Origin of the sequence: Cognatundibacterium curvum (assembly GCF_014284235.1) — a bacterium.
Taxonomy (GTDB): Bacteria; Pseudomonadota; Gammaproteobacteria; order Burkholderiales; family Burkholderiaceae_D; genus Undibacterium; species Undibacterium curvum.
On sequence record NZ_JACOGD010000007.1, the window covers coordinates 57,672 to 115,342 of the forward strand.

At 52.3% G+C, this 57,671-nt stretch carries 52 protein-coding genes and 1 other RNA gene (2 of these 53 cut by a window edge); 5 read left to right on the top strand and 48 right to left on the bottom strand.

Annotated elements, in window-relative coordinates:
* The 19 genes from H8K43_RS13745 to surE all read right to left on the bottom strand — a co-directional run.
* Nucleotides 1–270, bottom strand: partial view of an ATP phosphoribosyltransferase regulatory subunit gene (locus H8K43_RS13745; protein ID WP_162020953.1) — the 5' end (the start) only. The gene continues 882 nt to the left of window position 1, outside the view; 270 of the gene's 1,152 nt are visible here — the first part of the coding sequence; its start codon is at nt 268–270; its stop codon lies beyond the left edge, outside the window.
* A gap of 98 nt (nt 271–368) precedes the next feature.
* Nucleotides 369–1,271: a protease modulator HflC gene (hflC, locus tag H8K43_RS13750; protein ID WP_186904383.1), complete on the bottom strand. Its 903-nt coding sequence runs from the start codon at nt 1,269–1,271 to the stop codon at nt 369–371.
* Complete coding sequence (gene hflK, locus H8K43_RS13755; RefSeq protein WP_186904384.1) at nt 1,271–2,545, bottom strand: FtsH protease activity modulator HflK; 1,275 nt, start codon at nt 2,543–2,545, stop codon at nt 1,271–1,273. The genes hflC and hflK overlap by 1 nt, the downstream gene beginning before the upstream one ends.
* A 36-nt stretch (nt 2,546–2,581) precedes the next feature.
* Nucleotides 2,582–3,709: a GTPase HflX gene (gene hflX / locus H8K43_RS13760; RefSeq protein WP_186904385.1), complete on the bottom strand. Its 1,128-nt coding sequence runs from the start codon at nt 3,707–3,709 to the stop codon at nt 2,582–2,584.
* 38 nt (nt 3,710–3,747) lie between these two features.
* Nucleotides 3,748–3,984, bottom strand: coding sequence for an RNA chaperone Hfq (gene hfq / locus H8K43_RS13765; protein WP_162020957.1), 237 nt, complete (start codon nt 3,982–3,984; stop codon nt 3,748–3,750).
* A 155-nt stretch (nt 3,985–4,139) separates the two neighbouring features.
* Nucleotides 4,140–5,480 (bottom strand): ribosome biogenesis GTPase Der, encoded by a 1,341-nt coding sequence (gene der / locus H8K43_RS13770; protein WP_186904386.1) that lies wholly within the window; start codon nt 5,478–5,480, stop codon nt 4,140–4,142.
* 5 nt (nt 5,481–5,485) lie between these two features.
* Complete coding sequence (gene bamB / locus H8K43_RS13775; RefSeq protein ID WP_186904387.1) at nt 5,486–6,631, bottom strand: outer membrane protein assembly factor BamB; 1,146 nt, start codon at nt 6,629–6,631, stop codon at nt 5,486–5,488.
* 11 nt (nt 6,632–6,642) lie between these two features.
* Nucleotides 6,643–7,293 (bottom strand): YfgM family protein, encoded by a 651-nt coding sequence (locus H8K43_RS13780; protein WP_186904388.1) that lies wholly within the window; start codon nt 7,291–7,293, stop codon nt 6,643–6,645.
* A gap of 15 nt (nt 7,294–7,308) precedes the next feature.
* Nucleotides 7,309–8,667, bottom strand: a complete 1,359-nt coding sequence (hisS, locus tag H8K43_RS13785) for a histidine--tRNA ligase (protein WP_162020961.1) — start codon at nt 8,665–8,667, stop codon at nt 7,309–7,311.
* A gap of 66 nt (nt 8,668–8,733) precedes the next feature.
* Entirely contained in the window at nt 8,734–9,981 is a 1,248-nt protein-coding gene (gene ispG, locus H8K43_RS13790) for a flavodoxin-dependent (E)-4-hydroxy-3-methylbut-2-enyl-diphosphate synthase (RefSeq protein WP_230403955.1), read from the bottom strand.
* A gap of 14 nt (nt 9,982–9,995) precedes the next feature.
* Nucleotides 9,996–10,955: a helix-turn-helix domain-containing protein gene (locus H8K43_RS13795; RefSeq protein WP_186904390.1), complete on the bottom strand. Its 960-nt coding sequence runs from the start codon at nt 10,953–10,955 to the stop codon at nt 9,996–9,998.
* Complete coding sequence (gene pilW, locus H8K43_RS13800) at nt 10,948–11,757, bottom strand: type IV pilus biogenesis/stability protein PilW (protein WP_329604522.1); 810 nt, start codon at nt 11,755–11,757, stop codon at nt 10,948–10,950. Before pilW ends, H8K43_RS13795 begins: the two co-directional genes overlap by 8 nt.
* Complete coding sequence (gene rlmN, locus H8K43_RS13805; protein WP_162020964.1) at nt 11,754–12,911, bottom strand: dual-specificity RNA methyltransferase RlmN; 1,158 nt, start codon at nt 12,909–12,911, stop codon at nt 11,754–11,756. The genes pilW and rlmN overlap by 4 nt, the downstream gene beginning before the upstream one ends.
* A 79-nt stretch (nt 12,912–12,990) precedes the next feature.
* Nucleotides 12,991–13,416, bottom strand: coding sequence for a nucleoside-diphosphate kinase (gene ndk / locus H8K43_RS13810; protein WP_050412223.1), 426 nt, complete (start codon nt 13,414–13,416; stop codon nt 12,991–12,993).
* Nucleotides 13,417–13,564: 148 nt separating this feature from the next.
* Nucleotides 13,565–14,902, bottom strand: a complete 1,338-nt coding sequence (gene rlmD / locus H8K43_RS13815) for a 23S rRNA (uracil(1939)-C(5))-methyltransferase RlmD (RefSeq protein ID WP_186904392.1) — start codon at nt 14,900–14,902, stop codon at nt 13,565–13,567.
* 105 nt (nt 14,903–15,007) lie between these two features.
* The gene (rpoS, locus tag H8K43_RS13820) at nt 15,008–16,042 is read right to left on the bottom strand and encodes an RNA polymerase sigma factor RpoS (protein ID WP_186904393.1); all 1,035 of its coding nucleotides are present in this window, start codon (nt 16,040–16,042) and stop codon (nt 15,008–15,010) included.
* A gap of 151 nt (nt 16,043–16,193) precedes the next feature.
* The gene (locus H8K43_RS13825; protein WP_186904394.1) at nt 16,194–17,165 is read right to left on the bottom strand and encodes a peptidoglycan DD-metalloendopeptidase family protein; all 972 of its coding nucleotides are present in this window, start codon (nt 17,163–17,165) and stop codon (nt 16,194–16,196) included.
* A gap of 37 nt (nt 17,166–17,202) precedes the next feature.
* Nucleotides 17,203–18,015, bottom strand: coding sequence for a protein-L-isoaspartate(D-aspartate) O-methyltransferase (locus tag H8K43_RS13830; RefSeq protein ID WP_186904553.1), 813 nt, complete (start codon nt 18,013–18,015; stop codon nt 17,203–17,205).
* Complete coding sequence (gene surE / locus H8K43_RS13835) at nt 18,015–18,764, bottom strand: 5'/3'-nucleotidase SurE (protein WP_186904395.1); 750 nt, start codon at nt 18,762–18,764, stop codon at nt 18,015–18,017. Before surE ends, H8K43_RS13830 begins: the two co-directional genes overlap by 1 nt.
* A gap of 106 nt (nt 18,765–18,870) precedes the next feature.
* On the opposite strand from surE, the gene H8K43_RS13840 reads away from it, so the two are divergent.
* Nucleotides 18,871–19,851 (top strand): NADPH:quinone oxidoreductase family protein, encoded by a 981-nt coding sequence (locus H8K43_RS13840; protein ID WP_186904396.1) that lies wholly within the window; start codon nt 18,871–18,873, stop codon nt 19,849–19,851.
* A gap of 333 nt (nt 19,852–20,184) precedes the next feature.
* On the opposite strand, the gene H8K43_RS13845 is transcribed toward H8K43_RS13840, so the two are convergent.
* The 5 genes from H8K43_RS13845 to H8K43_RS13865 all read right to left on the bottom strand — a co-directional run bounded on the left by H8K43_RS13845 (nt 20,185) and on the right by H8K43_RS13865 (nt 28,886).
* Nucleotides 20,185–21,423 (bottom strand): hypothetical protein, encoded by a 1,239-nt coding sequence (locus H8K43_RS13845; RefSeq protein ID WP_186904397.1) that lies wholly within the window; start codon nt 21,421–21,423, stop codon nt 20,185–20,187.
* Between the two features lie 514 nt (nt 21,424–21,937).
* The gene (locus H8K43_RS13850; protein WP_186904398.1) at nt 21,938–23,950 is read right to left on the bottom strand and encodes an ankyrin repeat domain-containing protein; all 2,013 of its coding nucleotides are present in this window, start codon (nt 23,948–23,950) and stop codon (nt 21,938–21,940) included.
* Nucleotides 23,951–24,397: 447 nt separating this feature from the next.
* A complete protein-coding gene (locus H8K43_RS13855; RefSeq protein WP_186904399.1) occupies nt 24,398–24,607 on the bottom strand; it encodes a YgaP family membrane protein in 210 nt (69 codons plus the stop codon).
* Nucleotides 24,604–27,843 (bottom strand): efflux RND transporter permease subunit, encoded by a 3,240-nt coding sequence (locus H8K43_RS13860; protein ID WP_186904400.1) that lies wholly within the window; start codon nt 27,841–27,843, stop codon nt 24,604–24,606. Before H8K43_RS13860 ends, H8K43_RS13855 begins: the two co-directional genes overlap by 4 nt.
* Nucleotides 27,840–28,886, bottom strand: coding sequence for an efflux RND transporter periplasmic adaptor subunit (locus H8K43_RS13865; protein WP_230403956.1), 1,047 nt, complete (start codon nt 28,884–28,886; stop codon nt 27,840–27,842). The genes H8K43_RS13860 and H8K43_RS13865 overlap by 4 nt, the downstream gene beginning before the upstream one ends.
* A gap of 176 nt (nt 28,887–29,062) precedes the next feature.
* Here H8K43_RS13865 and H8K43_RS13870 point away from each other — a divergent pair, with 176 nt between their 5' ends.
* Complete coding sequence (locus H8K43_RS13870; protein ID WP_186904401.1) at nt 29,063–29,419, top strand: ArsR/SmtB family transcription factor; 357 nt, start codon at nt 29,063–29,065, stop codon at nt 29,417–29,419.
* Between the two features lie 27 nt (nt 29,420–29,446).
* Here the strand turns inward: H8K43_RS13870 and H8K43_RS13875 are convergent, their stop codons facing one another.
* The 16 genes from H8K43_RS13875 to H8K43_RS13950 all read right to left on the bottom strand — a co-directional run bounded on the left by H8K43_RS13875 (nt 29,447) and on the right by H8K43_RS13950 (nt 45,336).
* Nucleotides 29,447–30,682 carry an HD-GYP domain-containing protein gene (locus H8K43_RS13875; protein ID WP_186904402.1) on the bottom strand — a complete coding sequence of 412 codons (1,236 nt, stop codon included), beginning with the start codon at nt 30,680–30,682 and terminating at the stop codon, nt 29,447–29,449.
* Nucleotides 30,683–30,776: 94 nt separating this feature from the next.
* The gene (locus H8K43_RS13880; protein WP_186904403.1) at nt 30,777–31,565 is read right to left on the bottom strand and encodes a uracil-DNA glycosylase family protein; all 789 of its coding nucleotides are present in this window, start codon (nt 31,563–31,565) and stop codon (nt 30,777–30,779) included.
* Nucleotides 31,562–32,167 carry a type II secretion system protein N gene (locus H8K43_RS13885; protein ID WP_186904404.1) on the bottom strand — a complete coding sequence of 202 codons (606 nt, stop codon included), beginning with the start codon at nt 32,165–32,167 and terminating at the stop codon, nt 31,562–31,564. Before H8K43_RS13885 ends, H8K43_RS13880 begins: the two co-directional genes overlap by 4 nt.
* Before the next feature lie 11 nt (nt 32,168–32,178).
* A complete protein-coding gene (gene gspF / locus H8K43_RS13890; RefSeq protein ID WP_186904405.1) occupies nt 32,179–33,399 on the bottom strand; it encodes a type II secretion system inner membrane protein GspF in 1,221 nt (406 codons plus the stop codon).
* Between the two features lie 4 nt (nt 33,400–33,403).
* Nucleotides 33,404–34,834: a type II secretion system ATPase GspE gene (gspE, locus tag H8K43_RS13895; RefSeq protein WP_186904406.1), complete on the bottom strand. Its 1,431-nt coding sequence runs from the start codon at nt 34,832–34,834 to the stop codon at nt 33,404–33,406.
* A 2-nt stretch (nt 34,835–34,836) separates the two neighbouring features.
* A complete protein-coding gene (gspD, locus tag H8K43_RS13900) occupies nt 34,837–37,026 on the bottom strand; it encodes a type II secretion system secretin GspD (protein WP_230403962.1) in 2,190 nt (729 codons plus the stop codon).
* A complete protein-coding gene (gene gspN / locus H8K43_RS13905; protein WP_186904407.1) occupies nt 37,023–37,796 on the bottom strand; it encodes a type II secretion system protein N in 774 nt (257 codons plus the stop codon). The genes gspD and gspN overlap by 4 nt, the downstream gene beginning before the upstream one ends.
* A gap of 27 nt (nt 37,797–37,823) precedes the next feature.
* A complete protein-coding gene (gene gspM / locus H8K43_RS13910) occupies nt 37,824–38,327 on the bottom strand; it encodes a type II secretion system protein GspM (protein ID WP_186904408.1) in 504 nt (167 codons plus the stop codon).
* Nucleotides 38,327–39,580 (bottom strand): type II secretion system protein GspL, encoded by a 1,254-nt coding sequence (gene gspL, locus H8K43_RS13915; RefSeq protein WP_186904409.1) that lies wholly within the window; start codon nt 39,578–39,580, stop codon nt 38,327–38,329. Before gspL ends, gspM begins: the two co-directional genes overlap by 1 nt.
* A 7-nt stretch (nt 39,581–39,587) precedes the next feature.
* A complete protein-coding gene (gspK, locus tag H8K43_RS13920; protein WP_186904410.1) occupies nt 39,588–40,604 on the bottom strand; it encodes a type II secretion system minor pseudopilin GspK in 1,017 nt (338 codons plus the stop codon).
* On the bottom strand, nt 40,604–41,299 hold the full coding sequence (locus H8K43_RS13925; protein WP_186904411.1) for a PulJ/GspJ family protein: 696 nt from the start codon (nt 41,297–41,299) through the stop codon (nt 40,604–40,606). The genes gspK and H8K43_RS13925 overlap by 1 nt, the downstream gene beginning before the upstream one ends.
* Nucleotides 41,289–41,675 carry a type II secretion system minor pseudopilin GspI gene (gene gspI, locus H8K43_RS13930; protein ID WP_186904412.1) on the bottom strand — a complete coding sequence of 129 codons (387 nt, stop codon included), beginning with the start codon at nt 41,673–41,675 and terminating at the stop codon, nt 41,289–41,291. The genes H8K43_RS13925 and gspI overlap by 11 nt, the downstream gene beginning before the upstream one ends.
* Complete coding sequence (gspH, locus tag H8K43_RS13935; RefSeq protein ID WP_408058547.1) at nt 41,665–42,135, bottom strand: type II secretion system minor pseudopilin GspH; 471 nt, start codon at nt 42,133–42,135, stop codon at nt 41,665–41,667. The genes gspI and gspH overlap by 11 nt, the downstream gene beginning before the upstream one ends.
* Nucleotides 42,136–42,138: 3 nt before the next feature.
* Nucleotides 42,139–42,600 carry a type II secretion system major pseudopilin GspG gene (gspG, locus tag H8K43_RS13940; RefSeq protein ID WP_186904413.1) on the bottom strand — a complete coding sequence of 154 codons (462 nt, stop codon included), beginning with the start codon at nt 42,598–42,600 and terminating at the stop codon, nt 42,139–42,141.
* 206 nt (nt 42,601–42,806) lie between these two features.
* A complete protein-coding gene (locus H8K43_RS13945; RefSeq protein WP_186904414.1) occupies nt 42,807–45,074 on the bottom strand; it encodes a xanthine dehydrogenase family protein molybdopterin-binding subunit in 2,268 nt (755 codons plus the stop codon).
* 70 nt (nt 45,075–45,144) lie between these two features.
* A complete protein-coding gene (locus tag H8K43_RS13950; RefSeq protein ID WP_186904415.1) occupies nt 45,145–45,336 on the bottom strand; it encodes a DUF1289 domain-containing protein in 192 nt (63 codons plus the stop codon).
* 346 nt (nt 45,337–45,682) lie between these two features.
* On the opposite strand from H8K43_RS13950, the gene H8K43_RS13955 reads away from it, so the two are divergent.
* On the top strand, nt 45,683–46,285 hold the full coding sequence (locus H8K43_RS13955; RefSeq protein ID WP_162020993.1) for a MarC family protein: 603 nt from the start codon (nt 45,683–45,685) through the stop codon (nt 46,283–46,285).
* 178 nt (nt 46,286–46,463) lie between these two features.
* On the opposite strand, the gene H8K43_RS13960 is transcribed toward H8K43_RS13955, so the two are convergent.
* From H8K43_RS13960 to ffs, 8 genes are all read right to left on the bottom strand, one after another.
* On the bottom strand, nt 46,464–47,759 hold the full coding sequence (locus H8K43_RS13960; RefSeq protein WP_186904416.1) for a CaiB/BaiF CoA transferase family protein: 1,296 nt from the start codon (nt 47,757–47,759) through the stop codon (nt 46,464–46,466).
* On the bottom strand, nt 47,756–48,430 hold the full coding sequence (locus tag H8K43_RS13965) for an HD domain-containing protein (protein ID WP_186904417.1): 675 nt from the start codon (nt 48,428–48,430) through the stop codon (nt 47,756–47,758). Before H8K43_RS13965 ends, H8K43_RS13960 begins: the two co-directional genes overlap by 4 nt.
* Nucleotides 48,431–48,438: 8 nt before the next feature.
* The gene (gene recR, locus H8K43_RS13970; RefSeq protein WP_186880578.1) at nt 48,439–49,035 is read right to left on the bottom strand and encodes a recombination mediator RecR; all 597 of its coding nucleotides are present in this window, start codon (nt 49,033–49,035) and stop codon (nt 48,439–48,441) included.
* Between the two features lie 2 nt (nt 49,036–49,037).
* Nucleotides 49,038–49,364, bottom strand: a complete 327-nt coding sequence (locus H8K43_RS13975; RefSeq protein WP_162020997.1) for a YbaB/EbfC family nucleoid-associated protein — start codon at nt 49,362–49,364, stop codon at nt 49,038–49,040.
* Between the two features lie 125 nt (nt 49,365–49,489).
* The gene (locus H8K43_RS13980) at nt 49,490–51,751 is read right to left on the bottom strand and encodes a DNA polymerase III subunit gamma/tau (RefSeq protein WP_186904418.1); all 2,262 of its coding nucleotides are present in this window, start codon (nt 51,749–51,751) and stop codon (nt 49,490–49,492) included.
* Between the two features lie 192 nt (nt 51,752–51,943).
* Complete coding sequence (locus H8K43_RS19200; protein ID WP_329604524.1) at nt 51,944–52,774, bottom strand: potassium channel family protein; 831 nt, start codon at nt 52,772–52,774, stop codon at nt 51,944–51,946.
* A gap of 150 nt (nt 52,775–52,924) precedes the next feature.
* On the bottom strand, nt 52,925–53,377 hold the full coding sequence (locus H8K43_RS13990) for a cache domain-containing protein (RefSeq protein ID WP_230403964.1): 453 nt from the start codon (nt 53,375–53,377) through the stop codon (nt 52,925–52,927).
* 235 nt (nt 53,378–53,612) lie between these two features.
* An RNA gene (ffs, locus tag H8K43_RS13995) (signal recognition particle sRNA small type) lies at nt 53,613–53,711 on the bottom strand.
* Nucleotides 53,712–53,967: 256 nt separating this feature from the next.
* On the opposite strand from ffs, the gene H8K43_RS14000 reads away from it, so the two are divergent.
* Together H8K43_RS14000 and H8K43_RS14005 are read left to right on the top strand one after the other, a co-directional pair.
* Nucleotides 53,968–54,882 (top strand): ABC transporter ATP-binding protein, encoded by a 915-nt coding sequence (locus tag H8K43_RS14000; RefSeq protein WP_186904419.1) that lies wholly within the window; start codon nt 53,968–53,970, stop codon nt 54,880–54,882.
* Between the two features lie 9 nt (nt 54,883–54,891).
* Nucleotides 54,892–57,671 carry the 5' portion of an ABC transporter permease/M1 family aminopeptidase gene (locus H8K43_RS14005; protein ID WP_186904420.1) on the top strand. The gene runs 796 nt beyond the window's last position, so the window shows 2,780 of its 3,576 coding nt (coding positions 1–2,780); it begins with the start codon at nt 54,892–54,894; its stop codon lies beyond the right edge, outside the window.

Sequence of the window (57,671 nt, forward strand, 5' to 3'; positions counted from 1 at the left end):
CGCATCGATACGCGCCACCTGGGTTGTCATATCCGCACGCAAACCCATGGTGCGGCCAGAAATCTGATCCACCAGTTTAAAAGTACGTAAATCCATATCCTGCCCGGCACCGGTCAGCAAGGACTCGATGTATTCCAGCATAGGCGGCATCACCATTTCATAGCCGTAGAGGCGGAAATGATCCAGAAAAACGCGACGTAAATCCTCAATCTTGCGCGCCTCGGACGGCAAGATATCTGCAATATTCTCAGGTAAAAGCCAGTTTGGCATGAAAAACATTCAAAAAAAAGAAAGACCGCAACAAAATGCGATCCGCACCGGTTAAGGTGCGGATCGCTAGTCTGGGTCAGTAAGTCAGGATGAAACGCTTATTTCGCTTTCGCTGGCGCGGCAGCCGCACCGGCAGGATTAGAGCCCTTAAAATATTTGAAAAAATCAGAACTAGGATCAACCACGATCACATCCGATTTGCTCCGGAAAGTGCTGCGATAGGCTTCCAGGCTCTTATAAAATTTATAAAATTCTGGATTCTGTCCAAATGCCTGCGCATAAATCTGCGACGCTTCCGCATCACCAGCACCCTTCATCTGCTCCGCTTCGCGATAAGCTTCCGCCAGAATCACGACACGCTGGCGGTCAGCGTCAGCCCGAATTTTCTCAGATTCTGCCGCGCCAGTCGAGCGCAATTCGTTCGCAACACGTGTGCGTTCGGCTTTCATACGCTCATACACAGAGTTATTAATCTGCTCTACGTAATCAACACGCTTCAAACGTACGTCAATAATATCAACACCAATCTGACGCGCTTCTTCAGTGACCTTGGCTTTGATGGCCTCCATGACTTTGCCACGCTCACCGGAAATCACATCACGCACAGAACGCTTGGTGATTTCATCATTCAAAGCAGCTTTCACAATTTGCGATAAACGATCCTGCGCCTTACGCTCATCACTGCCAAAACTCACGAAGTAGAGCTTAGGGTTAGTGATTTTCCACTTCACATAAGAATCCACCAGAATGTTCTTTTTCTCGGCAGTGATAAAGCGATCCGCTTCGGCAGAGTCTATCGTCAGATTGCGCTTATCCAAAAACAAGACATTCTGAAACGGTGGTGGCAACTTGAAATGCAAACCAGGCTCGCTGATCACGGATTTCACTTCACCGAAGGAAAAGACGATAGCGTGTGACTTTTGATCAACCACGAAAATTGTCGAATACGCGAAGATCAGCGCCGCCACTAAAGAGGCGAATACACTAGCTAATTTACTCATTATCTTGTCTCCCGATCACGAGAATCACGGCTATCTCTGGATCGCCCATCTTTACTGTAACGCATTTCAACGGTAGGAATCTGCTCGGTGGCAGGAGGCGCAACTGGCGCTACCGGTTTAGCAGCAGGATCCTGCGTCTGCAGCATTTTATCCAGTGGCAGATACAACATATTGTTACCTGCTTTGGTATCCAGCATCAGCTTGCCAGTGCTGGAGAATATTTGCTGCATAGTTTCCAGATACATGCGGTCGCGGGTCACTGCAGGTGCCTTCTGATACTCAGACAAGACCTGTTTGAAGCGGGAAGCATTACCTTCGGCATTCGCCACCACACGTGACTTATACCCCTCTGCCTCTTGCAACAAGCGCGACGCTTCGCCCTTAGCTTTAGGAATTACCTCATTGGCATAGGCCTGGCCTTCATTTTTCTGGCGCTCTTTATCCTGTCCGGCTTTTACCGCATCATCAAATGCTGTCTGCACTTGTTCCGGCGGCTGCACACCTTGCATGGTGACGTTAGTGACCAGTACGCCAGCGTTGTAGCGATCCAGTATTTGCTGCATCAATGCACTGGTATCGAGCGCGACTTTTTCACGGCCCTCATACAGTACAAAGTCCATCTTGCTCTTACCGACGATTTCACGAATCGCAGTTTCAGCAACCTGACGTATCATTTCATCCTGATCGCGGCTGTTACCAAGTTCGCGGTTGTTATACAACCATTCAGCAGCGCTCTTGAGCTTGTACTGAACTGCAAACTGAATATCGACGATGTTTTCGTCATCCGTCAGCATCAGTGATTCTCTGGCCTCTTTCAACTTCACCGATTTGCGGTAACCGACTTCTACCGTACGTACCTGAGAAACGTTGACTATTTCGTGATGTTGAACAGGATAAGGCCAACGCCAGTTCATACCGGCACCGGTAACATGACTGTATTTTCCAAAAGTGGTAATGACTGCGGTTTGACCTTCCTGAACGATGAATACACCGCTGACCAGCCAGACAAAGGCAAAAACGACGGCGATTGCACCTACACCAAAACGGGCACTGGCGGGATCAGGAGAAAAGCCATTGCCGTCACCACCATTACCGCCATCTTTACCACCCAGCAAACGCGCAATGCGCTGATTCAGATCTTTCCAGACCTGATCCAGATCCGGCGGCGTATCGGGAGATTTTTTATCGTCCTTAGGATTGTTAGATCCCCTGCCCCATTGCGGGTCATTTAAAGACAAAGTCAAACCGATTCTTTTGAGAAACGAAGCAATCATTCTTTTGCTATCCAAAATTAGTAGGTTGGACTACTGTTACAAAAAACGGATATCGTCGGGATCAGGTGCCTGGTCCTTTTTCCCGGAAATCTGTTGCGCCTTTTGCAGCGCGAAATCCGCAACTGCCTGCCTCAATAAATCGAGACCAGCCCCAGTTCTTGCACTTACGGAAATACGTTCGATTCTACCATACTCGTCATAGCCGACACTGGGCCCGGCATCCGTCAAATCTATCTTGTTGAAGACGATCAACTGCGGCACATTATCCGCACCAATTTCTTTCAGAACCAGATTGACCTGCGCCATCTGATCCTCGCGTACCGCACTGCCCGCATCCACCACATGCAACAACAGATCTGCATGAATAGTCTCTTCCAGGGTCGCCTTAAACGCGGCAACCAGTTGATGTGGCAACTCACGGATAAAGCCAACGGTATCTGAAATTACGATGCTGCCAGATTCACCCAGATACAAGCGCCGCGAAGTCGTGTCCAGCGTTGCAAACAACTGATCTGCCGCATAGGTACCCGCCTTGGTCAGTGCATTGAACAAAGTGGATTTCCCTGCATTGGTATACCCGACCAGGGACACCGTAAACTCTTGATTCCTGCCTCGCGCACGGCGCTGGGTTTCACGTTGCTTCTGTAACTTATCCAAACGCGACTTTAGCATCTTGACGCGATCACCAAGCAAACGTCTGTCTGTTTCTAACTGTGTTTCACCCGGACCACGTAAGCCGATACCACCTTTTTGACGTTCCAGATGGGTCCAGCCCCGCACCAGGCGGGTCGCCAAATGCTGCAACTGAGCCAGCTCGACCTGCAGCTTACCGTCATGGCTTTTCGCTCTTTGCGCAAAAATATCCAGTATCAGGCTGGTACGGTCCACAATACGCACTTTACAAACGCGCTCCAGATTCCGCTGCTGAGCAGGTGATAAGGCATGATTGAAGATGACGACCTCTAACTGATCGTCAGCCACCATATCTGCTATCTCCTGCGCCTTACCAGAACCAACAAACAAAGCTGCATCAGGCGCATTGCGTTTACAAGTCAATACATGTGCCGGCTGCACACCGGCAGACTGGCTTAACAGCGTGAGTTCTTCCAGACTTGCAGTCGTATCTTCCCGACCAAAATCAACCCCGACAAGAATGGCACGCATTAATCTGCCAACCTAAAGAAAATACAAAAATTCAAAATTTACTCAGCGTCCGCTTCAGAATTGATACTCACCGCACGGGCTGGGACGACGGTAGAAATGGCGTGTTTGTATACCATTTGTGTCACTGTGTTGCGGAGCAAGACTACATACTGGTCGAAAGACTCAATATGTCCTTGCAGTTTGATACCGTTAACCAGATAGATAGAAACAGGAATATGTTCCTTACGCAAAGCGTTCAGAAACGGGTCTTGTAACAATTGCCCTTTATTACTCATAGCAGCTCCATTGTGTTGTTGTGATCAGGAGATTGGGGCGAATTGCTCAGTATCAAGCCCTACCCCAAGTTGTATTACAGAATAACTCTAAACTAGATTTTATCTTTAGCGCAAACTGATTATTGCTAAAAATAAAAAATTTCAGAAAACCAACATTATTTCGACTTATCGAAAGGATTTTTACCGGAACGCATTTCTATACGCAGCGGGGTACCTGTCAGCGAAAAAGTTTCGCGGAAATGCTTCTCCAGATAACGCTTATAGACATCACCCACTGCTTCCAGCGCATTGCCGTGGATAACGATAATCGGCGGATTCTGACCACCCTGATGCGCATAGCGCAATTTAGGACGGATAGAGCCTTTACGCTTAGGCTGTTGATGCTCAACCGCCTCAATCAGGGCACGTGTAAGCTTAGGCGTAGACAAATTGGCCATCGCCGCTTCGTAAGCCGCATCGATCGACTTCATCAAAGGAGCGATACCTGTCGACTTGAGCGCGGAGATAAAGTGAAATTTTGCGAAAGTCAGGAAATTGAGCTTACGTTCAATATCCATCTTAATCTCATCACGCCTGTCACTTTGCAAGCCATCCCATTTATTCACACCAACCACCAGGGCACGGCCAGACTCCAGAATAAAGCCGGCAATATGCGCATCCTGCTCAGAAATATCCTGCTGCGCATCCAGCATCAATAAAACCACATTGGCTTCTGAAACGGATTGCAGGGTTTTGACAACAGAGAATTTCTCGATTGCTTCAAATACCTTGCCACGACGACGGATACCCGCTGTATCGATGAGGGAGTAATTTTTCCCATCACGCTCAAATGGAATTTCTATCGAATCACGGGTAGTGCCCGGCATATCGAAAGCGATCACACGATCTTCACCCAGCAAGGTATTGACCAGCGTCGACTTACCCACATTAGGGCGGCCAACAATAGCGATACGTATGCCTTTTTCTTGCGGCAGCTCAGACTCTTCCTCGGCAGGACGCTGAGTAAAGGCGATATCCAGCGCCTCTTCCACCAGATCTGCAACACCATCACCGTGAGCCGCAGAAATCACATACGGATCACCCATGCCTAATTCGTAAAAATCAGCTGTGACTGAGGTATAACGCATACCCTCTGCTTTATTCACGACCAGCATGACTGATCTGCCTGATTTACGCAGGTAATCGGTAATTGTTTTGTCGTGCGGAGTGAGCCCCTGACGACCATCAACGATAAAGATAACCACATCGGCTTCAGCGACCGCCTGCTTGGTCTGCTTCGCCATTTCATGAACAATACCTTCCTTGGCAACAGGCTCGAAACCACCCGTATCGATCACCAGAAAAGGACGTTCTCCAACCCTGCCCTCACCATAGTGGCGATCACGGGTCAAGCCCGGTAAATCGGCCACCAGGGCATCACGTGAACGGGTGAGCCGATTGAACAGCGTGGATTTGCCGACATTAGGTCGACCTATAAGTGCAATAACCGGCTTCATTTAATTTATTCGGTCGCAATAGCGACAACTGATCCTGACTTTGTTTGAACAATCAGATTCGATCCCGCCACAAGCGACGTTCCCAAAATCTGACTACCATCGGTACTGAGACGACCGATGAAAGAACCATCTTCTCTGGAGAGAAAATGGAGATAACCTGCATAATCACCAACCACGACTGCACGTCCAAAAGAGACAGGTGCAGACAACTGACGATAACCTAACTTTTCATTTCTCCAGGCACTGGTACCACCCTCTTTTGCATACGCATTCACTACACCGGCTAAATCGGCAGCAAACACGAAACGCTCGTCGGCACCAACACCAACCTGGCTGGACAAATTCTTGCTCCAGCGAGCTGCACCTGTTTTTACATCAAAACATCCCACCCGCCCCTGATAAGAACTGGCACAGACATCTTTCCCAACCACAAATGGCATTCCGGATACATCGGCGACGCGTTCCAGCTCGGTCGCACCTTTCGGCTCACCAACTACAGCCTCCCAACGTACACCTCCATTGCTGAGCGCTAAAGCCAGCATGCGACCACCCGGCAAAGCAACAATCACTGTATCGTTGTAAATCACCAGACCAGGTGCCGCACGCAGCGTCAGTGCAGGCAACTGGCGTTCCACCGTCCATTTTTTGGCACCGGTATCGACATCATAAGCACTGATGCGATTATCACTGCCACGCACGATCACCAGCCCGCCACCAACTACAGGTGCAGATAACACTTCACTGCTTTCCTGAATCTTCCATTTCGCTGTGCCATCCGTAGTAAACGCCTGCAAGCCACCTTTTTCAGCAGCGACGACCACGGTATTCATGCCGACACCAACGCCAGCAGTGAGCTTGACACCCGCGCTCACGCGCCAGTCAGTTTTTCCCGAAGCCTGATCAATTCTGATGACAGTACCGTCTGCCGCAGCTGCATAGACTTTGCCGGCATCTGCCGCGGGAACAAATAACTGGTTACCTGCAGAGCCGACAGCAACAGACCATGCCTGACGCACTGCCAGACTGGATTTAATCTCCACCAGCGCGACTGGTGATTTCGCATCCGATTTGGATGAAAACGGATTCAATGAGGAACACGCTGTCAGACCTGCCAGCAAAGCGATAGGAAGCGACTTCAGAAACACATGCATACACACTCCGATTATTGTTTGTCCTGAGCTACAGCACCACCCAATGCATCCAGTTTCAACTGCACCAGTTGTTTGGCGGGGCTTTTGTCCGTCATTTTATCCAGAGCGAGCTGATAGGATTTTTTTGCATCTGCAGTATTACCCTGAGCTACCAGAATGTCCGCCTTGCGATCCGCAACCTCTGCCTGCAGCTCTGCCGGGAATTCAGCTGACAACACTTTCAACGCTTCTTCATAGGCTTTTTCATCCAGCAAAACACCAGCCAGACGAATCTTTGCCAGCGCTTTATATTCTTCGTTTTTACCGGAATCAATCACCCATTGCAGATTTGCCTTGGCAGTCTTCAGGTCATTTGCTTCATACGCCGCTTTTGCCGTGGTCAGCGCAGCCATCGCCGCATAATTCGTAGAAGGAAATTTCTCCTTCATATCGGCTGATACACGTTGAATTTTCTGCGCATCTTTAGCAGCCACAGACTTCGACAACTCCTCGAATAATTGAGAAGCCTGACCCGACTGATTACGCTGATAATTATTCCACTGCACCCAGCCCGCATACGAACCCAGTGCCGCGATCAGGGTCCAGGTAATCAGATTGCCATACTGCTTCCAAGTCGCTTTTAGGGTATCAAGCTGCTCTTGTTCTTCTAAATCGTAAGCCATATTTTTCTAATTTAATTAATGTAAATGAATATGATCAGGGTCATCGCAGCAGTCATCGCCGTGGTGCTCACCGGCGATCTGGTCCAGCAAATAATCCACCACCGTATCAAACGGCACAGTCACCTGATTTGTCTCCTGCTCATCAGCGCGCAAAGCCTTGACCGAAGCCTGCTGATTCACCGCCTCGTCCTCGCCTATGATAACAGCGTATGCAGCACCACTCGCATCCGCTTTTTTCATCTGCGATTTAAAACTACCGACACCGGTCGCCGTCGCACAATGCAGCACCACGTTCAGGCCCGCATCACGCAAACGTTCGCCCAGCACCATCGCCTGCATCTGCGCTTCAGTGGATTGATGCACCAGATAGACGTCGCATTGCGCAGGTTCGTGCATTTCACCGTTTGCCTTCATTAATTCCAGCAAACGTTCCATGCCCATCGCAAAGCCACAGGCTGGTGTTGGCTTACCGCCAAAGGTAGAGAACAAAGTATCGTAACGACCGCCAGCACAAACCGTACCCTGAGAACCTAACTCATCGGTCACCCATTCGAATACTGTGCGGTTGTAGTAATCCATGCCGCGTACCAGGCGAGGATTAATCGTGAATGGCACATTGTTCTGACGCAGTATCGCCTGTACACCTTCAAAGTGGGCCAGCGATTCGCTGCCCAGATACTCGATCAGCTTAGGCGCTGCATTTACCATCTCCTGCATCGCCGGATTTTTGGTATCCAATATGCGCAAAGGATTTGCATGCAGACGGCGCTTGGCTTCTGCATCGAGTATGTCGATATGCTGCTCAAAATAAGCGATCAGTGCCGCACGGTGCGCGTTACGTTCACCGGCATCACCAATGGAATTCAATTCCAGGCGCACATTCTGCAAACCCAGATCATCCCACAAGCGCTGACACATCAGGATCAGCTCTGCATCGATATCGGGGCCGGTAAAACCCAGTGCCTCAATGCCGGTTTGATAGAACTGACGGTAGCGGCCACGCTGCGGCTTTTCATGACGGAACATCGGTCCCACATACCACAGACGCTTAGGACCGTCATACACCAGATTATGCTCAATCGCAGCACGCACCACACCGGCAGTTCCTTCCGGACGCAGCGTCAGCTTATCGCCATTCATCGAATCTTCAAAAGAGTACATCTCTTTTTCGACGATATCCGTCACTTCACCCAGACCTCGCGCAAACAAAGGTGTAGGCTCGACGATAGGGGTACGAATCTGTTGAAAGCCATAGCTTTTCAATACAGACTGGACTGTGTTTTCCAACAATTCCCACATACCGGCGTCGGCAGGAAGAATATCGTTCATCCCTTTTACGCCAACAATTTTTTCTAGTTTTTTATTCTCTGACATAACAAGCCTAACAAATTAATCTTTCAGAACTGACCGCAGCGACTACAGCGCGGACTAAGCCCATCCTTATTTCTGAGCGTAATTGCGCTGCACATAGTCCAGCACGATTTTCTGGAACTCTTGTGCGATATGTTCGCCGCGCAGTGTCATCGCCTTCACACCATCAATGAAAACCGGTGCTGCCGGTGACTCACCTGTACCCGGCAAGCTGATGCCGATATGCGCATGCTTAGATTCACCCGGGCCATTAACGATACAGCCCATCACGGCGACATTCATATTTTCCACGCCAGGGTATTGTGTCTTCCAGACCGGCATCTGATCGCGCAGGAAAGTCTGAATATCATCCGCCAGTTCCTGAAACACGGTAGAGGTAGTCCGGCCACAACCCGGGCACGCAATCACCATAGGCGTGAATTTACGCAAGCCCATGGTTTGCAGTATTTCCTGCGCCACCACAATTTCCTTGCAGCGATCACCACCAGGCTCAGGTGTGAGCGAGATACGGATCGTATCGCCTATACCCTGTTGCAGCAACACAGACAAGGCCGCAGTTGACGCGACGATGCCTTTACTACCCATACCAGCCTCGGTCAGACCAAGATGTAAAGGATAGTCGCAACGCGCTGACAATTCGCGATAAACCGCGATCAGATCCTGCACACCGGACACCTTACAGGACAGAATAATCTTATCGCCAGATAAGCCCAGCTCTTCTGCACGTTCTGCATTTTCAATCGCTGACGTGATCAGCGCCTCGTACATCACGGACTGCGCACTCCAGGGCTGGGAGCGGGCTGCGTTCGCATCCATAATCCGCGCCAGCAAAGCCTGATCGAGGCTACCCCAGTTCACACCGATACGCACAGGCTTATCGTACTGACAGGCGATTTCTATCATCTGCGCAAACTGGCTGTCACGTTTCGCACCCTGCCCTACATTACCCGGATTGATGCGATACTTGGACAAAGCCTGCGCACACTCCGGCACCTCCTTGAGCAGGGTATGGCCGTTATAGTGAAAGTCACCCACCAGCGGCACATCAATACCCATTTTATCGAGCTGATTGCGGATATCCGGCACTGCGCGTGCAGCCTCATGATTATTCACCGTGATACGAACCAGCTCAGAACCGGCACGAGCCAGTTCCTTGATTTGTATCGCGGTACCGATCACATCGGCGGTATCCGTGTTCGTCATCGATTGCACCACCACCGGAGCGCCACCGCCAACTACGACGATTTTATCGCCATAAACAACTTTTGCAGACCGGCGCTGCAGACGTGCTGCAGGACCAGAGACTATCTCAGACAAAAACGGATCCATTATTATTTAATATTCAGATTAATGACGTTAGTTTCTTTATTCACCGCGACTGGCATCGCAGCGCCACGAACCACCACATCCACACCAGCGGCATTACCGATTCTCAGTTGCAAAGGAAGCGACAAATCAAATTTTTCTTCAGCCCCTGCTTTGAACAAGCGGGAAGCAAGCACTTCGCCATTTTCCTTTTTTACCTGCACCCAGGAATCCTGGCGGAATTTGAGTGTTAAAGCATTATCTGGCGCTGGCGTCTGCGCTTCTTTCACAGGTGCGGGCTCTGCCTCTGCTGGCGTCTCCTTCACTGCAGATGCAGGCGCCTGCAAAATTTCAGTCAGGCTTTTCTCAGGCTGAATCTGATTCGTTACCGGCAAACTGGCTGGCTGGCTGACCTGCACTGACTCGGTCGCTACAGAGGCAGGCACAGCCTCAATTGCTGGCGTGGCCACTGGTGCATTGAATGAAGCAAGCTGCCTCGCAAACCATTCTGTTTGCTCCAGCTTTTGCACACCAACAAAGACCAAAGCAGCCAGACCCAGCAGTATGGCGCCGATCAGATACTTGCGATTGGTCTGATCAGACCTCGCCAGAAAACGGGTTTTTGATTCCAGAAAAGGTGTTGCCAGCGTAGGACGAAAATCCGCCTCTACTGGTCTGTTGTGAACTGCAACTGCTGGCAAAGTCACCAGCAATGCCTGGGCATCGAGTTTCACCAACTTCGCGTAGGAGCGTATAAAGCCACGCACGATCACCATCTCTGGCAACAAGTTAAATGCATTCGATTCTATCGCCTGTATCTGCTTAGGCGACAGCTTTAAATGTTCAGCTACCTGTTCCACACTCAGACCCATGCGGGATCTGGCGAGTGCGAGCTGCTGCCCGGCATCCTGCTTCAGGTCTGTTTCTTTTGCGGCCACATCTGATGAATTCGCATCACCAACCACATCCAAATCACCTTCACTCATCAAATGCACCCTTTTGCAAAAGCAAAAATTCTTTCGAACCAGGATGACGTCTGCGCAATTGCGTGGCAAGACCAGCAACTGCAGCCTCATCTCCAGACCGCTTTTCGATTTTAATCGCCAGCCAAAGCACATCGGCGGCCATCACTTCCATTTTCAGCACCCGCCCGATATAAAAACGGGCCTGGGTATAATCGCCACGGTCAAAATAAATCTTGGCCAGATTGGCATTAATACCAGGATTGAAAGGCTCTTGCCGGAAGCCCTGCAAAAAAAACCCTTCAGCAGCATTAAAGTCGCGCAGACGCAAGCTGCATAAGCCTGCATTATTAAAGGCTTTACCCGGCGTCGCATAAGACGGGTCTTTCATCGCACGTTCAAGATATTGCAAGCCTTGCTTTTCGCGACCGTTCTGACACAAGAACCAGCCATAATTATTCGCGATATCGACATTGGCAGGGGCTATTTTCAGCGCACGCAGAAAGTTATCTTCTGCCAATTGCTTCTCACCCATATCCATAAAGATCAGCGCACGCAATGCATACGCGTCGAGCAAGTCAGGGGAGATTGTCAAAGCCTGACGTATTTCTTCGAGCGCGACTTTTTGCTGCCCCTGCTGATAGTAACCAACAGCGAGTTGCATGCGTATTGCAGCCCGCTTTTGCAACTCCTGCTTCTCCACCGATTCAGTCACGCCCTCCTTTTCCACATCGAGCGCGCTTTTCGAAGCACAACCTAACATTGAAACAGCCAGCACGAATGCGGCTAAGTGTTTATAACGTGTACTGAATCTGGAAAATATCACTGAGTAATCTCCACAATTTTGCCGAAATTTTCGCCAAACTTCTTCTGGTACTCTGCCATCTTTTGCATGCGTTCCTGCACCCGGGTACGGTCTTTCACTTCACCTGCCAACTGTCCGCATGCAGCATCGATATCATCACCGCGGGTTTTGCGGGTGGTGGTCACGATACCCGCATCCATCAACACCTGTGCAAATGCCTTGATGCGTGGATTAGCGGAACGTTTCAAGCCAGATTCCGGGAAAGGATTAAACGGTATCAGATTGAACTTGCAAGGCACATCACGCACCAAACGTATCAATTCACGTGCATGCTCGTCGCTGTCATTAACACCATCCAGCATGCAGTATTCAAAGGTAATAAAGTCGCGCGGAGCAAATTCCAGATAGCGACGACAAGCCGCCATCAGTTCGCTCAGCGGATATTTTTTATTCAGCGGAATCAAACCATCACGCAGTGCATCATTCGAGGCATGCAACGAGACCGCCAGCGCCACAGGGCATTCCTGCGACAACTTATCCATCATCGGCACCACGCCGCTGGTCGACACCGTCACACGACGGCGCGATAAGCCATAGGCATTATCATCCAGCATCAGGCGCAATGCAGCGACGGTAGGATCAAAATTCAACAAAGGCTCGCCCATACCCATCATCACCACATTCGTGATCTGACGTTCGCCTTTAGGGCCGGTCGCAATACCTTTAGTCTTACGCAATTCAAACTCAGCCATCCACAGCTGACCAATAATCTCAGACACACTGAGATTACGATTAAAACCTTGTTTGCCGGTAGAACAGAAACGGCAATTCACCGCACAGCCAGCCTGAGTAGAAATACACAGGGTGCCGCGGTTTTCTTCGGGAATAAACACTGTTTCAACAGCATTTCCCTGACCCACATCAATTAACCACTTACGGGTACCATCCGATGAGGTGTTATCACTGATCACATTGGGCGCAGCTATCATCGCGCGCGTCGCCAATTTTTCACGTAAAGACTTCGCCAGATCAGTCATCTGATCAAACTGGCTCACACCAAACTGATGTATCCAACGTTGCAACTGCTTGGCACGAAACGGTTTTTCCCCCAACTCACCACAATAGGCAATGAGCTGCTCAGGATCAAAATCAAGTAAGTTTACAAGTGCCGTCATGACTTTTCTTTCGCCTGACATCACGAACACTGCTCGCGATGCCAGGACAAATCAAACTAAAAACAGATCCAGACCCGGATTAACGGGAGTAGACGTTCAATGCTGGGAAGTAGTAAGCGATTTCCACAGCCGCTGTTTCAGCAGCGTCAGAGCCGTGAACTGCGTTTGCATCGATGGAATCAGCGAAATCTGCACGGATAGTGCCTTTTTCTGCTTTCTTAGGATCAGTTGCGCCCATCAGATCGCGGTTTTTCAGGATTGCGCCTTCGCCTTCCAGAACCTGGATCATAACTGGACCGGAAACCATGAAGTCAACCAGATCTTTGAAGAAAGGACGCTCACGGTGAACAGCGTAGAAGCCTTCTGCTTCAGCGCGGGACAATTGTGCCATACGTGCAGCGATCACTTTCAGGCCAGCGCCTTCGAAACGGCTGTAAATTTGACCGATTACGTTTTTTGCAACCGCGTCAGGTTTGATGATAGACAATGTGCGTTCGATAGCCATCTAAAAACTCCAATAAAAAGAAAGGGTTAAGACAAAAACTCAAGAATTCATCTAACCTTAGATTTTAGCATGAATCAAACGCACAAACATGACTTGGCGGAAAGACAGCATATCTATCCGCCAGGATCAGGTTTTGATCTGCTGATTTTCAGTCAATCAGGTCAAAAACAGCCATAGACTCCACATGCGAAGTGTGCGGGAACATGTTAACCACACCGGCATAACTCAGACGATAACCGGCTGCAGTCACCAGGATACCCGCATCGCGCGCCAGCGTGGACGGGCTGCAGGAAACGTAAACCAGGCGCTTAGGCCGCAGTTCCGGCGCGCGCCGCGACAAATCAGCCAGCGCCTGACACAATGCCATCGCACCATCACGCGGCGGATCGACCAGAAAACGGTCAAACTTACCCAGCGCAATCAAATCATCCGCAGTCACCTCAAACAGATTACGGGTACTGAAACTGGTTTTGTCGGACAAGCCATTCAGACGCGCATTTTCCAGAGAACGCTCAGTCAATGCCGTGCTGCCCTCTATCCCCACCACTTCACGCGCCAGCGTCGCGATCGGCAAGGTGAAGTTACCCAGGCCGCAGAACAGATCTGCAATCCGCTCATCTTTCTGCACATCCAGCAAACGCAAGGCACGCGCCACCAACACCCGGTTAATCTGATGATTGACCTGCGTAAAATCGGTAGGCTTGAATGGCATCTTGATACCAAATTCTGGCAACAAGTAATGCAAATCACTTTGCGCAGGATAGTAAGGCTCAGCAGAATCCGGGCCCTTGGTCTGCAACCACCATTGCACCTGATACTGATCCGCAAAGGCTTTGAGTTTCACTTCGTCGTCCGCCGTCAGCGGCGCCATGATACGCAACACCATCACTGTGGCGCCCTCGCCGATTGCCAGCTCGATCTGCGGCAATTGCTCGACGATAGACAGCGAAGTAATCAAGTCACGCAAAGGCATCAACATGGCAGACACATGCGGCGGCAATATCTGGCAAGTTTCCATATTCGCCACGTAACGTGAACGTTTCTCATGGAAGCCGACCAGCACCATGCCTTTTTTGATCACATGGCGCACCGACAGGCGCGCACGGTAGCGATACCCCCAGGTAGGCCCGTAGACCGGACGCAGCATGGTTTCTGCTTTGACTTTACCGATGTGCCACAGATTGTCTTCCAGAACGCGCTGCTTCATCGCGACCTGTGCATCGGCTTGCAAATGCTGCATAGAACAGCCACCACAGGTGCCGAAAAACTCACATTTAGGCTCGACCCGCTGCGAAGATGCGCGGTGTATCGTTCCTAAAGTAGCCACTTCCCAGCTGGGTTTCTTTTTGTAAGGGTTAAATTCCACCAGTTCGCCTGGCAATGCACCCTCAACAAACACCACTTTTCCCTGGCTGCCGTCTTCATTTTGCAGATGACCTACGCCCCTGGCGTCCATGTCCAGCGACTTAATTTCTATTGTATTCATGAAAAAAAATTCGGCACCCTGCGGTGCCAGTTAAGAAAATCCAAAAACGAATTATAAAAGATGTAGCCGCCTCAACGCAGTTTTCCATGCATGGAAACGGACAATTCAGATCAGCGCATCCCGGCTGACGCCGCGCGACAGGAAAGAACGCTTCAGTTTGATCAAGGCCTCTTGCTGTATCTGGCGCACACGCTCGCGTGTAATCCCCATTTCATCAGCCAGGGTTTCTAATGTGGCCGGATCATCATTATCCAGACCGAAGCGCCGCACCACCACTATGCGCTGTTTATCAGGCAATTTTGACAGCCAGTCACGCACCAGCACCGTCATTTCATGATGCTCAGCCCGCGCATCCGGACCATCATCACTATCGCCGGGCAGCATATCCATCAGACTGGATTGCGGATCATTATCGAGCGGTGTATCGAGCGAAGTCGCATGTTCAGACAAGGCCAGAATATCCTGAATTTCATCGACTGGCCTATCCACCAGCAAAGCAATATCTTCTAAATTCGCATCACGCCCATCGCGCCGCTGCGATTCCAGGTGATATTTTGCTCTGAGTATCTGGTTTAATTCACGCACCATGTGCACCGGCAAACGTATGGTGCGCGCCTGATTCATGATGGCCCGCTCTATACTCTGGCGTATCCACCAGGTCGCATAGGTGGAAAAACGGAAGCCGCGCTCAGGCTCAAACTTATCAATCGCATGCATCAGCCCGAGATTGCCTTCTTCTATCATATCCAGCAAGGCCACACCGCGATTAATGTAGTGCTTGGCAATCGACACCACCAGGCGCAGATTGTGCTCTATCATTTTCTGCCTGGCTTCAAAATTTCCCTGCTTGGCCAGCGTGGCGTAATGCAGCTCTTCTGCCGAATCAAATAGAGGACGGGTGCCAATCTGGTTCAGATAATACTGCGTGGTATCGGTCGATAATTCCGCCGCCAATACATTTTTCAACTCGTCGATGGGCGCAACAACCAGAGAAACCGGATCAGTCGCCTGCGCAGAATCGCGCTCCTCATCATCGCCAGATTCTTCGGTTTCGTCGTCAGCAACATCCTCATCTGCTAACGCATCAATTTCACTAAAAGACGCTAACTCTTCCTTATGGCTGTTTGCAGTTTTTTGCATAATGTAGACCAAAGCTGATTACGTTGATGAACATGGGATCAGTCCAGGAAGCAGAGTGACCTCGCTTACTACGTACTATGTTTCAGAGCCAGCATTAACAAACCAAATACAAAGCAAATACAGCTTACAGGAAGAAGATAGCGCCAGGGAATTATCGTGCAGGCAGATATTTCAAAGGATCGACAGACTTACCATTCAACCTGATTTCGAAATGCAATTTAATATTATCACTATCTGAATTGCCCATTTCAGCAATTTTTTGTCCTTTTGCAATCATTTGTCCCTCCTTCACAACAATGCTCTTATTGTGCGCATAAGCCGACAATAAATTGCTGTTGTGGCGGATAATGACCAGATTTCCATAGCCGCGTATGCCACTACCCACATACATCACACGCCCGGCTCCGGCAGCCAGAATATCCTGCCCCGACTTACCCGGAAAATCCACGCCCTTGCTTCTGTTTTCATCCGACGTGGCAACCGGTTTTGCATCCACTGGCCAGACCCACTCGACGCTGTCGTTATCGGCCGCTGCAGGCTGAGCTGGTTTTTCAGTCGCTTTTTCCGGGGTTTTTTCGACTCCCTTAACTGGCACCACCACATCAGCACGCGCGACTACAGCAGGTGCACTGACATCCGGCTTTTGCAATTCAGCCAGCGTCGCTTCGCTATAAGGACGCTTATCGCCTTTAGGAGAAGTTTTATTTCCAGATACCGGCGCAGATAAAGGCTTGACCTCAACCCCTGAGGCACCCACCACAGGGATGGTCTGCACCGCACCGGCAGTTGACTGATCAGGCGCGCTGACACGCAATACCTGATCGACCTTAATGTCATTTGGATTTTTCAGATTATTCCAAACCACCAAATCGCTATAACTGTGACCGTGATCCAGCGCGATTTTGTACAAAGTATCGCCACGCTTGACGACATAGGTTTTACCCGGCTCCTGCACCTTCACAACCGGCTTAGGTGGCGCTGCTTGCGTTACCGGCTCGGCCACGACAGGCGCAGGATTGCGGTCCACGATAGGCGCCTGATTCGGCACCGAACTACAGGCGCTCAGCAAACCAGCGAGCGCCAAGGGGAAGACGAGACTACGTGTATATTCTGTTTTTTTCATGCTAATTCTGATTTGCCTGATGAAGAGCGCCTAAGGTTCACACCATGCCCGGCTGCAAAGGGACAAAATGACAGGATTCTATGATGGTTTTGCGCCATTCTTTCTGACTCAGGCGCTCAATCAGATGCAATTCCTGCTTCTTACCACCCACCGGCGCAACCAGACGACCTCCGATGCGCAATTGTTCGAGTAAGCCAGGCGGTATTTCCAAGCCGGCGGCAGCCAGTATGATACCGTCAAACGGGGCCACCTGCGGCAATCCCAGCATGCCATCACCATATTGCAAACGAATATTAGCGATGCGCATAGGCCGCAGATTGCTTTTTGCCAGTTCATGCAAGGCCTTGATGCGCTCGATTGAGTACACATCTTTTGCCAGCAAAGACAAGACCGCAGCCTGATAACCACAGCCCGTGCCGATTTCCAGCACCTTATCCATCATGACGCCATTACGCAGGATTTCTATCATGCGTGCCACGATGTAGGGCTGAGAAATAGTTTGCTGATAGCCGATAGGCAAAGACGCATCGACATAGGCCTGACCGACCATGCCCGACTCCAGAAATAAATGCCGGGGTATGGCCTGCATCGCCGCCAGCACCAGCTCATCCCTGACCCCTTGCTCGGCAACCCGCTGCACCATGGCACGGCGCACGCCATCCGGCACCGCTGGCCGTTCAGTCACACTCGACACCGCCACTGGCACTGCCACTTTTCCCAGACGCGCAGATTGCGAATTCTGCATCGCAGTCTGCGACGAACCATCAGTAATACGGCGCTCGGGTCTGGCAGTTTTTTTATCGACCACAGAAGACAGCGACAGCGGGAAACGCTTTTCACCAGAACTCATCATGCCCCCAAAGTCCAGCCATCCACATTCAATGCATCCAGCTGGCGGAAATTGGTCAAATCTATCTGCAGCGGCGTCACTGACACAAACGCGCGTGCAGTCGCATCAAAATCCGTGCCCTCGCCGCCGTCTCTGACTGCGCCGGGTGGCCCTATCCAGTAAATTTCACGCTCATGCGGATCACGCATCGCAATCACAGGTTCAGATGCATGGCGTTTACCCAACCGGGTCTTACGCACACCCTGGATGTCTGCGCGTGGCAGATTCGGTATATTCACATTCAGCAAATAAGGCGCAGCCAGCCCAAACTCACCATGCCTGACCATCGCAGCCGCGATCTGCGCCGCAGATTCCAGCTCACGCCAGCCTTTATCCACTTGTGAAAATGCGAGCGCGGGAATGCCAAACAAATAGCCTTCGGTAGCCGCCGCCACTGTGCCCGAATACAAGGTGTCGTCGCCCATATTCTGGCCCTGATTGATGCCGGAAATGACGAAATCAGGACGTTCACGCATGATAGAAGTCAGCGCAATATGCACGCAATCTGAGGGCGTACCATTCACAAAATAAAAGCCATTCGGCGCACGCTGCACCGACAGTGGACGATCCAGCGTCAATGCATTCGATGCACCGGAACGGTTGCTATCCGGCGCGACCACCGTCACATCGGCAAATTGCGACAACTCCTGCGCCAGTTGCTGGATGCCAGGAGCGAGATAACCATCATCATTACTGAGTAGAATTTTCATATCGGGCATTCTACCCGATGCACAAAAACAAATTTCTTTCCGGTGAAAAAAATCAGGCATAATCAAAATCTAACGACCGTACTATTATTTAACCTGGAGACTAACAATGAAGGCTGTCGTATGCAAACAATGGGGACCACCTGAGACCCTGGAAGTCTGCGAAATTCCTGACTTAACACCAGGCCCGCAAGAAGTGCTGATCCAGGTACAGGCAGCAGGCATCAACTTTCCCGATGTCCTGATCATCCAAAACAAATATCAATTCAAACCCGAATTACCCTTCACTCCGGGCAGCGAGGCATGCGGCATCGTGCAGGCCACCGGCGCTGAAGTAAAGCATTTCAAAGCCGGCGACCGCGTAATTGCCTTCGTTGGACATGGTGCATTTGCACAACAGTTATTAGCGCCGCAGCAGGCGATTTTCCCGGTTCCGCCGGGCATGGACGACGATACCGCTGCCGCCATCACCCTCACCTATGGCACGTCGCACCATGCACTGCTGGACCGCGCACAGCTGAAAGCCGGTGAAACCGTGCTGGTCCTGGGTGCGTCCGGCGGTGTCGGCATTGCCGCGATAGAGATAGCCAAGGCCACCGGCGCGCGCGTGATTGCAGCCGCCTCCAGCGCAGAAAAGCTGGCCGTCTGCGTGGAACACGGCGCCGATATCTGCATCAACTACAGCGACGCCGACTGGCGCGATCAGCTCAAAGCCGCAACCGGCAAACAAGGCCCCGATGTGATTTTTGATCCGGTCGGCGGCGACTATGCCGAAGCCGCATTCCGCTCCATCGCCTGGCGCGGCCGCTACCTGGTGATCGGTTTTGCAAATGGTGAAATCCCAAAAATCCCACTCAACCTGCCCTTACTCAAAGGCGCCTCGATACTGGGCGTGTTCTGGGGCGATTTCGTGCGCCGCGAACCCGCCGCGAATCTGCAAGCGATGCAGCAACTGGTCGGCTGGTTCCATGAGAAAAAAATCCGCCCACATATTTCAGGACGCTACAGCCTGAACGACTGCGCCACAGCCATGAATCTGCTAGCCGCCAGAAAAGCCACCGGCAAACTGATTATCCGGCCGCAGGATTAAGCTGGGAATCGCAAAAAATATCCTTGAACAATCCTGTTCCGTCAGATATGAAACATATCAAGACGCCATTCCTGCACAGCCAGGGATGGCGTCTTTTTTACGTAGTTCAAGGATGGGAATGGCGTAACAGATGAAGGCCATTGCAGCCTACAAGTCATCACGGCTTACGGTCCTCACCTAGTTTTCATGCGCCTTACAAGAGCAAAGCAAGCCGGAAGGCGCATGATTACTGGGTGTTTGCTTACTGCTTTGGGTTTGCTATGAAACTTAAGGCGTAAGGTGTAAGAAGAACCGGCTTTTGTGGGGCGCATCACGATGCGCCGCAGGATGGCATTAGTCACAAAGGGTGGGATTGAGTGCTATGAGTTGATTCACAAGCTGATCAATTTTCGTTATATTTTCCTCAGGATAGTTTCTATACCTAATGTAATTTCGATAAATATCAGCTGTTTCCCGAATCTTTGATGGTTGCAACAAAAAAGCTAAGGATAGCGCCTGCATAAAGAAGGTACTCATAAAGTATCCACACTTTTCAGGATTATTTATAGCGCTGCTCAGTTTTTCTAAATCTAAGGTGGTTTCAAAAAAGGGGAGAACGGCCGTTTTTGTCAGATCCTCAATCAAGTTCGTCATCTGAACTAATTCGTTCACATTATCCAGTTTATCCACTTCAGGAGGCCTGTTTCGCCCCGTAAAATACGGGTAATTACATCCAACAGTATACTCGTTGACTGAAAGATCGCCGGTCACTCTCCGCACCAATTCCCCTACTGCCGGTATATCGAATCTGGCAGTAAGATAGATTGCAAATGTATAGCGTCTCTTTTCAACACCCAGCCATAGACGTTGAGTTCCGTAGGGAACAGTTCTTTCTGCCCACTTCTCTTTCTTGTTCCAAACAAAACCGGCTGGTTCAAATAGTGGTTTCAAACGCGCAACAATAAAATCCAACACTCTCTTTTCCGTTAAGGGCTTTTCTTTCACCGCAGGCGTTTCGTGCGCCTTGATGAAATCAACAGCCTCCTGACTTTTTGGGTAATAGACCAATTCCTCCTGCGCATCGACGACTTTCAGATTTAAATCTCCCGCCAGTTTCAAGATGAAAGCCACTACCTGTTCTTCATTCTGGGCGATATCAAGCACGGCAATTTTTTTCCCGAAATTCGCAATCAAAGGACCATCGGCCCACACGCATGCGTCTGAGTCGTTTTCTTTAAACGTCGATAAGCACGGATACTGAACAACCAGTTGCTGATACAACTGAGCGAGCGCCGCACCTGGCCCGGCATTTTCAGAGTGATGTTGCGCCACGTATTGATCAATCAATCGTTGACGTTGTGTCGCATCGCCCGGCAAGGCGGCATCGATAATCTGAACAATAAAACTCATCTGTTTACTTTCATCATTCGCAGGGTTAATTAATTTTAATTGGCAAGAGCACGCATCAAATCCTGACTCCAATTTGGCTGAATCGACGAGCCTTAGACCAAGGCTGCAATCGTAACGCAACGAGGTGCAATCCACCACTTCAAATGGCGCAACAGTTGAAGGCCATTGCAGCCTGCAAGTCATTACGTCCTACGGCTTCACCCATATTTCATGCGCCTTACAAGAGCAAAGCAAGCCGGAAGGCGCATGATTACTGGGTGTTTGATTTACTGCTTTGGGTTACACCTGAAAATTAAGGCTTTATGCTGCAATCCAGCACCTCATACGGCGCAACCTATGCACACCATTGTGTCCTACAATTTATTCCCACTTTCGGTTTAAATTCCTGCGGGAGTCGCATTCCCTGTTGATGGCAACACGGTAAGGTGTAAGAAAAACCGGCTTTTGTAGGCTGCATCACGATGCGCAGTATGGAATCGCTATTTTCATCAAGGCTGATCAAAACGCCGCCTGCCCACTCGTTAGAATAAGCGCCTGCATCCACCAGGTGATGTATGATTCAGTATGAATAATCTGCGATCCGAATGAAGAGGCGATACCGAATCGGTCGCTACGCATAACAGTCAAATGCGGCGCATCGCGATGCGGCCTACACGCCATAAACGCCCTACGAGCTGGCGTTTTGATTTACTTGAATTCATGGGCATTCCAGCGCCTTGGATGCCATAGCCTGTTTGAAGTAACGTGCATAGCCGCAGGCATCTTCGCCATACAGGTCTTTCTTCTTGCGGTCAGCGCCTGCTTGCAGCAAAAAGGCAATTACAGATAACTGCTGGTATTGTGCAGCTACCATCAGCGGTGTTGAACCACGCTCACCGGCAAAGCGGTCGTCAACAGGCAGGCCACGTTCATGCAGAAAACGCAGGCTTTTCATTGCACCGCGATAGCTGGCATAGTGCATCGGCGTCCACACCTTGTTGGCGGGTTTTTGCATATCTGCGCCTGCATCGGCGAGGGCCTGCAATATGTCTGCCGCATCATTATTTATCGCAGCAAACACGGCACTGCGCCCGCCATTGCCATCTGCATCAAGAGGTGTCGCCAGATCGGCTTGCGCCCCTTGTTGTAACAGGTAGTTCACCTTGTCCAGATTGTTTTCATCTGCCGCTTGCATGAGCAGGCTGCGGCCTTCACTGTCCCGGCTATTGACATCAGTTCCAGCACGAAGCCTGGCCTGCAATTGCGCCAGGGTTTCTGCCTCTTCCGGAATCACGGCGCGGGCTTCGGCACGGGTAGCACTCACCTCATCGTCTCCATGATCAATCATCAGGTAAGCAGATAGCGCCACCATGCAGAAGAGGAAGACATAGGCCCATAAGCCCTTAGGTGTTTGCTTATCTGCTGGCGCCCTTGCCTTAGGTAATTCATAGATGCTGCGGTCTGGCTGCGTCGTTGCCTTAGGTAACTCATAGATGCTGCGGTCTGGCTGGACTGCCATCAAGTCGCTAAGTGTTTTTTTCCGCCCCTGCCCTGTGCCCGCTTGCACAGGCAGGACAAACTCAATGTCTGCCCCCAACACTTTGATCTGCAATTTCCAGATCACTTCCACATCTTTATCATCCAGCAAGCCGCTTGCTGGCATGTCTTTGGGCAAGCTGATTTTCAGATCCATGCCCTGCGCACCATGCAAGATCTGTATGCTGTTCAATGCTTGCGACCACAGGGTCTTGCTACTGGTGTCTTCTCCGCGCCGGTCTTCAAGCACGCATAGCACTTCGGCCTTCACAGGGTAATATGTCCCTGCGCTTTGCATGCGTTGCCCCAAGGGCAGTTTGAAGCACAGGCGCATGCACAAATCCTTAATACCGGTACATGGCTGCTGCGCCATGAACAGACTGGTCTCCCCCACGCGCCAGCGTAGAAAAGCGAGACGTAAAGACAGCCACAGCAACAGCACACCTATCAGCGGGAACAGCAGTACCAAAAAGCGCATATTGCTGCCACCATCTGTTACCGCCAGAATGGACAAGGGGAAGGTCAACAAACTCCAGAAGATCGCAAAAAAACCCAGCTCTGCCCCACTACTGTCGGGCTGTATTTCCAGCTTACCGGACAGCGTATGGCCTGACGTGAGCGCTGATCCGGCATCAGCGCCAGCACCTGCAGCGGCAACATCTGCTACCTCTTTATCAGGCTTGAACCAGATTGCCCAGAGTGCCCACCAGGCACCCAGGCTGATCAAGGGAAACAGAGTGGCGAAAGGGATCAGGAATAATAGGCGCTTATAGCGTATTTGCCGGTCATAGACGGCATAGGCAGGCTCTTGCGGGTCTAGCCAGAGTGTGATGCGTTGATCCTGATTGCGCGCCGCCAGCAGTTGGGCATGGATATCGCGTTGATAACTGCCTATGTTATCGCTGCTGTCACCACCGATATTGATGCGTGTGCTGCGATAAGTCTGGCCATTATATTGATATTCAAATTCGGCAAGGACTTGCCAGCTTGTGGATTCGTCTTCGTGCTCGCGCAACTCAAGCTTGTTGATATGTGCCTGCACCGCCACCAGATCGGCAGCCCGCCACCACCCCTGCAACTGCTTGAACATGGGGTACACACCCACTGCCCAGCCGCCAACACCAAACAACACTGCAAACACCAGCGCAAACAGACTGGCCCCTAACTTCGATCCTATTTTTTTTGTTTTTATCATGGCTGCAATGTAGCAAAGGAGCTAATGCATTGCAAGATCAGGACTGACGCAAGGTATGCGTGTCGCTTACAACAGACAATAAAACAAACAGAGAATTTCTTGCTGCTGACATCACCCAGCTATACCGCGATGCTAACTCATTCCACCTTGCGACCTATATTTCATGCGCCTTACCGGCACAAAGTAAGCCAGCAGGCGCATAGGTATTGGATGTTTGATTTACTGCTTTGAGTTGCCCCTGAAATTTAACACGCTAAGATGCAATTGCCTAACAGGCCACATTGCAATTCGCTGCATGAGGGCTAAGGAAATATGGAAGCTGGACAGATTCTCGCCCATCCCCTTTTCCTGCAAACCAAAACCTCCCCAAAGCCCGATACAATTTCCGGTCTTTGGAGAGGTTTTTAGTTTTTATGGTCGCCTCTTCGGCGCCATGCACTGTCGTTTCTAATTCCCTGCTTTAACTCCGAATTTACGTAATACCGACTCCAGCAAGCACCATTCGGTAAAGCCACTTTGCATCAAATTGACGCCGACAAAAGCTGTCAGTGCCAGCCACCATGTGTTTATAAACCAGGGGCTGTCTGGCAAGCCCAAAGTCAGTGAAAGCAAAATAAATAAACCGGCGAAAATACGTACGATTTGCCATGAGCTCATGATACTTCTCCTTGTTGAGTAATGAATGCGATGCGGTGGCGATAAGCCATGTAGTACAGCAGCGGAATCACGATCAGCGTTAGCAGCGTCGAGATGAATATGCCAAAAATAAGTGCGATCGCCAGCCCGTTAAAAATCGGATCATCCAGAATAAAAAATGCGCCCATCATCGCGGCCAGACCAGTCAGCATGATGGGCTGGGCGCGTGTCACAGCGGAGTTCACGACGGCATCCCTGAGCGCCATACCGGTTCGCACCTGGAGCTGAATAAAGTCAACCAGCAAAATAGAATTTCTGACGATGATGCCTGCCAAGGCGATCATCCCTATCATGCTGGTTGCGGTAAATTGCGCACCCAGCAAAGCGTGGCCGGGCATGACGCCGATGATGGTTAATGGGATGGGCGCCATGATGATGAGGGGCGTCAAATAAGAACCAAATTGCGCCACCACGAGTAAGTAAATCAGTATCAGACCAATCGCGTAGGCAGCGCCCATATCGCGGAAAGTTTCATAGGTGATTTGTGATTCGCCATCCCATTTGATGGCGTAGCCACGATAGGGGTCAGCAGGCTGGCGGATGAAATATTCCTTGAGTTCGCCACCACCGGGAACAGGAATCTGGCTGATCGCTTTGCGCATAGAAAACAGGCCATATAAAGGACTGTCGGTTTTGCCCGCCATGTCGGCAGTCACATAATTCACCGGCATGAAGTCCTTGTGATAAATGGGTTGCTGACGGCTGGTATTGCTCAGCGTGATCAGCTCCCGTATTGCGACCAGTTTTCCTTCTGAAGTTTTGACTGACAATTGCAATAAGCTGTCCAGGTCACCATGACTTTCTGCTGGCAGCTGCAAGATGGCGGCATTGAGATATTTGCTTTCATCATGTAGCCAGGTCGCTGCATCACCCGCTAATCCGGTACGTAATGCAGTCACGATGTCTGCCTGTGACACGCCAAGTAAAGCTGCCTTGCGTCTATCCACCAACAACATCCAGCGCGGCGCTGATGCGATGCTGCTGTCATCCACATCGACCACACCGGCACTGGCATTAAATACTGCTCTGACCGCCTGCGCGACCTGGCGACGCCCTTCTGCTTCCGGGCCGTAAATTTCCGCCACAATAGGCGCAAGAACTGGCGGGCCAGGCGGCACTTCTACAATTTTTATGTTGGCATTAAAACGTTTGCCTATCGCTTGCAAGGCCGGACGCAAGCGGTTGGCGATGGCATGACTTTGCTCTTTGCGCTGATGCTTATCGACCAGATTGACTTGCAGATCACCGACTTCGCCACCGGTGCGCAAATAATATTGACGAACCAGTCCATTAAAATTAATCGGTGCGGCAGTACCGGCATAGGCCTGATAATCACTGACCTCAGGTACATCAGAAAGATAGCGGCCTAATTCACGCAGCACCGCCGCTGTCTGCTCGACCGGCGTACCGGCAGGCATATCGACGATCACCTGAAATTCCGACTTATTATCAAATGGCAGCATCTTCAGTAACACGACGCCGGATGCAGGGAGTAACACAGAAAAGGCAATCAAGGCAGCGACCGCCAAACCCAGAAACCCGCGATGACGTTTTCCGTTTAGCTCATTCAAAAAGGGCTGAAACAAGCGCGTAATCCAGACTGTGAGCTTTCCCGCCGCCGCATGTGGTGTGGTATCGGTTTCGGTTTCGGTTTCGTTACTGTGCGCCTCTTTCATCCAGATGCGCGCTAGCCACGGCGTGACTACAAAAGCCAGCGCCAGTGACAGCAGCATCCCCATACTCGCGTTGATCGGGATGGGACTCATATACGGCCCCATCAAACCCGATACGAAGGCCATAGGAAGCAGCGCCGCAATCACGGTCAGCGTTGCCAGTATCGTCGGCCCACCCACCTCATCCACTGCGCCTGGAATGATTTCTTTCAAGGATAAGCCTGGAAATTGTCGTTGATGCCTGTGGATGTTTTCAACCACCACTATCGCGTCATCGACCAGAATACCAATCGAGAAAATCAAGGCAAACAGCGACACCCGGTTCAATGTAAATCCCCAGGCCCAGGAAGCAAACAGCGTAAGCATCAGTGTGAGTATCACCGCGACACCAACAATCGCAGCCTCACGCGCACCGAGTGCGATGAACACCAGCACCACCACGGACAAGGTGGCGAACAATAATTTCTGTATCAGCTTTTGGGCCTTATCATTCGCAGTGTGGCCGTAGTTACGCGTTTCAGCGACCAGGACATCGGCGGGAATGACGGTATTCTTCAATTCTTCAATGCGGGTCGTGAGCGCATTCGCGACATCAATCGCGTTCTCACCCGATTTTTTGGTGATCGCAATCGTCACGGCAGGATATTCAGCGCCATTTTTTCCTGCGACGCCATGCCAGACATAAGGTGCCGCCGGTAATGGGCCATCTTTAATGGTAGCGACATCCTGCATAAACACTGGCTTGCCGTTATGGACAGCGACCACCAGCTCGGCAATTTCCTGCGCATCGCGCAAGAACGGGCCAGCCTCAAGCGCGACCGCCTGATTGCCAGACAGCAGTTCACCCACGGGCAAACCCATATTGGTCGACTGCAAGGCATTGCGCATATCGGCGACTGTGACACCGGAACCTTGCATACGCACCGGGTCCAGCTCAACCAATACCGCACGTCCAGGACCACCGATAGTCGTCACGCCTCTGGTGCCGGGTACGCGTTTCAAATCATTTTCTATACTGTGCGCGACACGCTCCAGATCATAGGCGCCAGTGTCAGGATTTTTACTGTACAGGGTCAGGCTCAGGACAGGCACATCCTCAATACCCTTAGGCTTCACCAGTGGCGGCAACACGCCTGCATTTTTGGGCAGCCAGTCAGCATTGGAATGCACGGTATCGTACAAATGCACCAAGGCTTCAGTACGTGCCACGCCCACCTTAAATTGCACGGTCAGGATAGCGATGCCCGGCCGGGAGACGGACGTGACGTGTTCTACACCGGGCATTTGCGACAGCATTTGCTCCGCCGGTGACGCCAGCATTTGTTCGACCTCGGTTACGGCAGCACCGGGAAAAGGCAGCAACACATTCGCCATCGTTACATTGATTTGCGGCTCTTCTTCACGCGGCGTAACGACGATCGCAAAGACACCCAGTAAGAATGCCGCGAGCGCCAGTAAAGGGGTAATTCTGGCGGTCTGAAAGAAGGCGGCAATGCGTCCGGAGACACCCAGTCTGGCGTTCATCGCACTGCCCTCACGGCGGCGGCCGGATCAAGCGCAACGCGCTCTCCTGCACTGATACCAGTCAGAATTTCGGTCGCACCATCGCGGGTTTTACCCAGTCTGACTTGACGTAAAATCACACGCTGCTGACTATCGATGACGTAGAGTCCTGTCATTTCTCCACGCTTGACGATGGCCTTGGCGGGCACATAGAAATGATTTCCCGCGCCCCCTTTTAATGGCAGCCAGACTCGGGCAAACAAACCAGGAGCAATGTCTTGCACCGACTCTGGCAAATCGATACGCAGGGTAGCGCTATGGGTGGCAGCATCGATGGTCGGCAATACTTTATATTGGCTCGCTGTCAGCCATTGACGACCCGCCGGGAGCCCCGGAAATTCTATCTTCAAGGGCTGACCGGCCTGATAGTTATTCATTGCTGCTTGCGATACGGTAAAACTCACGCGTAAGCCCTTGGGGTCAAACATGCTCAGCAAAGGCTTACCCGGCATCGCCATATCACCCAGTGCTATCGGCAATTCAGAAATAACACCGGCATACGGCGCCTTAATCACAAAAAATCCGGATTGAATATCAGCCACATTGGCCTGGGCTATTTGTGATTTCAATTGATCGGACAAAGTCTTGTATTGGGCCTCAGCCCGCTCCAGCGCAGACTGGCTAATGAACTGCTTTTGAAACAACTGTTTCTGACGCTGCAGATCTTTGTCAGCCAACTCCAGCGCCGAGCGTGCGGCAGTTGATTGCGCCTGACTGGCCACACTTCCCTGCTGCGCTGAACGTGCATCGATACGCAGCAAAACCTGGCCTTCTTTAACGCTGTCACCAGCTCTGACCGGCAGCGCAACAACCGCACCAGCCACCTGTGCGGCAATCACGGTTTGACGCACCGACTCCACCCCCCCTTCAAAGCTGGCAAGGTCAGCCGAAGCCGCTGGCTGAACGAGCACACTCGCCAATTCACCCTGTGCGGCAAACGCCGATGTCACAGGCAATACCAGCGTCGCAAGCGCAAAACGCAAACGAGAAATTATCAACATCATCTTCACCCCAAAATAAGTCCATTACTTCATCACAGGCATCTTCATTAACGTCATTATTTAACTAATTAATTAAATACGCAAGTAAAGAATAAATTAAATATGCGTTACAATGAATCCTGAGTCACGCCTGGTAACAAATAAATTTCCAAATAGAAAATAGAAAATAGAAAGTTGATATGGATGAGTTGAGCTTAGAGGCCTTAAGCCAGGTAGCAGGATATTTCTCTGCATTGTCGGAACCGACACGCCTGCAAATTCTGAGTCTGCTGCGCAATCAGGAGCGTAATGTCGGGGAATTGGCGGAGCTCTGCGGTTATACCTCAGCGAACATTTCCCGCCACTTAGCCATACTGAGTAAGCATGGTCTGGTAGCCAAAGACAACCGTGGTACAAGCGTGTTTTACAGAATTGCCGACGAGTCTATCTACACGCTATGTGATGTCGTGTGTGGCAGTCTGTTAAAACAATTGGAAGAAAAAGCGCGCTCACAGAAGGAGTTTGCGCAGTCTGCGCGGCTCAGCAAAAATCCATAAAAAAATCCCGCATCAGGCGGGATTTTTTCAGGTCGGTGCGGCGTTGTCGCCCAGCCAGTAGCGGTCTATGTCTTTCAGACCCCATTTTGAGGCATCTTCGCGGTTGGCGATTTTGTCTTGCAGGCCAGGGCCTGCCAGGTCCAGCAATTCGGGCGCGATGTAACTCATCGATTTGATAGAGAAAAACACCCTGACTTTAGGCATCAGCAAAGATTTACCGACTTGTTGCTCAACGACGACACCAAGACGACCGGATTCCAGCCTGACCAGGGTACCGACCGGGTAAATACCTATGCTTTTCACAAAGGCCTGGAACACTTTTTCATCAAAGTGGCCTTTACTCCATTCTGCCATTTTGCGCAGCGACTCAGCCGGACACCAGCCCTGCTTGTAAGGACGGTTAGAGGTGATCGCATCATACACATCGCACACTGCGCCCATGCGCGCAAACAGGCTGATTTCTTCACCTTTGAGACGATCCGGATAGCCAGTGCCGTCCATTTTTTCGTGATGATGTAAACAAACATCGAGGGAAATCGCACTGACGCCCTGTGCATCCAGTAGCAATTTATGACCAGCCGCCGGATGCTCTTTGACCGACACAAATTCTTCATCCGTCAGTTTGCCAGGCTTATTCAGTATGTCGCCGGGCACCATCATTTTGCCGATATCATGCAACAGGCCAGCTACTCCTGCTTCGCGGGTTTGCTCTTCATTCAAACCGAGCTGCTTAGACAAGGCCACCATCAGCGCGCACACCGCGATGGAATGCATATAGGTGTAATCGTCTTTGGTTTTCAGACGCGCCAAACCGATCAGTGCACCCGGATTACGCATGACGGAATCAGAAATTTCCTCCACCAGTGCCTGTGCCCCACCCATATCCACCGCCTTACCCATACGGGCTTCGCTAAACATGGAATACACGGCTTGTTTGGAGCGGTTAACGATCTTGGATGCACGCCCCAGTTCATCATCCATAGAAACGGATTCTGTCACCCTGGGTAGTTTAGGCGGCGGTTCAGGTCTGGGTTCAGGTTCAGCCCGCACTACGGGGGCGGCAGGCTGCTCGGTTAATACATCCAATCCTTTGCTGATGTCTATCCAGGCTTCACGGATTTTAGATTTCTGTATTTCCCGGATGTCGTTGAGATCACTCAAAAGAAAGGATTTCTTCCAAAACGGAGTATCCATCCAGGAACCGCACAACTCCTGGACAAACATACCAACTCGCAATTTTGAAACTTCGATTTTCTTCAACATAGATTCAGTCGTAAACTCTGCGGGATATCTGGAACATCTGCAAATTATTCTATAAAGCGAGACATGAAGCTATAGATATCTGAAATTTATTTTCCTAAGAGAAACTTTTTAACAATTGCATAGGCCGGAAGAAATCCTGCATTTCCCTATTCGCAATAAAACTCAAATTATAAGGATGCTCTGCAACTATATGCGCAAAGGCTGACGCAGCCGGTATTTTTTTCACCTGCTCCGCAATTTTTCCCCATAGTACCAGTGATGGTAAGCGATCGTTTTGATCTGCCGCTAAAGCGAGTAAGACCTGCTGAAGAAAAGGCAGCCAGGATACGCCGTCCTTCACTGGTGCCACATGATCACGAAAGACCAGCGATGCATTCAGCAATAAAAAGCCCTGCTGCTGCATTTTCTGTTGCAATTCGTCCAAATGCTGTATCAAAGGCGAGCCAGGCTGAGCTGCAATGTGCGCAACGCCTTGCATCGCGTCACCACTGGTAGCTGATTCATCCAGATAGCCATCGGCGACCAGCAGCATTTTGAAAAAATTTCTCAGGGATGTCGCGCGATTCACTTTTTTCGACAGACCTGTATCCGACCAGATTTCGCTGACGGCACCATCCATGAAGCTGACCCCGGTCGCGCTTTGTTCGCGTGGATAAGGGCCTTCACCGATTAACACATAGCGCACCTGATCGCGCGGCACAGCAAAGGCGGCAAACAGCCTGTGCTCAGTCGGCAAATAAGGCTGCGCGCATAAGTCGGAAAGATAAGCCGGTTGTGCCTGCTGCAGTGCCAGCAAGCCCTGCTCCAGCACGGCATGCCAGCTGGAATGTGCATGCTGCAAAGACAGGCGGATTTCCTCAGGCAGTGCTGCAACAGCACTCATTGTGGCGCCCCGGTTGGCATTACCGCAGGCAGGGAAGCAACAGGCAAACCCGGCACCACCATAGGCGCGCCGCCTGGCGGCACATTGGCCGGCGCACCATGCGGCGGGAAGCCTGCCGGCGCAACCGGCGATGGATTCGGATTTTCCGGTGCCGCCGGTGTCGCATAGGCAGCCACAGGTGGCGTTGCAGCCAGCTGTATCACTGCACTCTGCGGCAACTCCAGGCGTTTGAGTGCACCATTATCAGAGATCAAAATATACTGTGCATACACCTCTTTGAGTACCACGCCAGGTGCCAGTTCAGCACCAATCCCGACGGCACGGCCAGGCTTACCATCGGTGCTGATGACGGCTGCACTTTCGTTAGCGCGGCGTGCCAGCACAACACCCTTCAACTGGTGATTACTGATGGCGGCCTGCGGCAAAGCACTGTCACCAAAAATACCGCCCCACTGACCGGAACCCGGCTCCAGGGTGGACTGCTGCACAGGCGCGGCCACACCGCGGCTCTGGACTTTAAAAAACTTCAATCCCCAAAAACTCAGGGTCATACATAACAAAGCAAAGGCTATCAAGCCGGAAATAACAGGTAAGCGCTTCATTTTTTTCCTTATCAGCGAACCAATTGATTGATCTCGATAATTGGCATCAGCACGGCCAAGACGATCATTAATACCACACCACCCATGGCGAGGATCAGCAGCGGTTCCAGCATATTAGCCATGGTGAGTGCGCGGCGCTCCAGATCCAGCTCCTGAGTATTCGAGGCACGTTCCAGCATGGCAGGCAATTCACCCGTCACTTCACCGGCCCGTATCATGTGTATCAGCATAGGCGGAAAATGCTTATGCGCTGACAAAGCACGCGCCAGGCTGACGCCTTCGCGCACGCTGTTGGTGGCCTCTTCTACCTGCAGGCGCATCGCCACATTGGACAAGGTTTCACGGCTGGTCTGCAAAGCCTTCAGTATCGGCACACCGGAGCCGGTAGTAATCGCCAGCGTGCTGGCAAAGCGCGCCGTGTTCAGGCTGCGTTCAAAACGCCCATACACTGGTGCGATCAGCAACCAGCGATGCCAGCGCATCTTAATATCCGGATCGCGTAATGCAACCCGCCACAGCGAATACGCACCAACCAGTACGATAGCCACCAGCCAGCCCCAGTTGCGCACAAAATCGGAAATAGCAAGCATCATCACGGTCAGGAAAGGTAGTTTTTGCTTGGAGTTAGCAAACACCGACACAATCTGCGGCACCACGTAAGTCAGCAAGAAAATCACAATCGCAAACGCGACCACAGTCACGATGGCCGGATAAGTAAATGCCAGCTTGACCTTCTGCACCAGCGCATTACGACGTTCGATATAGTCCGCCAGCTTGGACAAGACGCGTGACAAATGACCGATCTGTTCGCCGGAAGCGACCAGTGCCGTGTAGATTTCCGGGAAGTCATTGGCGTGCTGTTTCAAGGCATCCGACAAGGCGGAACCCGCCATCACTTCCGAACGCACCGACGCCACCAGATCGCGGATAAAGGTGCGCTCAGCCTGATCGAGCAAGGCCGACAAAGCCTGTTCCAGCGGCAGCCCAGCCTCCAGCAAGCTGGCTAACTGGCGCGTGAACATGGCCAGCTCTATGGTCGATAATTTATCGGCAAACAGTCCGGCCTTAGCCCCGGTCTGACCATCATTTTTTTGCTGTATCGCCTCGACCGTGACCGGCACCAGTCCCTGCGAACGCAAATCACTGCGCGCAGCGCGTGCACTGTCGGCATTGACCACGCCCTTGCTGACACTGCCTGCGCTGTCGACGGCTTCATATCGGAATGCTGGCACGGCCTTACTCCTTGGTCACGCGAAGTAATTCTTCCGGCGTCGTAATGCCGCTGGCTAACCAGCGCTCGCCATCTTCACGCATGGTTTTCATGCCATCTTTTTGTGCCGCAGCCCGGATTTCTGCCTCCGATGCCTGATGGTGAATCTGGGCCCGGATTTCTTCCGTGGTCTGCAATAATTCATACACACCAACGCGGCCCTGATAGCCGGTATGTCCGCAATGATCGCAGCCAACTGCATGCCATCTGCCACCTTCTTCGCGACGGCAATGGGTACACAGCTTACGCACCAGACGTTGCGCAACCACACCCAACAGCGACGACGATAACAGGAAAGGTTCTATGCCCATGTCCAGCAAACGTGTGACTGCTGCCGCAGAATCATTGGTATGCAGGGTGGCTAACACCAAATGGCCGGTCAGCGAAGCCTGCACTGCGATCTGCGCGGTTTCCAGATCACGGATTTCACCGATCATGATTACATCCGGATCCTGACGCAAAATCGCACGCAGAGCCTTGGCGAAACTCATATCGATACGCGCATTGACCTGGGTCTGGCCGACGCCCGCCAGTTCATATTCGATAGGATCTTCTACCGTCAGAATATTGGTGGTACCGGCATTCACGCGTGACAAAGCAGCATACAAAGTGGTGGTTTTACCCGAGCCGGTCGGCCCGGTCACCAGCACAATGCCATGCGGTTGTGCGATCAGCTTATCAAACTGATTCAACACATCCTGGCTCATACCCAGATGACCCAGATCCAGTCGTCCGGCTTCTTTATCCAGCAAACGCAGTACCGCGCGCTCGCCATGTCCGGTCGGCAGTGTGGAGACACGCACATCGACTGGCTTGCCACCGATACGCAGCGTGATACGGCCATCCTGCGGCAAACGTTTTTCAGCGATATCTAACTGCGCCATGATTTTGATACGCGAAATCAGCGAAGCATGGATAGCCTTACGTGGTCTGACCACATCCCGCAATGCGCCATCAACACGGAAGCGCACCACAGAAATCTGTTCAAACGGTTCGATATGGATATCCGATGCACCATCGCGCAAAGCCTGGGTCAGCAAGGCATTGATCATGCGTATCACTGGCGCATCATCGGCTGATTCCAGCAAATCCTCAACCGCAGGCATGTCCGACATCAGCTTGGCCAGATCCAGATCTGATTCGACCTCACCCACCACATCCGCAGCATCACCGCCAGAGCCCGCATAGGCCTTGGCGATCAGCGCAGCCAGCTCATCCTGTGACCGCAAGCTGTATTTAACTTTGCCAAACTTTCTGCCGACTTCAGCAATTGCTGTGGCCGGTGTCTTATCAGATAAAGAGATTTCCACCGGCGCTTCCGGCAAGGCCGTATCACGGCTGGCGAGTATAGAAAAATCACGCGCAAACCCGAATGGCAATAAGCGATTTTCCAGCATGATTATTTGCTTTCTTTATCAGCCTGTGGCGCTTGCTTAGTCTTCGCAGTATCAACAGGCAGCATCAGCTTACCCTTCTCCATACGCATAGAAAAATCCATCATATCGCTACTGCGACCAGGTGCCACCTGACCCTGTATGTAGTCGTAGCGATCCAGCGAGATGCTATTGCTTTGCTCTGCATTGCGCACCACGATAGGACGCAGGAATACCATCAGATTGGTCTTGCCGCGTTTAGCCGTCTGATATTTAAACAGATTACCAACCAATGGCAGATCGCCCAGCAAAGGGACTTTTTCATTGGTATCCGATGCATTGTCTTCGATCAGACCGCCCAGTGCCAGAATCTCACCATCCTCCACCAGCACATTGGTCGCAATAGAACGCAGTTTGGTAATCAGACCTGCTGCGGTCGTGGTCGCTGCGTCATCGACACTGGAGCTTTCCTGGTAGATTGCAAGCTTGACGGTTCCACCTTCAGAAATCTGTGGTTTGACGGTCAGTTTCAGACCAATTTCCTTGCGTTCTATGGTCTGGAAAGGATTCACGCCTGAGCCACCGGTCGAGGTAGAGGTCGTGAACTGACCGGTTACAAAAGGAACGTTTTTACCGACCACCATTTTCGCTTCTTCATTATCCAGCGTCAGCAGATTCGGCATAGACAGGATATTGGTACCGCTCATGCCCTGCAAGGCATGTGCGACTGCACCCAGGCCCAGTTTGCCGCCGATCTGGCGGAACAAACCTACCGTCAGACCATTGGACGGTGACGGTGTTTTGGATGTGGCGAGGCTCAGCAGATTATTGCCATCTTTGGTGAACACACTGCCGCCGCCGACGCGATATTTGCTATTGCTATCCCCGGTCAGGGCTGCCCATTGCACACCGAATTCATCGGCTTTATCTGCGGCCACTTCAACGATCAGTGCCTCGACATAGACCTGGGCACGGCGTGCATCGAGCTGGTCTATCACAGCGCGCAGATTTTTATACACCGCATCGCTGGCTGTAATGATCAGGGTATTGGTCGCTGCATCAGCCTGAATATATCCGGCGGCACCACCAGCCGCACCGGAGGCCGCGCTGTTGCTGCCGGAAGATTGCGGCAGGCCACCACCGGTCACGCCTGAATTCGAACCCGCATTCCCCAGCGAGAAGCCGGTACCTGTCTGCGCACCGGCACCAGCACCTGGCGTGCTAGCGCCAGTATTCGACAAGCCTGAGCTGGCAGGCTGGGCGCTGGTATCGCCAGTCACGATAGAACGCAGGGTCGCCGCCAGCTTCACCGCTTCGGCATTACGCAGATACACCACATGTACATTGCCCGGCAAAGTAGTAGGCTGATCCAGTTTCGCGACGATGGATTTCACCAGATTGGCACGCGCTACCGAAGGAGCTCGCAACAGCAAAGAATTGGTACGCGAATCCGCCATCAGTATGGTGCGGCCCGCATCAGGCGCACCGGCGCTATTTTCCGTCAGACGGGTCACCATCACCGCCAGATCACTGGCGATTGCATGCTTGACCGGGATCACATCCAGATCCACCGCAGCCGGTACATCCAGCGAGGCAATGATCTTATTCAGACGCTTCAGATTATCCGCATAATCGGTGATCACCACCGAGTTATTGCCAGGATTCGCATTGATGGTGTTGTTCGGCGAAATCAGCGGGCGCAGGATAGTCACCACATTCGCTGCCGATTCATAATTCAGGCGGTACACCTGGGTCGCAACCTGGTCGCCTTTGACGGATTCGGCACGCTCACCCTGGGTGGAACTGGTTGGGCCAGGCTGCAACTTGGCGTCGGCTTCCGGCACTACCTTATAAAAGCCATCGGCATACACCACCGAATAGCCTTGCAGGCGCAAGGTGGAAGTCAGCAGTTTGAAGGCCTGTTCCTTGGTCAGCGATTTTTCCGAGACCAGATTGATCTGCCCTTTGACGCGCGGATCGATGATGAAGGTCATGCCGGTGTAATGACCGATGGCTTTCACAACGGCTTCGATATCGGCCGCTACAAAGTTCAGATCAACGGTGCTGGCGGCGGGATTCTGTGCATACACCGGTGTCACCGCAAAGCAGGCTGCCACCAGCGCAGCGGCACTGGCCAGCGCAGATAACGGGTACTTAGGTTTGCATAAGGAATGGCTAATCATGGCTGCCTTGTTTTTTGTTGGATATGTTTTCATTTGAACTCTAACGCGATTACATCCTTGTCGCCGTCTTTGCGGCGCTGCCCCAGCAAATTCAGTAAATTTGCCAACTTTGCTTCATGCCCTTCTTGCGCCCAGGCTTTACCGGAAAACTGAAACCGGCCCCCTGTTACTGCGCCCTTACCACTTAACATCATCGGACCAGTGACGGTCACCAATCCCACATCCGCATTCAATCCATGCAGATCAAAGCGCATTTCATAACTGCCCAAAGGCTTGACCGGTGAAAGCCGCGATGCCATCCCGGTCATCATCAACTGCAACTGGCCATGCGCTTCGAGCTGATTAGCCGATCTGGAAAAACGCAGATTCTGCCAGCTCAGATGCATCTTACCGGTCGGGCCTATGGTATTCAAAGGAGCACCTAAACCCTCCAGGCGTTCCGTTGGCAATACCAGTACCGAAGGGCTCACATAAAAATCCGAAAAATTTCCGTTCAGTCTGAGCGCCTGCGACAGCGACTGGCTATTACTGAGTTCCACATCCAGCTGCCCCAGCAACAGCAAGGGCGAGATTTTCCAGCCAAAGCGGCCCGGAAACAGCGGCGTCACCAGACCATTTTTATCCGCTGCCACACCGACAAAAGCCGAACCATTCCAGAACGAGCCCTGTACATCACCCAGACTCAGGCGGCCTTTGCTTTGCTTTTCTAATGCCATACCCAGCCAGCTGGCCGGTAAAAAAAACAGGATGGTGATCAACACACTAAGCAGTGGGATCAACAACCAGACAATACGTTTCATCATGCTATTACCTAAATTACCTGTCCGCCATTACCGCGGATTGGCACGCTGCTGTCTGAGCGTCAGATTCACATTGACCTGCCCGGTTTCCGGCAAGGCATTCAGTTTGGCCTCATCCACCACCACACGCGCAGATTTTTGCAACTCGACCAGCCATTCCATCACATTGGCATACGACGCCGACTGTATCTGCAGACGCACCACTTCATCCACCACGCTCAGCGTCTGTGCTTTCATGCCGCGTGCACTCAAAGAATTTTCTATCGATTCACGGCTGACCGGTTCCACCATCTGATTCAGATTGGCGGCCAGTTGCGTGTACTGATTATTCATCGCCGTCATTTCAGCCAGCTTTTGACGATTTTGCGGTATCTCTTTTTGCAAACGGGAAACACCGCTTAAGGCCGGGTCGATCAGGAGTACGAACACCAAGGTGAGCACCAGCACCACGGCTGCCGCACTCAGCATTTTTTGCTCACGCGGATTACGTGCATTCCAGTACAGGAAAAACTGAGCCAGTAATTCTTTTTGCATTATTTTTTTCCTCCGGCGGAAATATGTAATACCCCATCGGAACCGGCTTCCATTTTCAGGGCTTGCTCAGCCAGTGCCTGACGTAATTCATCAACCGGAACGCCGGATACGGATTTGAGCTTCACATGCAAGACATGATCCTTGAATTCAACATAGGCAATGGCAGCACCTTTGCCCGCCATGACCCGGTCCCAGACCTGGGCGAACTGGGCATCCATGATGGCAAAATCATTTTGCGCAAACTGCCCGGACAGACGACGGGCCTGATCCAGCTTCTGCTCCATTTGCTTAGGCAAATCTGAGCTCAGGGTATCTTTTGGGAAGCTGGAGCGGTAAGTCTGTACGATGGCATCATTCATCGCCTTGGCTTCACGTTTCAGCGTGAACCATTCGAAATTCAGGGCGGCGATATTCAGCACGACCACTGCTGCGGCCAAACCCAGCGGCCAGCGCCAGGCAGCCCAGTCTATCGCTGGTTTGTGTAGCGCTGAAATATCCAGCATCAGATCTGGCACGCGTGCCGATACCGAAGCAAGACGACTGCTCCAGTTCAATGCTGCAAAACTCCAGTCAGCGCCCAGTCCTGTGCTTTGCGCGATGCTCTGCACTGCCTGCAATTCCTGCGCCGGCACCAACACATGCAGCGCAGTGCCGCCAGCGATCAGGTTCAGCATGCGTAAAGCGTCTTCGGTACTGGTATCGGCCAGACTCAGACCGGCACCGTCAAGCACGCCTTTTCTAAGGCTGATCTCGGTATAAGCATCGGCTGTTTCGAAAGCTGCACTGGCCGCATCCATAGCGGGTGCGGCTTCCAGCAGCAATTGGGCTGGAAAGGCAGTAATCTTGCGGACATTCCAATCTTTGACCAGATTCGCTGCGGTCTCCAGCCAGGCGCGGTCAGTCACAGCGACCTGCACCTTGCCATCAGTCACTTCACCGGCGACCATGGCGGCATCCGCCGGATCAGAACTCAGTTGTTCTTCGATCAGGTTCGGCAAAGCCTGTTTCAGCTTGGCGGCAGTCATGGGAGGCACAGCCACGCTGAGCAGACTGACATCTGACGCTGCCAGCAGCAACGATAACTGACGCGCACCGTCAGCCAGACTGCGCAATTGCGCCAGCGTCTGCTGCCCTTGCTGCATCAGTTGCCCTTCCGCTGAATACAGCGCAAAGGATAAAGGAGTGGTTAGCCAGTCGGGGCGGGATTGCGCCACACCCCTGGGGGGCAAAGAAATATACAGTGTACTTGCCATTTTTTATTTAGTTTTCCCTGACCCAAAGCACATTGGTCGTTGCATCATCCGCCCGCTCTATCAGCGCACTCACATCCAGAGCGGAACGGTTCATTTTCACTTTTCCATTCACTACAAAAAAATTGGTCCAGACCTGCGCATCTTTTTCCGTCATACCCTTGGCTTTCTCAGGAAAGCGGTTTTGAAAATCGGGTAAATCACGGAAGTAAGCACGGTCGCGGCTGGCGACGATCAATGCCGCATCACCCATGCTTACGCCGTCGATACGGGCGGACAACACTTCCGGTGGTGCGGTATTGAGATTAATCGGCGTAATTCCGCTGCGACGAGGCAGAACGGTGACATAGAATCGCAACTTGAGCAACATTTCCGGGGTAAATCCGGGCACAGACAACAAATCATCGACCTGCATAAAGCGCAAATACTGCACTTCAAATTGTGCATTGCCGGTTTGACTGGTAACAGTTTTATTCGGATCAGGCGGCGTACTGTCGGGTGCACCTTTAGGCACGACCGGTTTGCTCTGGGTTTGTGCCAGCACGGCCGCCGTGCGTTTTGCCAATTCCGGACTCATACGCAGATTCGTCAGCAAGCGCGCAAAAACCGCGACTTCCCTCGCATCTGCCATACCATCGGTGGCCAGATTATTCAGGTTATACAGCGCTTGCGCATCGACGATTTGCCCGGACAGACTGGCTTCGCTGGCCTCGGTATCGGCACGTCCGTTTTCCACGTATTGATCGAGCCGGGTATCTTCCAGCTTGACCGACCAGGGCTCACCCAGATGATCGACCTTGGCCGACTGGCGCGCGTCTTCGCGCAGGATCAGACGTGCCCAGTCGATGGCGCCACGTAATATCCATTTTTTTTGTAATTGCATGCGCTGATTTTCTATCGAGCGCACCTGTACCTGCTGTTCCCAGAACAGACTGGCGACAATCGTGATGGCGAGGGTGGTTAACAGCAGCGCTGTGACTACGGCCACACCGCTTTGCTTTTTCTGTCTTTTACGTGGTGTCGCCATCAGCTCGCCCCCAGCAAAAACACTTTAATCATAGGGGCGTCTCGCCCCTTTACTTGCAGCGAGACTTCCAGGCCTGACAGCTTCTCAGTTTTTGGACCTGCAGGTGTCGGCGGAAAGGCTGGATTCTGCGGCGTTTGACCGCCCGGATTCTGCACATCATTGCCACCAACGCGCCAACCGGTTTCGCCCTGCTTCCAGGTCCGCATTGCTATCGAATTCACGCCGGTTTGCAGGGTGATGACGCGCGCGCCATCGGTGTCGCCGACTGCACCTTCCCAATCGCGCTCCAAGGCTGTGATTTCGCGCCGTGGCGGCAGCTCACGCCGACCGAGTGCACCTTCTACTACGCTGTATGCGACCACCTGATAGCGGACTGGCTGCCCGTCTTCAAAAACGGAACGTATTAACACCAGCTTATTGCCGGCCGCATTGAGTACGCTGCGCCCCGGCAGCATCACGGCATCCATCAGATGCGCGCAGTCATTTTCCATTTGCGCAAAGGCCAGCTGTATGCCACGGGTCTGTGCCATTTCGGCATTCAAAGCCTGACGCGCACGCACGATGCTGTCCAGCCCGCGCCAGCCCAGCACGGCGACGATTGCCAGGATAGTGATCGCCACCAGTAATTCAATTAAGGTAAATCCGGCGCTGCGCCTGCGCGTGAGCTTGAGCTTGAGCTTGACCTTATAGGGCATTTGGCACCACCTGGGTCAGCTTGATAATACGGCGATCAGGCTTACTGATTTCAGTCACATAGACTTCAACCCGCCGGAATGAGGGATTCGGCGTGGCGATCACATGCTCTTCGCACATCAGCTTGAGTTCGGCTTGCGGACATTCAAAACTGCGCTCACCCAATGCCGGCCACTCGCGTGCGAGGCGGATTTGCGCCAGCCGGTTTTCTGCCGACCAGGTCGCCATCATCGCAGCGCGCAAATCGGCGCTATTCTGGGTCAGGCTGCCGATGGCGCGCAGGCTGGCACTCAGTGCCGTACCCACGATCACCAGTGCAACCAGGACTTCGAGCAGAGTAAAACCCCGTTGACGCGTAGACAAAGACTTACTCAACATTGAAATGACCTACTCCATCCGCCTGTATGCTGACTGAGGCTTCGCCTGAGCGCAGCGTCATTACAAAGGGCTTGTCCACCGGCTCGCGTCCAAACACAACACGTGCAGCCAGTGCAGTGTTGGCTGCAGGCGGGTCCATTAGCAATTCCATAGGAGAAACCTCAAACTGACGCTCGCGCAGCAGTTCATCTTTCAGCGGCGACCATTTCTGATCCTGACGTATCAAAAAACGGTAGGCAAACTGATCGGCTTCAAATGCCACCGGCAAATTGCGCAGTATGGCTTCATCACGTGCCAGTTGCAGCAAAGACGCAATGCGCTTGGCATCGGTTTCCAGACGCTGGCGCTCACTGGGCATGGCATTCAGGCTGACCATACCCAGCATGATGCCGGCGATCACCACCACCACCAGCATTTCAAGCAAAGTGAAACCACGTTGCCGGCGCAATACTGCTTTCACAGCTTACAGGTCCCAGGAACCGATATCCGCATTGATACCTGTGCCACCCGGCTGACTATCTGCCCCATAAGAAAACACATCGATCTCACCTTTCACACCTGGTGACAGATATTGATAAGGATTACCCCAAGGATCTTTAGGCATTTTTTCCAGATAGCCATCGGTTTTCCAGCCATTTGCAGCCGGGCCTGTGGTTGGTTTCGTCAGCAAGGCTTGCAAACCTTGCTCTGTGGTCGGATAACGCTGATTATCGAGGCGGTACAACTTTAAGGCTTGCATGATCACGGAAATATCCTGCTTGGCAGCAGCGATCTGCGCCTGATCAGTACGCCCCATTACTTTAGGCAAAACAACGGAAGCAAGGATGCCCATAATCACCACGACCACCATGATTTCAATCAGGGTAAAACCGGCCGAACGGCGACGTTTGGACAGCGAGACAGAATGCGATTGCGAAAACAACATATCAGTTCCTAACAGAAAAATTTCAGAATCCGTGTCAGCCAGTTGATACACAAACAGGCTGGCGAACAAAAAGTGCAAGGAAGTATAAAGCGTGATAATAATAAAGCTACAGGCTTTTCTTAAAAATAAAAAAAATTTCTTACCTGATCACATATATCGTTACTTTTCTTCCACCTTCCATCTGCATACTACGCCCTTAATCAGGCTTAACCCAGCTTTAAAGGTAAACTGCGCAAACGTTGCCCTGTGAGTTGGAATACGGCACTCGCCAGTGCCGGCGCCAGCGGCGGCACACCAGGCTCACCCACCCCTTCCGGCGCTTCGGCGCTGGGTATGATCACAGTTTCCACGACCGGCGCTTCATTCATACGCAGCACCGCATAATCATGGAAATTAGTTTGCATGACGCGCCCCTGCTCTATCGTGATTTCACCGTACAGCGCCGCACTGAGTCCAAAAATAACGGCAGACTCCATTTGTTGCGCAATTCCGGCGGGATTAACGGCAATCCCGCAATCAATCGCGCACACCACTTTATGCACCTTAATTTGCTTCGCTTCGACCGATACTTCCGCCACCTGGGCCACGATAGAGCCGAAAGAGCGATGTATCGCCAGGCCATGCGCGCGTCCCGCAGGCACCGCACCAGCCTTTTCCACCGCGGCATTCAGTACCGCCAGATGACGTGGCTGTTTTGCCAGTAACTGACGCCGGAATTCCAGCGGCGACTGTTGTGCGGCCGCAGCCAGCTCGTCAATAAAGCTCTCTTTAAAAAAAGCATTATGCGAATGCCCGACCGAACGCCAATAGCCGAGTGGAACCGGCGTAGGCACGATCACATGCGAGGTTTTCTGATGTGGCAGTGCATAGGCATGGTCGAATTCACCTTCGGCTGTGGTTTTATCCGGGCCCGCGCCCGGCACACCAAAGCTGCGCTGTAACACCTGATGCGTGACCGATCCGGATGCAGAACGGTTCAGATAAGCCAGCACCTGGCCCTGCGCATCCAAGGCGGCGGTAAAACGCGCCAGCGCCGCTGGCCGGTACATATCGTGAGCAGTATCTTCCTCGCGGCTCCAGACCAGCTTGACTGGCCGTCCTTCGGTTTGACGTGCGATCGCGACAGCCTGGCGTATCATGTCCACTTCCAGCCTGCGACCAAAGCCGCCACCCAGATAACACATATGCAGCTGGACTTTTTCACTTGCGATATTCAGCATACCAGCCGCGACTGCCACCGCAACACTGGGTACCTGAGTCGAGACCCATAAATCCAGCTGACCATCTTTCCACTGCGCCGTACAATTAATCGGCTCCATCGCCGCATGCGCCAGGAATGGTGCACGGTATTCGGCAGTGATCATCTTCGCGACCTGCTTGCTGGCGAATCCTGCCGCCACGTCACCATGTTCATAGTAGGTAAATCCGGATTCCCGCTCTAATTTTTCTGCCAGCTCCGCAAACACCCTGGCGCTGGATAGCTGGCTATTGGGCCCGGCATCCCACTCGATTGCAAGTGCCGGTATCGCCTGACGGGCCGCCCAGTAAGTGTCCGCCACCACCGCCAGCCCCGCATAGCCATGCTCACCGGCAGCGGCAGTCAGATCGACCACCTGCTTCACACCAGGCAGTGCCAGTGCGGCTTTACTATTCCAGGATTTAGGCTTACCGCCGATCACAGGCGTCAGGCTCAGGGCCGCAAATAACAATCCCGGCGGACGCGCATCGATCCCGAACTGCGCTTTACCATTGACCTTGAGTACCGCTTCACGACGTGGCTGCGGCGTGCCAATCAAACGAAAATCGGCTGGTTTTTTCAGTTGAATATGGGAGGGCTGCATGTTGACTGCCGTCGCAGCCAGTTCGCCATAGCTCAGTTGTTTGCCCGAGCTGTGCAAGACCTTACCGGCCTGAGTCGTGCATTCACTGAGCGCGACCTGCCAGCGCTGTGCGGCAGCGGCCAGTAACATGGCACGTGCAGTGGCACCCGCTTCCCGCAAAGGCTGCCACGCATCTTTTACGCTGGAGGAGCCACCGGTCACCTGCAACCCAAGTTCCCGTGCGGTTTTCAGGGTCATCCATTGCGCCACGCGCTTCAGGACGCCATCATCATCCGGATGAAATGGCAGCCCGTCGGCCAGCATGGCCATATTTCCATAAATTTTGTCGACAGGCGCAGCGAAAGGCGTGACGCTGCTCAGAGGCACATCCAGCTCTTCCGCCACCAGCATTTGCAATGCGGTATGGATGCCCTGCCCCATTTCGCTGCGATGCATGGCGACGCCAACCTGCCCATCAGCCGCGATGCGTATCCAGCCATTGAGTGCGATTTCGCCTTCATGCACAGGCAGAGCCTGACTACCCTTGAGTCGCTGACGTGGCGGCAGTACGCCCCAACCCAGAATCAGGGCACCGCTGATACCCAGACCACCCAGCAAAAAACGCCGGCGGCCAGATCTTGTTTTTTCTGTCATGATGAGTCTCCACACACCTTACCGGGTTTGATTTTTATACTCCGGTTCCTGCTGTTATTACGAAATGATGTCAGGTATTGCGACGCGGATATCCCTGAGCCAGGATGCGTTGCCAAACCTGTTCTTTTTGTGCCTCATCCATAAACACCCATTGCGCCACTTCTTCCACCGTACGGCCACAGCCACGACAAATATCGTCAAAGGTGGTGGAGCACACGGCGACACACGGCGTATCGGGCCTGGGTTGGATTTCTTTGTTCATACCTGTTCTCCTGCCCGCACAGAACCCGAGTTTTACTTACATGCAATAGCAACGTAATAGTAAAGCAAAGTTCTCAGTGCGGATAATTTCAATTTGGGGGCAATATTCTATTTTCTGTCACGCTATGCACTAATCTGCACGTGCTGGGCGGTTGACACCCGCTGCAATGCACGGGAGAATTCATGCTGTACTGCACAATTTCTCAAACTCTGACCGCACGGGCAGAGTCACAAGCAGCTCATTTCGCATTCATTAGCGCACATTTGGTACACATTTAGTACACATTTTTCCTGGCATGCACTAAGCTGCCTGGGGGAAAAGTTTTCATCTTTAGAAAGCAGCATCCATGGCCCAAGATTTTTTTCAAACCCTGATTTTACTGATATTGGTCACCGACCCCTTCGGTAACGTACCGATTTTCGTCGCTGCCCTGTCCCACGTCGCACCTGAGCGACGCTGGCGCGTGATTGTACGCGAATGTGGGATTGCCTTCGTGTTGCTGCTGTTGTTTATGTTTTTCGGTAAAAACTTCCTGACTGCTTTGCAGTTATCCGAGGTGTCTATCCGTATCGGTGGCGGTGTGATTCTGTTCCTGATCGCGCTGCGTATGGTATTCCCACAAGAAGGTGGCATCTTCGGCGATACCGAAGAAAATCATGAACCGTTTATCGTCCCGCTCGCTATTCCGGCCCTGGCTGGCCCTTCTGCACTGGCCACGGTACTGCTGTTTTCTTCGGATAACAATAAAGAAATGTTGGTACACCTCGGTGCACTGACTACGGTGGCTATCGTATGGCTGGTGGTGTTATTGGGTGCAGAACGCATGCAAAAAGTCTTAGGCGCACGCGTGATGACGGCATTCGAACGCCTGATGGGTCTGATCCTGGCTGCGATGTCGATAGAAATGCTGCTGGCTGGCTTCCGCGAATATGTGCGTACGCTGATCTAAGCACACTCAGTCTCAACAAACGGCCTGCTGCCGGGAACAAACAGTTCCTGCCAGCAGGCTTTTTTACCTAGTGATTAAAAGTGAAGTAACCCAACAGGAACAGCACTAGTGCGATCAGAAATTGTTTCCAGAATTGTTTGTTCATCATAGATTGTTCAGCCTTCTTCAATGGATATGATTAAATGACCTGATTGCTTTTGAACGCAGCGATTTGTTCGCTGCTATAACCCAGACTTTGCAGTATTTCTTCATTATGCTGCCCCAGTTGCGGCCCCAGCCAATTGGTGGCACCCGGCGTGACTGACAGTTTGGGTGTGATGGCTGGCAGCTTGACCGGACTGCCGTCGGCAAAGCTATGCTGCTCAAACATTTGCCGCGCCTGAAATTGCGGATCCTGCATCATATCCCTGACCGAGTAAATTTTACCAACCGGCACATCCGCCTGCTGCAGGCAAGCCAATGCGCTATCGATAGTCTGGGTGCAACACCATTGCTGAATGGCGGCATCAATCTCCGCGGTACGCGGCACCCGGCCATCGTTTCTGAGTAATTGCTGATCATAGGCCAGATCATCCCGCCCTATCGCCTTCATCAGACGGTGGAAAATCGCATCGCCATTACCTGCGATGACGATATTTTCACCATCAGCAGTGGTATAGGTGTTCGATGGCACGATGCCGGGCAAAGCACCGCCCGTGCGCTCCCTGACCACACCGGCCACATCAAATTCCGGCACCAGCGATTCCATCAGATTGAATACTGATTCATACAAGGCCACATCCACCATCTGGCCTTGCCCCGCGACACAGTCTGCGCCCTGCTTCCCGTTCCAGCGACCACCGGTCACATCACGATGCCGCAGCGCCATCATGGCACCGATCACACCATGCAAAGCGGCCACCGAATCGCCGATAGAAATACCTACCCGTACCGGCGGCCGGTCGGCATGACCCGACACATAACGCAATCCACCCATAGATTCACCGATCGCACCAAAGCCCGGTAAATCGCGCATGGGTCCGGTCTGACCATAGCCGGAAATACGCACCATGATGGTAGCCGGATTAATCGGCTTCAAATCCTCATAGCCGAGCTGCCATTTTTCCAGCACGCCAGGCCGATAATTTTCGATGATGATATCGGCATCCAGCGCCAGTTGTCTCGCGATCTGCTGCCCTTCATCTGATTTCATATTCAGCGTCAGGCTTTTCTTATTGCGTGCCTGCACACTCCACCACAGCGAAGTGCCATCTTTCAGCACCCGCCACTGACGTAAAGGATCACCCGCATCCGGCGCCTCTATCTTGATCACTTCAGCACCGAATTCGGCCAGCATACGCGCGCAAAACGGGCCCGCAATCAGCGTCCCCAGTTCCAATACCCGGATGCCGGCCAGTGGACCACGTGCTGTAGCGGTAGCGTCATGCGCCGCTTGCTGAGTCTGCGTCTGAGTCGGGGATTGAGTCTGATTCATGGCCAGGAAAAAAGTGTGAGCTGAGCGATTTCATGCGCGATATTGCGGCGTGCACTGTGCTCATATAAGTCGAAAAAAGTATCCGTAAAATACAGTCGCGGGCGCTCCAGAAATTGCTTAAGCAGCTTCTTGCGTCCGGCGCGATACAAGATGTCCGGCACCCAATCATATTCAGCCTGTATCGCTTGCGTGTAGGCCTGATAAACCTCAGCGCTCTGCCCCAGTATCGCCAGATCAAAGTCCAGGAATAAGGGCAGATCAGGTATAGCCACTTCAGTTTCTGGTACGCGATGCCCAGCCGTCGCCGCTACACATGCCACCACCGCATCAGTGATGGCGGCATCTGTGCCGAATTGGTTCAGCCAGTAACGCGCCTGCACCGCGCTCTGCGCCTCATTGTCCTTAGCCCGGGTATCGTAAATCACATCATGAAACCAGATCGCAGCGTCGACCACCAGCGGGTTGACCAGATGATCACTGTATTGGCGGGCATAGCGCAGCAAGGCCAGAAGATGAGAAAACTGATGATAGTGACGCTCAGGCTGCGCATAGTGTTGATACAGCCAGTCATGGCAGCTTTGCGCCTGCACGGGATCTGCCTGTAACTGCTGCATCAGCCCATCCCAGTAAGCTGACAACTCCTGCACCTGATCCTGGCTCAGTGACTGCATACAGAAAATCAGGTGGTACGCCGGTCCAGCATGGCACGCGCTATCGTGCCGGGATCGACATATTCGAGTTCACCACCAACCGGAACTCCACGCGCCAGACGGCTGACTTTCACGCCACGCGCTTTGAGTGTCTCGCTGATGTAGTGTGCGGTAGCTTCACCCTCATTGGTGAAATTGGTCGCCAGCACCACTTCCTGCACCAGGCCATTGGCAGCTCTGTGCATCAGCTTATCGAAATAAATATCCTTAGGGCCTATGCCATCTAGCGGCGACAAACGTCCCATCAGTACAAAATACAGCCCCTTATACATCAGGGTCTGCTCTATCATCATCTGATCGGTAGGCGTTTCCACCACACATAACTGACTGGCGTCACGTGATGGATCAAGGCAGGTTTCACAGATCTCGGTCTCTGTGAAGGTATTACAGGAGGCGCAATGCTGGATACGGTCAACCGCATTCAGCAAGGCATGCCCCAGTTCAGAGGCGGCCGCACGGTCGTGCTGCAGCAAATGATAGGCCATGCGCTGCGCTGATTTTGGCCCCACGCCGGGTAAGCGACGCAGAGCCTCAGATAAAGCTTCTAAACTGCCGTTTTTCTTCACGTTCAGAATGGCATTTTGAAACCAGGTGGCAAAGGCATGCCAGCCGTCAGTCCTGCCATTTTTTCCTGGCTGGTGGCTTCTGCTTTGCGAACTGCATCATTGAACGCTGCTGCGACCAGATCTTCCAACATATCTTTGTCATCAGCCAGCAGCGAAGGATCGATGCTGACGCGCTTTACATCATTTTTGCAAGTCATGACGACTTTGACCAAGCCTGCGCCAGCCTGTCCTTCCACTTCGATCAGCGCGAGCTGATCCTGGGCTTTTTTCATATTGTCCTGCATCGCCTGCGCTTGCTTCATCAGACCTGCGAGTTGGTTTTTCATCATAATGGATTCTCCTGCTTTTCAATTACTGGAATACTTGGTTAATCTGCGCGCACCAGTCAGTCTGCATCGGCGTTAAACCGAAACACGCTGCCGGAGGTGCGCTCTTTATTCTTCAGCGAAGACGCTCAAACCGGACGTACAGAACCCGTCACAATGCTGGCGCCGAATTCGCGCATCAGGCTTTGTACAAAGCCGTCATTCTGTATTGCCTGCTCCGCCTGCTGCTGACGCACTTCGCGCTGGGCAATCGCCTGCGCATTGGCAGTGAGTTCCACCGCACCGATCTGATGCTCGACCCTTACCGTTTTACCGAAACGTTCAGACAAGGCGGCACTGAGTTTATCCAGGCTGCCTGCCGACAGCAAAGTCGCAACCGGCACCCGCAACAGAAATACGAAGGCATTGCCATCTTCACGACAATTGATCAGCTCACTTTGCTGCGCCAATTGTTGTGCCACGCCGCGTACCGGTAAGCTGGCGGCCAGATCCGGCCAGTGACCATCCCAGGACAGCGCTGCAACCGGCGCGCGCCATAATACACGATCCCCAGCCAGCGGCTCAAGCACAGCGGGCTGAACCAGCGGCGCTTCTTCGGGCGCGCTTTCAGCCTGAGCCTGCGGTGCATGATTGACGCTGGCTGCAGGCACTGACCTGACTGGTCTGGCAGCTGGCTGAGCGACAGCAAACATAGGATCATCATCCCAGGGTGGCGGCATATCATCGAGACCAACCGGCTGTGCACTGGCCTCTATCTGCTGCGCAGTCAGAGGAACACTGGGCACAGGCGCTACAGCTGCAGCGGGTGTGGCTGGTGTAGCTGGTTTAGCCGGTAAGGGTGCTGAGACTGGCGCAACGGCGACCGGGGCGACTACTGCAGCAGGCTGAACCGGAGTAACTGCAGCCGCCGGTGCAGCGACCACTGACTCAGGAGCTGCTGTTTTAGCTGCACCGGCTTTACCACTGGCAGCACGCGCTGCGGCCAGTGCGGCCATCGCCGGACTCATGGGCTTAGCTGCGGGTGCGCTTGCTGCCACAGGTGCTGCTGTATTCGTAGAGACGGAAGACGGTGCTATGGATGATGCTGAATTCGCGCCGGGCGCAACAGGCGCCTGCACCGGGACTGCGGTTCTCGCGGCAGAGGGTGCCACCAGATTAGCTACGGCTGCGCCACCGCCAGGTTGTGCTGCCCTGAGTGCAGCCTGTGCCGGTGAAGCTGAGCGTGCACCCGTGGCAGGACCGGAGCCCGATGGTGCAGTTGGTGCTGCCGGTGTTGGTGACGAAGCCGGAATCAGACCACTGCCGTCGATAGGATGGAAAGCCAGCATACGCAACAGCGTCATGCTGAAACCCGCATATTCATCGGGTGCCAGCGCCAGCTCATTTTTCCCATGCACCGCAATCTGATAAAACAGCTGCACCTGCTCTTTTGAGAATTGCTGCGCCAGGCGCAGGATATGTTCACGTTCCGGGAGATCATCCGGCACCGCCGACGGCACCATTTGCGCTACCGCGATCTGATGCAGCAAACTGCCCAGATCCTGTAAAGCTGATTTATACGACAGGCTGCGCGCCGCCATTTCATCCGCCACATCGAGCAAGGCTTTACCATCACTGATGGCTAAGGCATCCAGCAGGCGAATCAGATAGGATTGATCCAGTGCGCCCAGCATGCCCTGCACCGCTTCCAGACTGACTTTACCGGCCGCGTAAGCAATCGCCTGATCGGTTAAGGACAAGGCATCGCGCATGGAGCCATGCGCACCCTGCGCCAGCAAGCGCAGCGCAGGTGCTTCAAATGCGATCTGCTCCTGTCCCAGAATATTTTCCAGATGGCCTACGATATGCCCCGGCGGCATCTGCTTGAGATTGAATTGCAGGCAGCGCGACAAGACCGTGACCGGGATTTTTTGTGGATCAGTCGTAGCCAGAATGAACTTCACATGCTCAGGCGGTTCTTCCAGCGTTTTCAGCATGGCATTGAACGCATGATTGGTCAGCATGTGCACCTCGTCTATCATATAGACTTTGAAGCGCGCATTGGACGGTGCGTAAATCGCCTGCTCCAGCAGGGAAGCCATTTCATCGACACCGCGATTGGATGCCGCATCCATCTCGATATAGTCGACAAAGCGCCCGGCATCAATTGCAGTACAGGCTTCGCACACACCACAAGGCTGAGCGGTAATGCCTTTTTCACAGTTAAAGGATTTGGCCAGTATGCGCGACAAGGTCGTTTTACCGACTCCGCGGGTACCGGTGAACAAATAGGCGTGATGCAGACGCTGCTGCTCCAGTGCATGCGTCAGGGCACGGACAACGTGCTCTTGCCCCACCAGCGTTTCAAAGCTTTTGGGACGATATTTTCGGGCGAGAACTTGATAAGACATCCTGCGATTTTACCCTATTTGGTCAACAATACAGCGAGCAAAGAAAGCTGTTCAGCCCTGTCACCGGCCAACATGCATCAGACTCACTCAGCAAAAGCAGGATTTTGCGACATTTCCAGCGCCAGCGGTCGTTTTTTTTCGTCTATACCGGATTGGATAGCAAGCACAAGAGAGTGCTGTACTTCCAGCCGCTTATTCATGAACCCGCGTAATGGTGGCCTGCGCCAGCTGTTTTTCTATGCGGTCCAGCAAGGCATCACGCTCACGCAACTCCAGTCGCAGCGCATGCACTTCACGGCTCAATGAACGTATGTCCGCATGCAGCTCCTGCTCCAGCTGCTCCTCATCCTCTTCCACAAACAGCGCTGCGATATTGGCGGTCACGATAGAAAACATCGCATATCCGAGCAGTACAATAAACACCGCAAAAATTTTTGATGCCGGCGTCGACGGCACAATATCGCCATAGCCTACGGTGGCGATTGTCGTGAATGCTAACCAGACGCCATTCGCATAGCTGTGCACATTCGGCTCCAGCCAGTAAAAACCGGCACCTGCCGTGGCCAGCAATAACAAGGCCAGTACAACGACCTGCACCAGATGACTGGGCTTCATATGACGCAGCACCAGTGTGGCGATACGCATCATGATCGCAGCGCACAGCGCCAGCCGCAATAACCACTCGACCAGACTCCACTCTGTCGCAGATGGCAGGCTACTCAACACGCAGCCAAAGACGATACTCACATCCAGGATCAGCTTGCCGCTGCGCCTTTCCTGAAAACGGTTTTTGCGCCACTGCACCCATGTATCCACCGCAATCAGCACAGCCACCATGGCATACAGACTATGGCCTATGGTACGGGTCAGTTCATTATCACCCGCCAGCAATAAATAAAAGGCAGGGATGGACAACATCAATCCCGCCAGCAGTAAAGGACGGCTAAGCCAGTTCAGAAAGCGTTGTGTAACCGGGTAGGCGCGCTTGGCACCAGAGCTCTGTACGGTTTTGGGACGTCCCACTTATCACCTGAGTCTGAAGTATGGTTGAAGAAAGATAGCGGCAACATGCGTATGTCTGAGCTGCACGCATACCCAATCATACCGGATAGAAAAGCAAAAAAGCACATGCCTGCATGTGCTTTTCAGCGAGAGTGTGACAGAGAAGTCTGTTTATTTATACACGCCGCAGCCAACAAAATAATTGTCGACCTTTTCCACATAGCTGGATTTCGCTTCCAATGCCTTACTGACCGGATTCGGCCATTGATAATCGACCCAACCCTTACCCTTGGTATTTGTGAGCTCTATCATGTCCTTGATAATGAATTTGTCGCCAGCACGCATTTCCAGCAGATTTTTACCCTGCATTTTAGGATTCACACCGTGACTCAGATTGATGCCATTCTGATCGTAGACAAACAAATACAGGTCACGGTCATGAAAAGTTTTATTGGCTGGATTAGCAAATTCAGCAAATGCCTTCTCTTTACCCACTTCTTTAATATAAGCGATGCCTTTTTTGACCATCGCGATCGCCTCGTCGGAGCTGCCGCGCTCTTGCGCCTGTACGGAACCGATTGTTATCAGACTCAAACCCAGCATCAATACACTTCTGCGTAACATCTTCATTTTGTCTCCTCTGGTTAATCCTGCTTTCGCCTTTTTGTAGCATTAGATTACCTTAAAGCAACTAAATCGCAAGCAGTACGCATGTGCATCTGCAGCAAGCTCGATCTGGATCAAACTTTGTCGTCACAGTCGATGGAAAAAATCAGGAAATCAAATATCTGCCGCTGCAGCAGCGAGGAAAATATGAAAAATTGGGGGGATGTAAAACGGGATAAGAGAGAGAAGCAAGGTTGGCGAGCCTGATCTGCGGCACTTGCGGGAAATGATTGTGGCTGCTTCGTTCCCGACCTGACCAGGTTGACCATGCCGCAATGCGCAGGGGCCCGCCAGCGCGCATTATAGCGCAAAGCGCCAGCTTAAGGGGGAGTTTTCTGAACAACTCAGTCTGGATAGTTTTTCAGCCTGCTTTTTCAGGGGTTCATACAGCCTTAAACGGGTTTCATCCCAAAGTCACTCCCGCCGCATCTGAGCAGCTACATTCTGCATATTCCGGAATCCGCCAGCATGATTGCAGCGCATTCAGGATTTCAGACGGCACAGCACTTCAGCTCAGCCTGCATTCATCACAATCAACGGGAAGACACATGGAACTACGCATACAGCATCTGAGTAAAACTTATGATAACGGCGTCAAGGCGCTCAATGATATTTCGCTCACCATACCGGCTGGCATGTTCGGTTTGCTCGGGCCAAATGGTGCCGGCAAATCCACCTTAATGCGCACCCTGTCCACACTGCAGGACGCTGACAGTGGCAGTGCCACGCTGGATGGTATCAATATCAGCGAAAACAAAGACAGTGTGCGTCGCATGCTGGGTTATTTACCGCAGGATTTTGGTCTTTACCCTAAGGTTAGCGCCTATGACTTACTGGATCACTTTGCGAGTCTGAAAGGTATCAGCCAGCGCAAACAAAGAAAAGAAGTGGTGGAAGCCCTGCTGCATCAGACCAATTTATACAATGTCAAAAACAAGCATGTGGGTGGTTTTTCCGGTGGTATGCGGCAGCGCTTCGGCATCGCGCAGGCGCTGATAGGCGATCCCAAGCTGATTATCGTGGACGAACCGACCGCCGGACTGGACCCGGAAGAACGCGTGCGCTTTCACAATCTGCTATCCGATATAGGCAGCGACAAAATCGTGATCCTGTCCACCCATATTGTGGAAGACGTGGCTGACCTCTGCAATCACATGGCGGTAATACGCCAGGGTCAGGTGGTCTTGCAGGGCCAGCCTTTGCCACTGATAGAACAAATCGCCGATCAGGTCTGGAAGCGCTTCATCGATAAATCTGAGCTCGCGCGCTATCAACAAGAATTCCGCGTTATTTCCAGCCGCCTGATTTCGGGCCGCACATTGATACACGTGTATGCAGAAGACCAGCCGGCTGAAGGCTTTTCACCAGCACATGCGAATCTGGAAGATGTCTACTTTGCCGCCATGGCAGGCTTACTCGGCACTTCCGCTACCACAACAACAGCAAGTGCTGCAAACGCCTGAGGATAGCCCATGTTCACGATCTTACAGTTTGAACTGCGGCAAAAATTCCGCAGCATATCGACCTATATTTACTTCCTGATGTTTTTTGCGCTGGCCATGCTGTGGGTAACCGCTGCCGGTGGTGCATTTTCCGGTGCGACTATCAGTTTTGGCGGAAAAACCTATATCAATGCACCCAGCTCTGTTTCGCAAACCATCACCTTCCTCGGTTATCTGGGCACAGTGATCGTCGCTGCCATGATGGGACGCGCGATACAGCAGGATACCGAGCACAATATCTGGCACTTCTTTTATACCCTGCCCCTGCATCGTTTTTCTTACCTCGCAGGCCGCTATCTGGCCGCGCTGATTACTTTGCTGTTTGTATTTTCCAGCATCGCCTTAGGCGCCTGGCTGGGCTTATATCTGCCAGGCATAGAGCCAGTGCGGGTTGGCCCGGGTTTTGCGATGGCCTATATCCTGCCCTACTTTTTTTCTATCATTCCAAACCTGATCACTTTTGGCGCGATTTTCTTTTTCCTGGGTGCGATATTCCGCCGCATGCTGCCGGTCTATGTTGCGAGTGTGGTGTTACTGATAGGTTATCTGATCGCCGGTGCCTTACTCAGCGATATGGACAACCGCAATCTGGCCGCCATGATAGATCCCTTCGGCTCGCGCGCGATTTCAAGGCTGACCGAATACTGGAGTGTAGACGATAAAAATACCCGCCTGATTCCTTTGGCCGGGATTTATCTGGCCAATCGCCTGCTGTGGGGCAGTATAGGACTGATCACACTGGCACTGTGCTTCTGGCGTTTTCAGTTCAGCGCAGCCAGTGTAACGGGTAAACAGAAAAAAGAGGCGGTAACAGCAGCGCCAGCCAGCCTGCGGGTTCCAAGCGTGCAGCCGGATTTTGGCAAGGCGCATTTATGGCACTTGTTCCGTGCCCAGACCTGGCTGAATTTGCGCGAAACCGTGAAGAATGTCTACTTCATCACGATAGCCTTGTGCGGCGTGCTGTTTATGTTTGCGACCTCCACGGCCATCACTAAGATGTATGGCACTGCGACCTATCCGGTGACCTACGCAGTTTTGCAAGTGATGAGCGGCAGCTTCGCCTTATTCATGCTGATCATTACCACTTTCTATGCAGGTGAACTGGTGTGGCGCGAACGCGAAGCGCGCATCGCGCAACTGATGGATGCTTTACCGGTACCGAATGCGCTGCCCTTCTTATCCAAACTCAGCGCCCTGATCCTGCTGCAAGGCATATTACTCGCGGTGTTGATGGCATGCGGCATACTGGTGCAGCTGTTTCATGGTTATACCCAATTCGAACTGGGCCAGTATCTGTACCAGCTGTTCCTGTTGCAATGGCCAGACTATATGCTGCTCGCAGTATTAGCCATGTCTTTACAGGTCATCGTCAATAATAAGTATGTCGCTTATTTTCTGATGATACTGTATTACATCGCCAGCATTGCACTGCCCGCACTCGGTGTTGAGCATCCTATGGTCATCTATGGCAATACGCCCGGCGTGACTTATTCGGCACTGAATGGCTATGGTCATTTTATTCCTGCAATCCGCTGGACCCAGGCTTACTGGGGCGGTGCCGCCCTGATGCTGATTGCGGCCAGCCTGTGCTTCTGGGTACGCGGTACCGGCAGCGACTGGCGTGGTCGCCTGCATACGGCGCGCGCACAGTTAAGCGGCAGCACGCTGGGGCTGGGCAGCGTGGGTGCCTTGCTATTCCTGCTGTGCGGTGGCGTGCTGTTTTATTTTTACAATATCGTCAATAGCTATAAAACCAGCTATGACAATGAAGCGGCGCAGGCTAACTACGAAAAGAAATACAAGGCTCTGGAAGGCAAGCCGCAGCCACGTATCAGCGATGTCAAACTGGCCGTCGATATTTTCCCTGATCGTCGCAGCACTGCCATCGAAGGTGAATATCAGCTGGTGAACCGCAGCGCCGAAGCAATCAGCGAAATCTATATCCTGCAAAATGACGAGGCTGAGATCCGGCAATTGACACTGGAATCACCGAACACGGCCGGCATTCGCGATAAAGACATGGGTATGTACAGCTTCCGCCTGCAGCCAGCACTGGCGCCCGGCGCCTCTGTCCGTCTGCGTTTCCGTCTGAACTATGACGCAAACAGTTTCCTGGGCATGAGTAAGCGCGATACGGTGATCGCTAACGGCACTTTCTTTAACAGCTCGCTGATGCCACACATAGGCTATCAAAGCAATTTCGAGCTTACTGAAGATAAACTCAGACGCAAACACGGTCTGAAAGAAAAAGAACGCATGCTGCAACGGGACGACCCACGCGGTCTGGCTAATAGTTATATCGCTAACGATGCGGACTGGATACGCTTTGATGCGACGGTATCCACCAGCAGCGATCAAATGGCGATTGCGCCCGGCAAGCTGGATAAGAGCTGGGAAAAAGACGGACGCCGCTATTTCCATTACAGCGTGGATCAGCCCATCCTGAACTTCTACTCTTTCCAGTCTGGCCGCTACGCCGTCAAACAGGCGCAGTGGAACGACGTCGCCATTGAGATCGATTACCAGCCGGGTCATGAATACAATCTGGACCGCATGGTTAAAGGTGTACAGCAATCGCTCACGTATTACAGCAAGAACTTTAGCCCTTATCAGCATAAACTGGTCAGGATTATTGAATTCCCGCGCTATGCAAGCTTTGCACAAGCCTTCCCGAATACCATCCCGTTTTCGGAATCGATAGGCTTCATCGCTAAAGTCGACGATAACAATCCTAAGGACATTGATTATCC

What these genes read in the sequence shown, in the direction of transcription:
- gspE (WP_186904406.1), bottom strand. Translation starts at nt 34,834, where the DNA reads ATGCTGGAAAATCGCTTATTGCCATTCGGGTTTGCGCGTGATTTTTCT.
- gspM (WP_186904408.1), bottom strand. Translation starts at nt 38,327, where the DNA reads ATGCAAAAAGAATTACTGGCTCAGTTTTTCCTGTACTGGAATGCACGT.
- H8K43_RS14000 (WP_186904419.1), top strand. Translation starts at nt 53,968, where the DNA reads ATGGAACTACGCATACAGCATCTGAGTAAAACTTATGATAACGGCGTC.
- hfq (WP_162020957.1), bottom strand. Translation starts at nt 3,984, where the DNA reads ATGAGTAATAAAGGGCAATTGTTACAAGACCCGTTTCTGAACGCTTTG.
- H8K43_RS13960 (WP_186904416.1), bottom strand. Translation starts at nt 47,759, where the DNA reads ATGAATCAGACTCAATCCCCGACTCAGACGCAGACTCAGCAAGCGGCG.
- gspL (WP_186904409.1), bottom strand. Translation starts at nt 39,580, where the DNA reads ATGGCAAGTACACTGTATATTTCTTTGCCCCCCAGGGGTGTGGCGCAA.
- H8K43_RS13875 (WP_186904402.1), bottom strand. Translation starts at nt 30,682, where the DNA reads ATGTTGAAGAAAATCGAAGTTTCAAAATTGCGAGTTGGTATGTTTGTC.
- ndk (WP_050412223.1), bottom strand. Translation starts at nt 13,416, where the DNA reads ATGGCTATCGAACGCACATTGTCTATCATCAAACCTGACGCGGTTGCA.
- rlmN (WP_162020964.1), bottom strand. Translation starts at nt 12,911, where the DNA reads ATGACGGCACTTGTAAACTTACTTGATTTTGATCCTGAGCAGCTCATT.
- H8K43_RS13860 (WP_186904400.1), bottom strand. Translation starts at nt 27,843, where the DNA reads ATGAACGCCAGACTGGGTGTCTCCGGACGCATTGCCGCCTTCTTTCAG.
- rpoS (WP_186904393.1), bottom strand. Translation starts at nt 16,042, where the DNA reads ATGCAAAAAACTGCAAACAGCCATAAGGAAGAGTTAGCGTCTTTTAGT.
- gspN (WP_186904407.1), bottom strand. Translation starts at nt 37,796, where the DNA reads ATGATGAAACGTATTGTCTGGTTGTTGATCCCACTGCTTAGTGTGTTG.
- H8K43_RS13885 (WP_186904404.1), bottom strand. Translation starts at nt 32,167, where the DNA reads ATGAAGCGCTTACCTGTTATTTCCGGCTTGATAGCCTTTGCTTTGTTA.
- bamB (WP_186904387.1), bottom strand. Translation starts at nt 6,631, where the DNA reads ATGCATGTGTTTCTGAAGTCGCTTCCTATCGCTTTGCTGGCAGGTCTG.
- surE (WP_186904395.1), bottom strand. Translation starts at nt 18,764, where the DNA reads ATGAAAATTCTACTCAGTAATGATGATGGTTATCTCGCTCCTGGCATC.
- gspG (WP_186904413.1), bottom strand. Translation starts at nt 42,600, where the DNA reads ATGTTGTTTTCGCAATCGCATTCTGTCTCGCTGTCCAAACGTCGCCGT.
- H8K43_RS13830 (WP_186904553.1), bottom strand. Translation starts at nt 18,015, where the DNA reads ATGAGTTCTGGTGAAAAGCGTTTCCCGCTGTCGCTGTCTTCTGTGGTC.
- hflK (WP_186904384.1), bottom strand. Translation starts at nt 2,545, where the DNA reads ATGATTGCTTCGTTTCTCAAAAGAATCGGTTTGACTTTGTCTTTAAAT.
- H8K43_RS13990 (WP_230403964.1), bottom strand. Translation starts at nt 53,377, where the DNA reads ATGTTACGCAGAAGTGTATTGATGCTGGGTTTGAGTCTGATAACAATC.
- H8K43_RS13855 (WP_186904399.1), bottom strand. Translation starts at nt 24,607, where the DNA reads ATGAGCTCATGGCAAATCGTACGTATTTTCGCCGGTTTATTTATTTTG.
- H8K43_RS13925 (WP_186904411.1), bottom strand. Translation starts at nt 41,299, where the DNA reads ATGCCCTATAAGGTCAAGCTCAAGCTCAAGCTCACGCGCAGGCGCAGC.
- hflX (WP_186904385.1), bottom strand. Translation starts at nt 3,709, where the DNA reads ATGCGTGCCATTCTTGTCGGGGTTGATTTTGGTCGGGAAGATACGACT.
- H8K43_RS13865 (WP_230403956.1), bottom strand. Translation starts at nt 28,886, where the DNA reads ATGATGTTGATAATTTCTCGTTTGCGTTTTGCGCTTGCGACGCTGGTA.
- H8K43_RS13870 (WP_186904401.1), top strand. Translation starts at nt 29,063, where the DNA reads ATGGATGAGTTGAGCTTAGAGGCCTTAAGCCAGGTAGCAGGATATTTC.
- H8K43_RS13780 (WP_186904388.1), bottom strand. Translation starts at nt 7,293, where the DNA reads ATGGCTTACGATTTAGAAGAACAAGAGCAGCTTGATACCCTAAAAGCG.
- gspI (WP_186904412.1), bottom strand. Translation starts at nt 41,675, where the DNA reads ATGTTGAGTAAGTCTTTGTCTACGCGTCAACGGGGTTTTACTCTGCTC.
- gspK (WP_186904410.1), bottom strand. Translation starts at nt 40,604, where the DNA reads ATGGCGACACCACGTAAAAGACAGAAAAAGCAAAGCGGTGTGGCCGTA.
- H8K43_RS13880 (WP_186904403.1), bottom strand. Translation starts at nt 31,565, where the DNA reads ATGAGTGCTGTTGCAGCACTGCCTGAGGAAATCCGCCTGTCTTTGCAG.
- H8K43_RS13975 (WP_162020997.1), bottom strand. Translation starts at nt 49,364, where the DNA reads ATGATGAAAAACCAACTCGCAGGTCTGATGAAGCAAGCGCAGGCGATG.
- rlmD (WP_186904392.1), bottom strand. Translation starts at nt 14,902, where the DNA reads ATGAATACAATAGAAATTAAGTCGCTGGACATGGACGCCAGGGGCGTA.
- H8K43_RS13980 (WP_186904418.1), bottom strand. Translation starts at nt 51,751, where the DNA reads ATGTCTTATCAAGTTCTCGCCCGAAAATATCGTCCCAAAAGCTTTGAA.
- H8K43_RS13950 (WP_186904415.1), bottom strand. Translation starts at nt 45,336, where the DNA reads ATGAACAAAGAAATCCAACCCAGGCCCGATACGCCGTGTGTCGCCGTG.
- gspD (WP_230403962.1), bottom strand. Translation starts at nt 37,026, where the DNA reads ATGAAAACATATCCAACAAAAAACAAGGCAGCCATGATTAGCCATTCC.
- H8K43_RS13845 (WP_186904397.1), bottom strand. Translation starts at nt 21,423, where the DNA reads ATGACTTGCAGGCTGCAATGGCCTTCAACTGTTGCGCCATTTGAAGTG.
- H8K43_RS13945 (WP_186904414.1), bottom strand. Translation starts at nt 45,074, where the DNA reads ATGACAGAAAAAACAAGATCTGGCCGCCGGCGTTTTTTGCTGGGTGGT.
- H8K43_RS13955 (WP_162020993.1), top strand. Translation starts at nt 45,683, where the DNA reads ATGGCCCAAGATTTTTTTCAAACCCTGATTTTACTGATATTGGTCACC.
- der (WP_186904386.1), bottom strand. Translation starts at nt 5,480, where the DNA reads ATGAAGCCGGTTATTGCACTTATAGGTCGACCTAATGTCGGCAAATCC.
- H8K43_RS13965 (WP_186904417.1), bottom strand. Translation starts at nt 48,430, where the DNA reads ATGCAGTCACTGAGCCAGGATCAGGTGCAGGAGTTGTCAGCTTACTGG.
- H8K43_RS13825 (WP_186904394.1), bottom strand. Translation starts at nt 17,165, where the DNA reads ATGAAAAAAACAGAATATACACGTAGTCTCGTCTTCCCCTTGGCGCTC.
- H8K43_RS13795 (WP_186904390.1), bottom strand. Translation starts at nt 10,955, where the DNA reads ATGAGTGAAGGTGATTTGGATGTGGTTGGTGATGCGAATTCATCAGAT.
- hisS (WP_162020961.1), bottom strand. Translation starts at nt 8,667, where the DNA reads ATGTCAGAGAATAAAAAACTAGAAAAAATTGTTGGCGTAAAAGGGATG.
- hflC (WP_186904383.1), bottom strand. Translation starts at nt 1,271, where the DNA reads ATGAGTAAATTAGCTAGTGTATTCGCCTCTTTAGTGGCGGCGCTGATC.
- H8K43_RS13850 (WP_186904398.1), bottom strand. Translation starts at nt 23,950, where the DNA reads ATGATAAAAACAAAAAAAATAGGATCGAAGTTAGGGGCCAGTCTGTTT.
- H8K43_RS13840 (WP_186904396.1), top strand. Translation starts at nt 18,871, where the DNA reads ATGAAGGCTGTCGTATGCAAACAATGGGGACCACCTGAGACCCTGGAA.